Source organism: Burkholderia sp. YIM B11467, from assembly GCF_052952715.1.
Genome location: NZ_JBQVSQ010000001.1, coordinates 1,010,054 through 1,067,031, shown reverse-complemented (window position 1 = coordinate 1,067,031; position 56,978 = coordinate 1,010,054). Strand labels below are relative to the sequence as shown.

General features: G+C 67.6%; 51 protein-coding genes (2 of these 51 running past the window's edge). 22 read left to right on the top strand and 29 right to left on the bottom strand.

What is annotated here, in order from left to right; translation table 11 throughout:
* The 3 genes from ACTRWB_RS04785 to ACTRWB_RS04775 form a co-directional block, all read right to left on the bottom strand.
* Positions 1-774, bottom strand: partial view of an ATP-binding protein gene (locus tag ACTRWB_RS04785; protein WP_446901120.1) — the 5' portion only. It extends 312 nt beyond the left edge of the window; the window shows 774 of its 1,086 coding nt (coding positions 1-774); the start codon lies at positions 772-774; its stop codon lies off the left edge, out of view.
* Positions 771-1,508 carry a response regulator gene (locus ACTRWB_RS04780; RefSeq protein ID WP_446901119.1) on the bottom strand — a complete coding sequence of 246 codons (738 nt, stop codon included), beginning with the start codon at positions 1,506-1,508 and terminating at the stop codon, positions 771-773. Before ACTRWB_RS04780 ends, ACTRWB_RS04785 begins: the two co-directional genes overlap by 4 nt.
* Positions 1,509-1,712: 204 nt before the next feature.
* Positions 1,713-2,585 carry a LysR family transcriptional regulator gene (locus ACTRWB_RS04775; RefSeq protein WP_446901118.1) on the bottom strand — a complete coding sequence of 291 codons (873 nt, stop codon included), beginning with the start codon at positions 2,583-2,585 and terminating at the stop codon, positions 1,713-1,715.
* A 194-nt stretch (positions 2,586-2,779) separates the two neighbouring features.
* Between ACTRWB_RS04775 and ACTRWB_RS04770 the strand changes: the two genes are divergently transcribed.
* From ACTRWB_RS04770 to ACTRWB_RS04740, 7 genes are all read left to right on the top strand, one after another.
* Entirely contained in the window at positions 2,780-3,817 is a 1,038-nt protein-coding gene (locus tag ACTRWB_RS04770) for an NAD(P)H-quinone oxidoreductase (protein ID WP_446901413.1), read from the top strand.
* A 151-nt stretch (positions 3,818-3,968) separates the two neighbouring features.
* A complete protein-coding gene (locus ACTRWB_RS04765) occupies positions 3,969-4,643 on the top strand; it encodes a histidine phosphatase family protein (RefSeq protein ID WP_446901117.1) in 675 nt (224 codons plus the stop codon).
* 19 nt (positions 4,644-4,662) lie between these two features.
* A complete protein-coding gene (locus ACTRWB_RS04760) occupies positions 4,663-5,694 on the top strand; it encodes a phosphotransferase (protein WP_446901116.1) in 1,032 nt (343 codons plus the stop codon).
* Between the two features lie 65 nt (positions 5,695-5,759).
* A complete protein-coding gene (locus ACTRWB_RS04755) occupies positions 5,760-6,524 on the top strand; it encodes an SDR family oxidoreductase (protein ID WP_034181113.1) in 765 nt (254 codons plus the stop codon).
* 7 nt (positions 6,525-6,531) lie between these two features.
* Positions 6,532-7,290 carry an SDR family NAD(P)-dependent oxidoreductase gene (locus ACTRWB_RS04750; RefSeq protein ID WP_446901115.1) on the top strand — a complete coding sequence of 253 codons (759 nt, stop codon included), beginning with the start codon at positions 6,532-6,534 and terminating at the stop codon, positions 7,288-7,290.
* 34 nt (positions 7,291-7,324) lie between these two features.
* Entirely contained in the window at positions 7,325-8,569 is a 1,245-nt protein-coding gene (locus ACTRWB_RS04745) for an acyl-CoA dehydrogenase family protein (RefSeq protein ID WP_419688160.1), read from the top strand.
* A gap of 69 nt (positions 8,570-8,638) precedes the next feature.
* The gene (locus ACTRWB_RS04740) at positions 8,639-9,544 is read left to right on the top strand and encodes a LysR family transcriptional regulator (protein WP_343491070.1); all 906 of its coding nucleotides are present in this window, start codon (positions 8,639-8,641) and stop codon (positions 9,542-9,544) included.
* Between the two features lie 40 nt (positions 9,545-9,584).
* Here the strand turns inward: ACTRWB_RS04740 and ACTRWB_RS04735 are convergent, their stop codons facing one another.
* The 4 genes from ACTRWB_RS04735 to ACTRWB_RS04720 form a co-directional block, all read right to left on the bottom strand.
* Entirely contained in the window at positions 9,585-12,617 is a 3,033-nt protein-coding gene (locus ACTRWB_RS04735; RefSeq protein ID WP_446901114.1) for an FAD-binding and (Fe-S)-binding domain-containing protein, read from the bottom strand.
* Positions 12,618-12,650: 33 nt separating this feature from the next.
* A complete protein-coding gene (locus ACTRWB_RS04730; protein WP_446901113.1) occupies positions 12,651-13,412 on the bottom strand; it encodes a 2-keto-4-pentenoate hydratase in 762 nt (253 codons plus the stop codon).
* A gap of 48 nt (positions 13,413-13,460) precedes the next feature.
* Positions 13,461-14,735 (bottom strand): MFS transporter, encoded by a 1,275-nt coding sequence (locus ACTRWB_RS04725; RefSeq protein WP_129516225.1) that lies wholly within the window; start codon positions 14,733-14,735, stop codon positions 13,461-13,463.
* A gap of 142 nt (positions 14,736-14,877) precedes the next feature.
* Positions 14,878-16,098 (bottom strand): pyridoxal-phosphate-dependent aminotransferase family protein, encoded by a 1,221-nt coding sequence (locus ACTRWB_RS04720; protein ID WP_446901112.1) that lies wholly within the window; start codon positions 16,096-16,098, stop codon positions 14,878-14,880.
* A 183-nt stretch (positions 16,099-16,281) separates the two neighbouring features.
* Here ACTRWB_RS04720 and ACTRWB_RS04715 point away from each other — a divergent pair, with 183 nt between their 5' ends.
* Entirely contained in the window at positions 16,282-16,986 is a 705-nt protein-coding gene (locus ACTRWB_RS04715; protein ID WP_343491064.1) for a GntR family transcriptional regulator, read from the top strand.
* Positions 16,987-17,005: 19 nt separating this feature from the next.
* Here ACTRWB_RS04715 and ACTRWB_RS04710 read toward each other — a convergent pair whose 3' ends face one another.
* The 7 genes from ACTRWB_RS04710 to ACTRWB_RS04680 all read right to left on the bottom strand — a co-directional run bounded on the left by ACTRWB_RS04710 (position 17,006) and on the right by ACTRWB_RS04680 (position 26,235).
* On the bottom strand, positions 17,006-18,076 hold the full coding sequence (locus ACTRWB_RS04710; RefSeq protein WP_446901111.1) for a porin: 1,071 nt from the start codon (positions 18,074-18,076) through the stop codon (positions 17,006-17,008).
* Positions 18,077-18,160: 84 nt separating this feature from the next.
* Positions 18,161-19,261, bottom strand: a complete 1,101-nt coding sequence (locus tag ACTRWB_RS04705; RefSeq protein WP_446901110.1) for a porin — start codon at positions 19,259-19,261, stop codon at positions 18,161-18,163.
* A 150-nt stretch (positions 19,262-19,411) separates the two neighbouring features.
* A complete protein-coding gene (locus ACTRWB_RS04700) occupies positions 19,412-21,046 on the bottom strand; it encodes an HAL/PAL/TAL family ammonia-lyase (protein WP_446901109.1) in 1,635 nt (544 codons plus the stop codon).
* Positions 21,047-21,063: 17 nt separating this feature from the next.
* The gene (locus tag ACTRWB_RS04695) at positions 21,064-22,386 is read right to left on the bottom strand and encodes an MFS transporter (protein WP_446901108.1); all 1,323 of its coding nucleotides are present in this window, start codon (positions 22,384-22,386) and stop codon (positions 21,064-21,066) included.
* Positions 22,387-22,416: 30 nt separating this feature from the next.
* Positions 22,417-24,057 (bottom strand): urocanate hydratase, encoded by a 1,641-nt coding sequence (locus ACTRWB_RS04690; RefSeq protein ID WP_446901107.1) that lies wholly within the window; start codon positions 24,055-24,057, stop codon positions 22,417-22,419.
* Positions 24,058-24,072: 15 nt separating this feature from the next.
* Entirely contained in the window at positions 24,073-25,164 is a 1,092-nt protein-coding gene (locus ACTRWB_RS04685) for a DUF917 domain-containing protein (protein WP_446901106.1), read from the bottom strand.
* A gap of 180 nt (positions 25,165-25,344) precedes the next feature.
* On the bottom strand, positions 25,345-26,235 hold the full coding sequence (locus ACTRWB_RS04680) for a LysR family transcriptional regulator (RefSeq protein WP_129516232.1): 891 nt from the start codon (positions 26,233-26,235) through the stop codon (positions 25,345-25,347).
* 99 nt (positions 26,236-26,334) lie between these two features.
* On the opposite strand from ACTRWB_RS04680, the gene ACTRWB_RS04675 reads away from it, so the two are divergent.
* A complete protein-coding gene (locus ACTRWB_RS04675; RefSeq protein WP_446901105.1) occupies positions 26,335-27,720 on the top strand; it encodes a dihydroorotase in 1,386 nt (461 codons plus the stop codon).
* A complete protein-coding gene (locus ACTRWB_RS04670; RefSeq protein WP_446901104.1) occupies positions 27,717-28,988 on the top strand; it encodes an allantoate amidohydrolase in 1,272 nt (423 codons plus the stop codon). The genes ACTRWB_RS04675 and ACTRWB_RS04670 overlap by 4 nt, the downstream gene beginning before the upstream one ends.
* Before the next feature lie 21 nt (positions 28,989-29,009).
* On the opposite strand, the gene ACTRWB_RS04665 is transcribed toward ACTRWB_RS04670, so the two are convergent.
* The 5 genes from ACTRWB_RS04665 to ACTRWB_RS04645 form a co-directional block, all read right to left on the bottom strand.
* Positions 29,010-30,032 (bottom strand): AraC family transcriptional regulator, encoded by a 1,023-nt coding sequence (locus ACTRWB_RS04665; protein ID WP_419688150.1) that lies wholly within the window; start codon positions 30,030-30,032, stop codon positions 29,010-29,012.
* A 94-nt stretch (positions 30,033-30,126) separates the two neighbouring features.
* Positions 30,127-31,323 carry a porin gene (locus ACTRWB_RS04660; protein WP_419688149.1) on the bottom strand — a complete coding sequence of 399 codons (1,197 nt, stop codon included), beginning with the start codon at positions 31,321-31,323 and terminating at the stop codon, positions 30,127-30,129.
* Positions 31,324-31,458: 135 nt separating this feature from the next.
* Entirely contained in the window at positions 31,459-32,643 is a 1,185-nt protein-coding gene (locus ACTRWB_RS04655) for an MFS transporter (RefSeq protein ID WP_446901103.1), read from the bottom strand.
* Positions 32,640-34,034: a D-arabinono-1,4-lactone oxidase gene (locus tag ACTRWB_RS04650; protein WP_446901102.1), complete on the bottom strand. Its 1,395-nt coding sequence runs from the start codon at positions 34,032-34,034 to the stop codon at positions 32,640-32,642. The genes ACTRWB_RS04655 and ACTRWB_RS04650 overlap by 4 nt, the downstream gene beginning before the upstream one ends.
* Before the next feature lie 65 nt (positions 34,035-34,099).
* A complete protein-coding gene (locus tag ACTRWB_RS04645; RefSeq protein ID WP_446901101.1) occupies positions 34,100-35,326 on the bottom strand; it encodes an amino acid deaminase/aldolase in 1,227 nt (408 codons plus the stop codon).
* Positions 35,327-35,755: 429 nt separating this feature from the next.
* Between ACTRWB_RS04645 and plcR the strand changes: the two genes are divergently transcribed.
* Positions 35,756-36,469, top strand: coding sequence for a phospholipase C accessory protein PlcR (gene plcR / locus ACTRWB_RS04640; protein WP_446901100.1), 714 nt, complete (start codon positions 35,756-35,758; stop codon positions 36,467-36,469).
* 66 nt (positions 36,470-36,535) lie between these two features.
* On the top strand, positions 36,536-37,912 hold the full coding sequence (locus ACTRWB_RS04635) for a pectin acetylesterase-family hydrolase (RefSeq protein WP_446901099.1): 1,377 nt from the start codon (positions 36,536-36,538) through the stop codon (positions 37,910-37,912).
* A gap of 50 nt (positions 37,913-37,962) precedes the next feature.
* Here the strand turns inward: ACTRWB_RS04635 and ACTRWB_RS04630 are convergent, their stop codons facing one another.
* From ACTRWB_RS04630 to ACTRWB_RS04620, 3 genes are all read right to left on the bottom strand, one after another.
* Complete coding sequence (locus tag ACTRWB_RS04630) at positions 37,963-39,090, bottom strand: J domain-containing protein (protein WP_446901412.1); 1,128 nt, start codon at positions 39,088-39,090, stop codon at positions 37,963-37,965.
* 89 nt (positions 39,091-39,179) lie between these two features.
* Positions 39,180-39,503 (bottom strand): DUF4148 domain-containing protein, encoded by a 324-nt coding sequence (locus ACTRWB_RS04625; protein ID WP_446901098.1) that lies wholly within the window; start codon positions 39,501-39,503, stop codon positions 39,180-39,182.
* Between the two features lie 153 nt (positions 39,504-39,656).
* A complete protein-coding gene (locus tag ACTRWB_RS04620; RefSeq protein ID WP_446901097.1) occupies positions 39,657-42,035 on the bottom strand; it encodes a DNA polymerase II in 2,379 nt (792 codons plus the stop codon).
* 145 nt (positions 42,036-42,180) lie between these two features.
* On the opposite strand from ACTRWB_RS04620, the gene ACTRWB_RS04615 reads away from it, so the two are divergent.
* The 3 genes from ACTRWB_RS04615 to ACTRWB_RS04605 all read left to right on the top strand — a co-directional run bounded on the left by ACTRWB_RS04615 (position 42,181) and on the right by ACTRWB_RS04605 (position 45,532).
* A complete protein-coding gene (locus ACTRWB_RS04615) occupies positions 42,181-42,678 on the top strand; it encodes a hypothetical protein (RefSeq protein ID WP_446901096.1) in 498 nt (165 codons plus the stop codon).
* Between the two features lie 340 nt (positions 42,679-43,018).
* On the top strand, positions 43,019-43,837 hold the full coding sequence (locus tag ACTRWB_RS04610) for an FkbM family methyltransferase (protein ID WP_419688139.1): 819 nt from the start codon (positions 43,019-43,021) through the stop codon (positions 43,835-43,837).
* 69 nt (positions 43,838-43,906) lie between these two features.
* Positions 43,907-45,532: a hypothetical protein gene (locus tag ACTRWB_RS04605; RefSeq protein WP_419688138.1), complete on the top strand. Its 1,626-nt coding sequence runs from the start codon at positions 43,907-43,909 to the stop codon at positions 45,530-45,532.
* A 116-nt stretch (positions 45,533-45,648) separates the two neighbouring features.
* Here the strand turns inward: ACTRWB_RS04605 and ACTRWB_RS04600 are convergent, their stop codons facing one another.
* The gene (locus ACTRWB_RS04600) at positions 45,649-47,223 is read right to left on the bottom strand and encodes an EAL domain-containing protein (protein ID WP_446901095.1); all 1,575 of its coding nucleotides are present in this window, start codon (positions 47,221-47,223) and stop codon (positions 45,649-45,651) included.
* Between ACTRWB_RS04600 and ACTRWB_RS04595 the strand changes: the two genes are divergently transcribed.
* On the top strand, positions 47,150-47,308 hold the full coding sequence (locus tag ACTRWB_RS04595; RefSeq protein WP_226800655.1) for a hypothetical protein: 159 nt from the start codon (positions 47,150-47,152) through the stop codon (positions 47,306-47,308). The genes ACTRWB_RS04600 and ACTRWB_RS04595 overlap by 74 nt on opposite strands.
* Before the next feature lie 490 nt (positions 47,309-47,798).
* Here ACTRWB_RS04595 and ACTRWB_RS04590 read toward each other — a convergent pair whose 3' ends face one another.
* Entirely contained in the window at positions 47,799-48,098 is a 300-nt protein-coding gene (locus tag ACTRWB_RS04590; protein WP_446901094.1) for a hypothetical protein, read from the bottom strand.
* An 82-nt stretch (positions 48,099-48,180) separates the two neighbouring features.
* Entirely contained in the window at positions 48,181-49,227 is a 1,047-nt protein-coding gene (locus tag ACTRWB_RS04585) for an AraC family transcriptional regulator (protein WP_048243018.1), read from the bottom strand.
* Between the two features lie 93 nt (positions 49,228-49,320).
* Between ACTRWB_RS04585 and ACTRWB_RS04580 the strand changes: the two genes are divergently transcribed.
* The 3 genes from ACTRWB_RS04580 to ACTRWB_RS04570 all read left to right on the top strand — a co-directional run bounded on the left by ACTRWB_RS04580 (position 49,321) and on the right by ACTRWB_RS04570 (position 51,121).
* Positions 49,321-50,259 (top strand): sterol desaturase family protein, encoded by a 939-nt coding sequence (locus ACTRWB_RS04580; protein WP_446901093.1) that lies wholly within the window; start codon positions 49,321-49,323, stop codon positions 50,257-50,259.
* 186 nt (positions 50,260-50,445) lie between these two features.
* Entirely contained in the window at positions 50,446-50,790 is a 345-nt protein-coding gene (locus ACTRWB_RS04575; RefSeq protein ID WP_446901092.1) for a transcriptional regulator, read from the top strand.
* 88 nt (positions 50,791-50,878) lie between these two features.
* Entirely contained in the window at positions 50,879-51,121 is a 243-nt protein-coding gene (locus tag ACTRWB_RS04570) for an energy transducer TonB family protein (RefSeq protein WP_226800642.1), read from the top strand.
* 64 nt (positions 51,122-51,185) lie between these two features.
* On the opposite strand, the gene ACTRWB_RS04565 is transcribed toward ACTRWB_RS04570, so the two are convergent.
* The gene (locus tag ACTRWB_RS04565) at positions 51,186-51,620 is read right to left on the bottom strand and encodes a phosphatase (protein ID WP_446901091.1); all 435 of its coding nucleotides are present in this window, start codon (positions 51,618-51,620) and stop codon (positions 51,186-51,188) included.
* Between the two features lie 324 nt (positions 51,621-51,944).
* On the bottom strand, positions 51,945-53,303 hold the full coding sequence (locus ACTRWB_RS04560; RefSeq protein WP_446901090.1) for an NAD(P)/FAD-dependent oxidoreductase: 1,359 nt from the start codon (positions 53,301-53,303) through the stop codon (positions 51,945-51,947).
* Between the two features lie 99 nt (positions 53,304-53,402).
* Between ACTRWB_RS04560 and ACTRWB_RS04555 the strand changes: the two genes are divergently transcribed.
* Positions 53,403-54,356, top strand: a complete 954-nt coding sequence (locus tag ACTRWB_RS04555; protein ID WP_129516254.1) for a LysR family transcriptional regulator — start codon at positions 53,403-53,405, stop codon at positions 54,354-54,356.
* Positions 54,357-54,390: 34 nt separating this feature from the next.
* Here ACTRWB_RS04555 and ACTRWB_RS04550 read toward each other — a convergent pair whose 3' ends face one another.
* Positions 54,391-54,588, bottom strand: coding sequence for a hypothetical protein (locus ACTRWB_RS04550; protein WP_446901089.1), 198 nt, complete (start codon positions 54,586-54,588; stop codon positions 54,391-54,393).
* Between the two features lie 192 nt (positions 54,589-54,780).
* Here ACTRWB_RS04550 and ACTRWB_RS04545 point away from each other — a divergent pair, with 192 nt between their 5' ends.
* On the top strand, positions 54,781-55,704 hold the full coding sequence (locus ACTRWB_RS04545) for a helix-turn-helix domain-containing protein (protein WP_446901088.1): 924 nt from the start codon (positions 54,781-54,783) through the stop codon (positions 55,702-55,704).
* Positions 55,705-55,848: 144 nt separating this feature from the next.
* Positions 55,849-56,736, top strand: a complete 888-nt coding sequence (locus ACTRWB_RS04540) for an NAD(P)H-binding protein (RefSeq protein WP_446901087.1) — start codon at positions 55,849-55,851, stop codon at positions 56,734-56,736.
* 43 nt (positions 56,737-56,779) lie between these two features.
* Here ACTRWB_RS04540 and ACTRWB_RS04535 read toward each other — a convergent pair whose 3' ends face one another.
* Positions 56,780-56,978, bottom strand: the final stretch of a protein-coding gene (locus ACTRWB_RS04535) for a benzoate/H(+) symporter BenE family transporter (RefSeq protein WP_446901086.1). It continues 1,004 nt past the right edge of the window; the window shows 199 of its 1,203 coding nt (coding positions 1,005-1,203); its start codon lies off the right edge, out of view; its stop codon occupies positions 56,780-56,782.

Genomic DNA, 56,978 nt, shown 5'->3' with positions numbered 1-56,978 from the left:
CGCATTCTCCAGCAGCGCCAGCAACGCCTGGCGGATACGGACCGGGTCGCAGCGCATGGGCCGCGCGTCGAGATCGAGCACCGGATGCTGGCCGGCGGCCTGCAGCGCGTGCGCGAACAGGTCGACCACGGCGCGCACGTCGGCGGCGAGATCGGTGTCGCGGATCTCGATGCTCAGGTGGCCGCTATCGGCGAGGCTGACCACGCGCAGGTCCTCGATCAGCCGCGTCAAGCCTTCGACCTGCGCGAGCAGGCTGCGATACAGCGCCTCGCTGGGCGTGAACACGCCTTCGGCGAGCCCCTGCAGCCGCCCGCGCAGCACCGTGACGGGCGTGCGCAGTTCGTGCGCGATCGCCGCGTTCCAGAACGTCTGTTCGTCGGTCACGCGCTGCAGTTCGCTCGCGAGCGCGTTGAAGTTGTCGGCGAGCAGCGCGGCCTCGTGCAGCGAACGGTCGCCGGCGACGGCGCGTGCGCCGAGATCGCCGCGCGCGACGCGGCGGATGCTGTCCGTCACCGAGTTGAGCGGGACGAGGATGCGGCGCGACAGGTGGATCGCGACGAACACCGCGAGCGCGAGGCCGACCAGCGTGGTCGAGATCAGCCACACCCATTCCGGCCCGGTCGGCAGCCACTCGGACTGGTTGAATTCCGTGGGCCAGTACTTGAATGCGAAGTAGTAGAACGTGTAGGCCGTCACGACGATCAGCAGCGTCACGGCAAACACCATCGCGCCCATTGTCAGCGCGATCTGGCGGCTCAGCCCGTCGAGCTTCATTCGCCGCCCCACAGCTTGTAGCCGACCCCGCGGACGCTGACCGGCACGCCCGCGACGCCGAGATCGTCGAGTTTCTTGCGCAGCTTGCTGACGTGGCTGTCGACCGTGCGCTCCAGCGCATCGCCTTCCGGCAAACAGGTGGCCATCAGCTCGCCGCGGCTGAACACGCGGCGCGGCGCGCGCGCGAGCTGCGCGAGCAGCTTGAATTCGGTGAGCGTCAGCGCGAGCGTGTGCCGGGTGCTGCCGACCTCGACCGTCGCTTCGTGGCGTTCGGGATCGATCTCGAACGGCGCGGCGCGCAGCACGCGTTGTTCTTCCTGGCGGGAACCTGCCATCGAGCGGCGCAGCACGGCCTGTGCGCGCGCAACGACTTCGGCGGGGTTGAATGGCTTGACCACGTAGTCGTCGGCGCCGATGCGCAGCCCGGTCAGCTTGTCGATGTCCTGGTCGAGCGCGGTCAGCATGATCACGGGCGTGTCGCCGCGATGGCGGATCTCGGCGAGCACCTTCCAGCCGTCGACGTGCGGCATCTGCACGTCGAGCAGCACGAGGTCGGGCTTGAGCGACAGGTGCAGCTCCAGCGCGCGGCGGCCGTCGGCGGCGTGCACGGTGCGCAGGCCGCTGCGCGCGAAATAGGCGATCAGGATCTCGGCGATCTCGGGTTCGTCCTCGGCGATGAGGACAAGCGCCTGGGCGCCCTGGCCGGCGCCGGAAGAGGAAGAAAGTTCGGGCATGGCCACGCGTTCAGATCCATCGGGGTTCCATCGAGTCGCCATACTACCGCACGGGCCGCGCCATCGAACGCAGACGGATGGCCGCCTGGATCTGCGGGCAGGCGGTACGTGACGGGTTGGCACTCGATCCGTCACAGGTGCGACGCGGCGACGACGCATGACCGGCGGCGGGCGGCGCTGGCAGGCGCTCGCGCTTGACCCGCATCATCGTGGCGCGGCAAACGACGCCACGATCTCGTCGATCGCCGCGCGGATGCGCGCGGTGTGGCGCAGGTCGCGGTGCGTGACGAGCCAGACCTCGTAAGGCGCCTGCCTCACACGCTCCGGCCACAGGCGGACGAGCCCGTCGCGCTCGCCCATGTAGACGGGAATCTCGCCGATGCCGAGGCCCGAGCGCACCGCGGCGCGCGCCATCAGGTTCGAGTTCATGCGCGCGACGATGCGCCCGCCGTCGATCGGTTCGCCGGCGAGGGTCGGCTTGCGGCTGGCGTCGATGTACGGCTGGTAGACAACGAGGTCGTGGCCCGCGAATGCGTGGCCGCGCTCGGGCTCGCCGTGCCGGTGCAGATAGTCGTGCGACGCGAACAGGCCCATGTCCCAGTGCGCGAGGCGGCGCGCGACCAGATCGGGGTTGTCGGGCCGCACCGTGCGGATCGCGATGTCGGCTTCGCGCTTCGCGAGATTCAGGATTTGCGACGACGTGTTCAGCGCGAAGGAGACGTCGGGATGCTTCGCATGCAGCCGCGCGATCGACGGCATCACGAACTCGATCGCGAGCGCATCGGTCGTCGTGATCTTTACCTCGCCGGCGAGCCGCCGGTCGACACCCTGCGTCAGCCGGACCAGCTCGTGCGCATGCTGCTCCATCGCCTCGGCGGCACGCAGCGCCAGTTCGCCGACCGGCGTGGGCAGATAGCCTTTCGACGAGCGCAGGAACAGCGTCGCGCCGAGCATGTGCTCGAGCGTCGCGAGCCGTCGCCCGACCGTTGCCTGATCGACGCCGAGCGTCTGTGCCGCGCGGCGCAGCGTGCGTTCGCGATGAATCGCGAGGAATACGCGCGCGTCGTCCCAATTCATCGTTTGTCCCGACTGATGCATTTTTGCATTCCCCGATCGGCAATTCGCTGCGTGCCCGCGAGCGGCATCGCCCATAGACTGGCCTCACACACATTGCGATGCGGCGATTCGGGGATGGCCCACGAATCGACAGTGCATCGACGAACGTTGAGGATCATATCGTGAGTGACGATGCCCAAACCCTCCCCGCCGACATGACCGCGATCGAGATCGTGCGTCCCGGCGGCCCCGAAGTGCTCGTACCGGCCACGCGCGCCGTGCCGTCGCCGGGCCCCGGCGAAGTGCTGATCCGGATTCACGCGGCCGGCGTAAACGGCCCCGACGTATTCCAGCGCAAGGGGCTGTACGATCCGCCGCCCGGCGCGTCCGACATTCCCGGCCTCGAGATCGCTGGCGACGTCGTCGCGGTCGGGCGCGACGTCACGCGGTTCGTTGTCGGCGATCGGGTATGCGCGCTGATTCCGGGCGGCGGCTACGCAGAATACGCGGTGGCGAACGAAAGCAACACACTCGCGATTCCCGACGGCCTCGGCATGGCCGAAGCGGCGGCGTTGCCGGAAACCTTCATGACGGTCTGGCTGAACCTGTTCCAGCGCGGTGGGTTCAAAGCTGGCGAAAGCGTGCTGATCCACGGCGGCGCGTCGGGGATCGGCACGACGGCGACGATGCTGGCGAAGGCGTTCGGCGCGTCGACGATCATCACCACCGTCGGCTCGGACGCGCAGCGCGACGCGAGCATGCGGCTCGGCGCGGATCTCGCGATCGACTACCGCAGCGAGGATTTCGTCGAGGAGGTCGCGCGCTTCACGGGCGGCAAGGGCGTCGACGTGATCGTCGACATCATTGCCGGCGACTACGTCGCGCGCAATTTCGCGGCGGCCGCGATCAACGGCCGCATCGTGCAGATCGGCGTGATCAAGGGCCCCGCGAAGGAGCTCGATCTGTTTCCGATGCTGACGAAGCGGCTCACGCACATCGGCTCGACGCTGCGCTCGCGCACCTACGCGGAGAAGGCGCAGATCATTCGCGAACTCGAAGAGGCCGTGTGGCCGTTGATCCGGCAAGGGGCCGTCAAGCCGCAGGTTTACCGGCTGTTCGATTTTCGCGACGCGCGCAGCGCACACGAGCTGATGGATTCGGGCCGCCACATCGGCAAGATCGTACTGGTGACGCCTGCGGCGGAACGATCGCTGCAGGTGGCCGTCGACGGAAGCGCCACGCATTCCGCGTGACCGGCCGGTAACGGCCAGCGCTTGCCATATCCCCGGGCGCAAGCGCCCGGGGAGGGAATTCACAGGGTGAATACCCGAAGATTCAAGAAATAAAGTTTAAAAATGTACACCCGCTGGCTATGCTGAATCCTTCTGATCCGGCGGGCATGCGATGGCTGAACTCTTTCTGGTACGGCACGGGCAGGCGTCGTTCGGCACGGACGACTACGACCGGCTTTCCGCGGCCGGCGAACAGCAGGGCATCTGGCTGGGCGATTACTTCGCGCGGCAGGGCCTGACGTTCGACCGCGTGATCTGCGGCACGCTGAACCGGCATGCGCAGACGGTCGACGCGATCCTGCGCGGGATGGGCCGCGAAGGCGCGCCGGTCGACCGCCATCCGGGCCTGAACGAATACGACTTCCACGGGCTGTTCGCGGCGGCGGCCGGCGACTATCCGGAGATCGCGCGGCTCGCGGCCGGATCGATGAAGGAGCATTTCCGCGCGCTCCGGCAGGTGCTGCAGCTGTGGTCCGAGGACCAGCTCGGCGACGCGGCGCCCGAGACCTGGGCGCACTTCCAGCAGCGTGTCGCCGACGCGCGCGCCGCGATCCGCCACGGCGGCGGCCAGCGCGTGCTCGCGGTGAGCTCCGGCGGCCCGATCGCGGTCACCGTGCAGCAGGTGCTCGCCGCACCGCCGTCGAGCGCGATCGCGCTGAACCTGCAGATCCGCAACAGCAGTCTTTCGCAGTTTTTCTTCAACGCCGATGCATTCCACCTCGCGTCGTTCAACGGCATCCCGCATCTGGAGGATCCCGAACGACACGCGCTGCGAACCTACGGCTGACCCACGAACGATCGCGACGATGACGAACCCTTCCCAGCAACTCGACGTAGCCCGCCTCACCCCCTATCTGGAAGCGCACGTGCCGGGCTTCGAAGGCCCGGTCGACCTGGAGAAGTTTGCCGGCGGCCAGTCGAATCCGACTTTCCTGCTGCACGCGAAGAGCGGCCGCTACGTGCTGCGCCGCCAGCCGCCGGGCGAACTGCTGAAATCCGCGCATGCGGTCGACCGCGAATTCCGCGTGCTGACCGCGCTGTCGGGCACCGCGGTGCCGGTCGCGCGGCCGTATCACCTCTGCGAAGACCGCGACGTGATCGGCAGCCTGTTCTACGTGATGAGTTTCGAGGATGGCCGGATCTTCTGGGATCCCGCGCTGCCGGAACTGCCGAAGGCCGATCGCGCGACGTGCTACGACGCGCTGCTGCAGACGATGGCCGCGCTGCACGACGTCGATGTCGACGCGGTGGGCCTGGCCGACTACGGCCGCCCCGGCAACTACTTCGAGCGCCAGATCGGCGTGTGGACGAAGCAGTATCGCGCGGCCGAAACCGAGCGCCTCGACGCGATGGAGACGCTGATCGACTGGCTGCCGAAAGCGTGCCCCGAGGACACGGGCCGGCCGGCGCTGGTGCACGGCGATTTCCGGATCGACAACCTGATGTTCGCGCGCGACGGTTATCGCGTGCAGGCCGTGCTCGACTGGGAACTGTCGACGCTCGGCAACCCGCTCGCCGATCTCGCGTATTTCTGCATGTGCCTGCGGCTGCCGTCCGGCGGGCAGGTGCGCGGGCTCGCGGGCCAGGATCGCGCCGAACTCGGCATCCCGGACGAAGCGGCGATCGTCGCGCGTTATTGCGAACTGCGCGGGATCGAGCCGATCCGCGACTGGCACTTTTATCTCGCGTTCAGTTTCTTCCGGCTCGCGTCGATCGCGCAGGGCGTGAAGGCGCGCGCGCTGCAGGGCAACGCGTCGAGCGAGCAGGCGCTGCGCGTCGGCGCGATGGCCGGGCGGCTGGCCGAACTGGCCGTGAGCGTGATCGACGCGCATCGCTGAACACGCCGCGATCGTCACGCGTCGACACGACAACGACACACCCATCAATGGAGGAGCGAGACAACATGGCAACGAATCTGTTCGACCTGACCGGCAAGATCGCGCTGGTGACGGGCGCGAGCCGCGGCATCGGCGAGGAAATCGCGAAACTGCTCGCGGAGCAGGGCGCGCACGTGATCGTGTCGAGCCGCAAGCTCGACGACTGCCAGGCCGTGGCCGACGCGATCGTCGCGGCGGGCGGTCGCGCCGAGGCGCTGGCCTGCCACGTCGGGCGGCTGGAAGATATCGCCGCGACGTTCGAGCATATCCGCGGCAAGCACGGGCGGCTCGACATCCTCGTGAACAACGCGGCCGCGAACCCGTATTTCGGGCACATCCTCGATACGGATCTCGCCGCGTACGAAAAGACCGTCGACGTGAACATCCGCGGCTACTTCTTCATGTCGGTCGAGGCCGGCAAGCTGATGAAGGCGCACGGCGGCGGTGCGATCGTCAACACGGCGTCGGTGAACGCGCTGCAGCCGGGCGACCGGCAGGGCATCTACTCGATCACGAAGGCGGCCGTCGTCAACATGACGAAGGCGTTCGCGAAGGAATGCGGGCCGCTGGGCATCCGCGTGAATGCGCTGCTGCCGGGGCTGACCAAGACGAAGTTCGCGGGCGCGCTGTTCGCCGACAAGGACATCTACGAGAACTGGATGGCGAAGATCCCGCTGCGCCGCCACGCGGAGCCGCGCGAAATGGCCGGCACCGTGCTGTATCTCGTGTCGGACGCGGCGAGCTACACGAACGGCGAATGCATCGTCGTCGACGGCGGCCTGACGATCTGAGCGCGTGATGAAACTCGACAGCTACGCCGGACAGGCCGTGATGATCACCGGCGCCGCGAGCGGCTTCGGCGCGTTGCTCGCGAGCGAACTGGCCGCGATGGGCGCGCGGCTCGCGCTCGGCGACCTGAACGACGCGGCGCTCGAACGCGTGGCCGCACCGTTGCGCGCGGCCGGCGCCGACGTGATCGCGCAGCACTGCGACGTGCGCATTGAGGCCGACGTCGCGTCGCTGGTGCACGCGGCCGCCGCGCGCTTCGGGCGGCTCGACGTCGGCATCAACAACGCGGGCATCGCACCGCCGATGAAGGCGCTGATCGACACCGACGAAGCCGATCTCGACCTGAGCTTCGCGGTGAACGCGAAGGGCGTGTTCTTCGGGATGAAGCACCAGATCCGCCAGATGCTCGCGCAGCACGAGGGCGTGATCCTGAACGTCGCGTCGATGGCCGGGCTCGGCGGCGCGCCGAAGCTGGCCGCGTACGCGGCGTCGAAGCATGCGGTGGTCGGGCTCACGAGGACGGCCGCGCTCGAATACGCGCGCCACGGCATCCGCGTGAACGCGGTGTGCCCGTTCTACAGCACGACGCCGATGGTCACCGACGGCGATATCAGCGACCGCCAGGACTTTCTCGCGCAGGGCTCGCCGATGAAGCGGCTCGGCCGGCCCGACGAAATCGTCGCGACGATGCTGATGCTGTGCGCGAAGGAAAACACTTATCTGACCGGGCAGACCGTCGCCGTCGACGGCGGCGTCTCGGCCTTCTGAACGAACGGAACACGAAAATCCCGAGGAGTCGATCATGGACTTTGGCTACACCCCGAAAGTGGAAGAACTGCGCGAGCGCGTGCGGGCGTTCATGGATGCGCACATCGTGCCGCGCATCCGCCAGTGGAACGATGAAGTGCATGCGGGCCAGTATCCCGTGTCGTTCATGGAAGAGCTGAAGGAACGCGCGAAGGCGGAAGGGCTGTGGAACCTGTTCCTGCCGCACCTGAAGGACGACGAGCCCGGCATGGGCCTGACGAACCTCGAATACGCGCCGCTCGCCGAGATCATGGGGCGCGTGAGCTGGGCGTCGGAGGTGTTCAACTGCAACGCGCCGGACACGGGCAACATGGAGCTGTTGCACATGTTCGCGACGCCCGAACAGCGCGAACAGTGGCTGCTGCCGCTGCTGCGCGGCGAGATCCGCTCGGCGTTCGCGATGACGGAGCCCGACGTGGCGTCGTCGGATGCGACGAACATCACGACGCGCATCGAGCGCGTGGGCGACGAGTACGTGATCAACGGTCGCAAGTGGTTCATCACGAACGCCGCGCATCCGAACTGCAAGATCTTCATCGTGATGGGCAAGACTGATCCCGAGGCCGCGTCGCACCAGCAGCAGAGCATGATTCTCGTGCCGCGCGACACGCCGGGCGTGACGATCGTGCGCAACATCACGGTGGTCAATCACCACGCGCCGGAAGGGCACTGCGAGATCACGTTCGACAACGTGCGCGTGCCGGCGCGCAACCTGCTCGGCGAGGAAGGCAGCGGCTTCGCGCTCGCGCAGGCCCGCCTCGGGCCGGGCCGCATCCATCACTGCATGCGTTCGATCGGTGCGGCCGAGCTTGCGCTGGAGCTGATGGTCGACCGCGCGCAGTCGCGCGAGGCGTTCGGCAAGCCGCTGAACCGGCACGGCACGATCGGCGAATGGATCGCACGCTCGCGCATCGAGATCGATCAGGCGCGCCTGCTGGTGCTGAAGGCCGCGTGGATGATCGACAAGGTCGGCGCGAAGGCCGCGCGCAAGGAAATCTCGATGATCAAGGCGCTGGTGCCGACCGTCTATACGGACGTTTGCGACCGCGCGATGCAGGTGTTCGGCGCGGCGGGGTTGAGCCCCGATACGCCGCTCGCCGATCTGTGGACCTGGGGCCGCGCGCTGCGCTTCGCCGACGGCCCGGACGAGGTGCACCTGCAGGCGATCGCGCGGATGGAGATCAAGGACGGCGTGCCGGGTTCGACGGCGGCCTACCTGACGCCGCCGCCGCGCGGTTGAGCGGCGCGCAGGGCCGGCATGGACGAACGAGAGGCGCGCGCCGTAAGATGCCGGCAAGGAGATCCGGCGATGCGCCTTTCGAAGATTGATCTGAACCTGTTCGTCGTATTCGAGGCGATCTACAACAAGCGCAACCTGACGCGCGCGGCCGAGGTGCTGAACCTCACGCAACCGGCCGTCAGCAATGCGCTGGCGCGGCTGCGCAAGACGCTGAACGATCCGCTGTTCGTCAGCACGCCGGCCGGGATGATGCCGACGCCGATGGCCGAGAACATCGTCGGCCGCGTGCGCGAGGCGCTGCAGCTGCTCGATTCGAGCGCGCACGAAGGCGACGTGTTCGATCCGGCTTCTTCCGAGCGCGTGTTCCGGCTCAGCATGAGCGACCTGACCGAGGCGCTGCTGCTGCCCGCGCTCGGCGAACTGCTGCAGACGCATGCGCCCGGCATGCACGTGCGCAGCTACACGATGGACCGCCGTGAAGTGGCCACGGCGCTCGCGAACGGCTCGGTCGACATCGCGATCGACGCGCCGCTGATCGGCGATCCGCATCTGCACCAGGCGCTGCTCGTGCGCGATCGTTACGCGTGCATGATCCGCGACGATCACCCGTTCAAGGGCAATACGCTGACCATGGACGACTACCTGTCGATGGGGCATATCCATGTGTCGAGCCGCCGCAAGGGCAGCGGGCACGTCGACGCGGAACTGACGCGCCTCGGGCTGCGCCGCAACATCCAGATGCGCGTGCAGCACTACATGGTCGCGCCGCTGATCGCGATGCGCGGCGATCTCGCGCTGACGGCGCCGCTGCGGCTGCTGCAGCGCTATCCGGCGCGCATCCTCGAACTGCCGTTCGAGATGCCGGGGCTCGACTACTTCTGCTACTGGCATCGCAGCGCCGATCAGGACCAGGGTAGTCAATGGTTGCGCGAACAGCTGATGACGCTGATGGGTGGAATGGGCGAGCCACAGTAACCGAGGCGGGCCGCGCCTGGGTCACGTGTTCCCCGCATCGTCATCGACCGCGCAACGCCTGCTCCAGTACTTTCGCCACGTGCACGGCCTGCGTCTGCGCGCCGTCGTGGATCTGATGCCGGCAGCTCGTGCCGTCCGCGACGACGATCGTGCCTGCGGCCCGCGCACGCACGGCTGGCAGCAGCGACAGCTCGGCCATCGCCTGCGACGCATCGTAGTGTTCGGCTTCATAGCCGAAGCTGCCGGCCATTCCGCAGCACGACGATTCGACCGGCGACACCTTCAACCCCGGAATCCAGCGCAGCACGGTCTGTACCGGCGTGAACGCGCCGAAGGCCTTCTGATGGCAGTGGCCGTGCACCAGCGCTTCGGCCGCGTCGATCGCATCGAGCGGCAGCGACAGCCGGCCGGCTGCCTGTTCGCGGACCAGGAATTCCTCGAACAGGAACGCGTGACGAGCAAGCCGTGCCGCTTCTTCACCATAGCCATACGCGAGAAACTCGTCGCGCATCGACAGCAGGCAGGACGGCTCCAGCCCGACGATCGCGACACCGCGCTCGAGGTAGGGCCGCAGCGTGTCGAGCGTGCGCTTCGCTTCGGCCTTCGCCTCGTCGACGAGGCCGGCCGCGAGGAACGTGCGGCCGCAGCACAGCGGCCGCTCGCCGGCGCGCACGTTGAAGTGCACGGTATAGCCGGCGGCTTCGAGGACGGCTTGCGCGGCGCGTGCGTTGTCCGGTTCCTGGTAGTTGCTGAACGTATCGACGAAGAGCAGCACGTCGCGGGTTGTCGAGCCGGCCGACGTTGCACCGGCACCCGAATCCGCATCTCCCAGAAACGGCCGCGCAAACGCGGGCAGCGCACGCTGCGGCGCAAGGCCGATCCAGCGCTTCACCAACGACGCGACGACCGGCACGCCGTTCGCGAACGCGATCGCGCCGCGCATCCGTGCCGCCCACGGCGCATAACGCGGCAGATACGCGACGAGCCGTTCGCGCAGCGTCGTGCCGTGCTTGCGGTTCCACGCGTGCCGCGCCTCGATCTTGAAACGCGCCATGTCGACCCCCGTGGGGCAATCGCGCTTGCAGCCCTTGCACGACACGCACAGGTCGAGCGCGGCCTTCACATCGTCGCCGGCGAGGCCGTCCGTGCCGAGCTGGCCGGTTACCGCGAGCCGCAGCGTGTTCGCGCGGCCGCGCGTCACATGCTGCTCGTCGCGCGTCACGCGGTAACTCGGGCACATCGTGCCCGCGTCGAACTTGCGGCAGTGGCCGTTGTTGTTGCACATCTCGACGGCCGACGCGAGCCCGTGCGTGATGTCGGTGCCCGTGCCGGGTTCGGTTTCTGCGCCGGTCAGCGGGTTGCGCGTGACGTTCCAGGCCGACCAGTCGAGTGCGGGCCGCAGCGGCAGCGCCGCATAACCGGGCGCGAAACGGAAATTTTCGCGCGCATCCATGCGCGGCGGATTGACGATCTTGTCGGGGTTGAAGCGGTTGTCGGGATCGAACAGCGTCTTGATCTCCGCGAACGCCGCATTGAGACGCGGGCCGTACTGCCACGCAACCCATTCGCCGCGGCACAGGCCGTCGCCGTGTTCGCCCGAATACGCGCCCTTGTATTCGCGCACGAGCGCCGCGGCTTCGTCGGCGATCTCGCGCATGCGCGCCGCGCCGTCGCGCCGCATGTCGAGGATCGGCCGCACGTGCAGCGTGCCGACGCTTGCGTGCGCGTACCACGTGCCTTCGGTTTCGTGCTTGTGGAACACGTCGGTCAGGCGGCGCGTGTATTCGGCCAGATGTTCGAGCGGCACCGCGCAATCCTCGATGAACGACACCGGCTTGCCGTCGCCCTTCATGCTCATCATGATGTTCAGCCCGGCCTTGCGCACGTCCCACAGCGCCTTCTGCGCGCCGGCATCGGTCATCTTCACGACGCTGTCGGGCAGGCCGAGATCGGCCATCAGTTCGGTGAGCCGGTCGAGCTGCGTCAGCTGCGCATCGCGCGATTCGCCGGCGAACTCGACGAGCAGGATCGCCTGCGGCTGTCCGACCAGCGCCTGTTCGATCACGGGCCGGAACGCCGGGTTCTCCCTCGACAGGTCGATCATCGTGCGATCGACGAGCTCGACGGCCACCGGCTTCAGCTTCACGATGTGCTGCGCGGTATCCATCGCCTGATAGAAGGTCGGGAAGTTCACGACGCCGAGCGCCTTGTGCGCGGGCAGCGGCGCGAGCTTCAGCGTGATCTGCCGGCTATGGGCCAGCGTGCCTTCCGAACCGACGAGCAGGTGCGCGAGATTCGCGTGGCCGTCGTCGGTGTATGCGCGCGGGTTCTGGCAGTCGAACAGGTCGAGGTTGTAGCCGGCCACACGGCGCAGCACCTTCGGCACGCGTTCGACGATCTCGTCGCGCTCGCGCTGCGCGATCCGTTCGACCCCGTGCAGCAGGTCGAGCGTGCGGCGGTCGGTGACCGGCTGCGCGAGCGAGCCGAACCGGCATTCGCTGCCGTCGGCGAGGATCGCGTCGATCGCGAGCACGTTGTGCACCATGTTGCCGTACTCGATCGAGCGTGACCCGCACGAGTTGTTGCCGGCCATCCCGCCGATCGTGCATTGCGCGCCGGTCGACACGTCGACCGGGAACCACAGCCCGTGCGGCTTCAGCCACGCGTTCAGGTGATCGAGCACGATGCCGGGCTCGACGGTGACGGTGCGCGCCTGTGCATCGAATTCGACGATCCGGTTCAGCCATTTGCTGTTGTCGACGACGAGCGCCTCGCCGACCGTCTGCCCGCACTGGCTCGTGCCGGCGCCGCGCGCGAGCACGGGGATCTTGCGGTCGCGCGCGATGTCGAGCGCGATCCGCAGGTCGTCCTGGTCGCGCGGCACGACGACACCGAGCGGCATGATCTGGTAGATCGACGCATCGGTCGCGTAGCGGCCGCGGCTCGCGCGGTCGGCATGGACGTCGCCGCGCATTTCCGTGCGCAGCCGCTCGAACAGCGGCGACAGCGCGGCGCCTTGCGACGGCACGAGATGGACGGGGCGGACCAGCGAAGGCGAGACGGCGGATTTCATGGCGGCGGTCGGTAGCGAGAGAAGACGAACGGATCAGGCGAGCGTGACGCTGACGGGCGGCAGCCCCGGCATGCGGCCGATGGCCGTGCCCGCAGCCTGCGGGAAATACATGCCCGTGTACGAGCCGGTCGTGACGACGGTGCCGGCCGGCAGCGCGATGCCGCGCCGCGAGGCGTGATTGACGAGCCACGGCAGCAGGCGGCGCGGGTCGCCGGCGGGGTTGGTACCGGGCGTGGCGCTTGCGATGTCCTGCCCGTCGAACGCGAACGCGGGGGCGGGCGCGACGAACGGGAAATCGGCGCGATAACCGGTCATCTCGCCGAGCACGAGCGCGCCGTGGTTCTGCAGGTCGGCGAGCTGTGCGGCGGGCGCGACGTCCGGCCATTCGCGGAAACGGCTCGCGACGATCTCGATCGCGGCGCCCATCTGCGCGATGCCGTCGAACACTTCGTCGTCGGCATACGCGTCGGCGCGAGGCGCGAAGTCACGGCCGAAGCGGAACGCGATCTCCAGTTCGAGGCCGAGCGGCCGGAACGCGCCGCGCGGCAGCGTGATGCCGCTCGCGTGCCGGCAGTCGTCGGGCAGCGGCGCGCCCTGGATCGGCCCGTCGGGCTGTTTCGCGCCGACCTTCCACGCGCCGATCGCGGCGCTGCGTTCGGCGAGCACTTGCGCCTGCACCGCATACGCGGCGTCGGCGCTGGCGGGAACGAGTTCGGGCGGCAGCGCGGCGAACGCGATGCCGTGTTGCCAGCCGGCGGCGAGCCGGGCGGCGAGGTCATGGGTAGCTTGGGTCATGGTGACGAGTCGAGAAAAAAGCGGGGCGGCGACAGCGCCCCGTGGGCATCAGGCCGGCGAGCGATTGGCGGCGCGCTGTTCGGCGGGCGTGTCGGCGAAGCGGCTTTCCGGCTGCATGCGGAACGCGAGCAGCACGCCTACGCCCATCAGCACCATGCTGCCGATGAACGGCAGCTCCCAGCTGCCGAAGCGGTCGATCACGTAGCCGGAGATCACGGGCGACAGGATCGCCGCGAGCGCGGAGCCGGAATTCATCATCCCGCTCGCGGTGCCCGAGTATTCCGGCGCGATGTCCATCGGCACGGCCCACATCGGGCCGATCGTCATCTCGGCGAAGAAGAAGCCGGCCGCGAGGCACGCCATCGACACGTACAGGTGGTGCGTGAACAGCAGCGGCAACAGCGACAGCAGCGTGAACAGCATGCAGATCGACACCATCCAGCTGCGCGCGCGCTTGAGGCTGCCGGTGCGTGCGTAGATGCGGTCGGTGACGAGGCCGCCGAGCGTGTCGCCGATCACGCCCGCGAAGAACACCGCGGACGCGAACACGGCGGACTTCTTCAGGTCGAGGTCGTAGCTGTGCAGGAAGTACTGCGGAATCCAGCTCAGGAACAGCCACAGCGTCCAGCCGTAGCAGAAGTACACGATCGTGACGGGCATCATCCGGCGGAACAGCGGGCCCCACGGCACGGTCGCGGGCTTCTGCTTCGGGGGCGGCAGCGCGTCGAGTTCGGCCTGCGTGATGCGCGGGTGGTCCTTCGGGTGTTCGGTATAGACGAGCGCCCAGACCACGACCCACACGATGCTGATCACGCCGCAGATGTAGAACGATTCGCGCCAGCCGTACACGGCCATCACCGCGACGACGGCGGCCGGCGCGACTGCGTTGCCGACGCGCGAGAACGCGTGCGTGATGCCCTGCGCGAAGCCGCGTTTCTCGCGCGGCACCCAGCGCGACATCGCCGACGTGGCCGCCGGGAACGTCGCGCCTTCGCCGAGCCCGAGCAGCAGGCGCGCGGCGAGCAGCGACGCGAGGCCGCCGGCCATCCCGGTGAGCAGCGTCGCGACGGCCCACAGCAGCCCGCACGCGAGCAGCGTGCGGCGCGCGCCGAAGCGGTCGCTGACCCAGCCGCCGATGATCTGGAATACGAGGTACGGATACGCGAACGCGGAGAACACGAGACCGATCTCCGTCTTGTTCAGCCCGAATTCCTTGCCGAACCCGGCGGCGGCCGTGCTCACGTTCACACGATCGAGGTACGTGATGAAGTACATCACGCACAGCATCACCAGCACGATGCCGGTCGCTCGGAACAGCTTCATGTTGTGTCTCCTGGATGTTGTCTGGCTTGCAGCCGCGCCGGTTCTGGGTCCGGCTTCGTGCCGATGCAGCGCGGCCGCGCGTCGTGCGCAGGCCGCAGGGGGTACGGGCGAGAGACCGGCGGCGTGCCGCCGGGCCATGTGATCAGGCCGCCGCGCGCAGCGCGGGCGTGTGCGTGTTCGATGCGAGGTAGTCCATCGCCGCGACGACTCCGCTCGCGGCGACCGGCACGCCGGCGAGCTTCAGCCCCATCTCGCAGCCGGCGAGCGTGGCCATCAGCGTGAGGTCGTTGCAGTCGCCGAGATGGCCGATCCGGAACATCTTGCCGCGCAGCTTGCCGAGCGCCTGCCCGAGCGACATGTCGAAGCGTTCGTAGATGAGCTTGCGCACGGCGTCCGCGTCGACGCCGTCGGGCATCATCACGCCGGTCAGCACGGGGCTGTAGACGGCCGGGTCCGCGCACTGGATCTCGAGGCCCCATGCGCGCACCGCGCGGCGCGTCGCTTCCGCGAGCCGCTGGTGGCGCGCGAACACGGCGTCGAGCCCTTCGCCGAGGATCATGTCGAGCGCTTCGGCCAGCCCGTACAGCAGGTTGGTGTTCGGCGTGTACGGCCAGTAGCCGGTCTTGTTCGCTTCGATGATCTCGTGCCAGCCCCAGAACGCGCGCGGCAGCTTCGCGTGCTCGCTCGCCGCGAGCGCCTTCGGCGACACCGCGTTGAAGCTGATGCCCGGCGGCAGCATCAGCCCCTTCTGCGAGCCCGACACCGTCACGTCGACGCCCCATTCGTCGTGGCGGTAGTCGGCGGACGCGAGCCCCGAGATCGTGTCGACCATCAGCAGCGCCGGGTGCCCGGCCGCGTCGATCGCGCGGCGCACCGCGGCGATATCGGACGTGACGCCGGTGGACGTCTCGTTGTGCACCACGCACACGGCCTTGATGTCGTGCGCGGTGTCGGCGCGCAGGCGCGCTTCGATCATGTCGGGCTGCACGCCACGGCGCCAGCCTTCGATGCCGGGCAGGCCGAGGAATTCGGGCTTCAGGCCGAGCGCCTCGGCCATCTTCTTCCACAGCGTCGCGAAGTGGCCCGTCTCGAACATCAGCACGGTGTCGCCGGCGCTCAGCGTGTTGGTCAGCGCGGCTTCCCACGCGCCGGTGCCCGACGCCGGATAGATGATCACCGGCTGCGTGGTCTTGAAGATCTTCTTGATGCCGGCGAGCACCTTGAGGCCGAGCGCGCCGAATTCGGGGCCACGGTGGTCGATGGTCGGATAGCTCATCGCCCGCAGGATGCGGTCGGGCACCGGGCTCGGCCCCGGAATCTGCAGGAAGTGGCGGCCGGACGGATGAAAGTCGAGGTGCAGCATGGTCGTTCTGTCTCCTTGGTTGCATTTTGAATTTTGCATGCAAAATACTTTAGCAGAGCGATCACGACAAAACCAAGTGTTGATTTCGCCGAAAATGCCGGTGTTTACCCGACATTGGCGGGGTGATATTCGGGTCGGGCGAGTTGCAGTAGAATCGCGTGAGGCAAGAAGGAAGGACTTTGCATGCAAGATTTGAATGATCTGGAGCATGTCGGCGGCGCGCCGGCATTGCCGAAACTGGAGCGGCAGCGGCTGCACGACACGGTGGTCGAGCACCTGCGCAAATTCATCGTGGAAGGCGTGCTCACGCCGGGCATGCGGCTGAACGAGCGCGAGCTGTGCGAGACGCTCGGCATCTCGCGCACGCCGCTGCGCGAGGCGTTCAAGGTGCTGGCGGCCGAGGGGCTGCTGGTGCTGTCGCCGAACCGCGGCGCGAGCGTGTACCGGATGAGCGAATCGGAGATCCGCGAGACGTTCGAGCTGATGTCGGGGCTGGAGGCGTTCTCAGGCGAGCTGGCCTGCGAGCGCATCACGCCGGCCGAACTCGCGGAGATCAAGGCGCTGCACTACTCGATGCTCGCGTGCCGGATGCAGAACGACCTGCCCGGCTACTACAGCCGCAACCAGGAAATCCACGACCGCATCAACGAGGCCGCGCGCAACTCGGCGCTGCGCGGCACGTACCAGTCGATCAACCGCCGGATCATGTCGATGCGGTTCCGCTCGAACCAGCACGTCGAGAAGTGGGATCGCGCGGTGCACGATCACGAGGAGATGATCAAGGCGTTGGAGGCGCGCGACGGCAAGGCGCTCGCGGCGATCCTGCGGCGCCATCTGCTGGAGAAGCGCGACGCGGTGTTGCTGCTGCACGCCGAAGTCGACGCTTGAGCGCGCACCGCGCGCGAACTCAGAATGCGGTGCGCAGGCCGAGCCCCGCCGAATCGCCATTCCCGACTCCGCTCGCGCGATCGCGCATGAACGCGACGTAGACGTCGGTCCGTTTCGACAGCCGGTAGTCGTAACCGAGCGCCCAGGTCGTTCTCGACGGGCGGTCGCGCCCGTGGCTTTTCGCGGCCATGACCGACGCGAGCAGCGTGCCGAAGCCGAGCGGCACGGCCGCACCCACCTGGCCGCTATGCGTGCCGAGCCCGCCGCCGTCGATCGCGTCGTGCACGTACTGGTAGAACGCGGTGAGCTTCACGAACTTCAGGTCGTAGCCGACGCCGGCCAGCACGGCGTCCTGCTGCGTGAAGCCGGCGATCGATGCGGTCAGGTCGCCCGGCGCGCGGTCGTAGCGCGCCTGCTGGAACGCGAGTGTCGCGCTGAATGCGCGTTGCCGGTCGTAGGTGACGCTGCCGCCCCACTGGTTCGCGCCGGTGTGGCCGGGCTCGTTGCCCGTCGCATAGATCAGGCTTGCCTGCAGCGCATGCTCGCCCGGCGTCGTAACCAGCACCGAATTGCTCCAGCCGTTGTCGCCGACGAGGCCTTGCCCCGCGACGCCCTTGTACATCTGGTTCAGCGTCGGCGAAAAACCGAACGACGTCGAGAACGGGTTGAAGCGCACGACGGAGATGTAATACGGCGTCGTGTTGCGTCCCGCGCGCAGCACGCCGTACGGTGTGGAAACGCCGACATACGCGTTGCGCCCGAAGAACGTATCGCCGCTGAAGCGGCCGGCGCCGCCGTTCGACGGGCGCATGAACGCCTCGAGCGCGAACTGCAGCGCATAACCGCCGCCGAGATCCTCGCGGCCGCCGATCCCCCAGAAGCTCGTCGTGAAGCCGCCCGAATTCATCGCAACCGCGCGCGGCTTGCCGAGACTCTTTTGCGTGCCGATATAAACGTCGGTCAGCCCGTACAGCGATACGGACGACTGCGCCGCGACGTCGTCGGCGATCGTGCACGCGATCAGCGATGCGCCGATGGTCGACAGGAGGCGTCGCCGGCCGCTGGCATTCCGGATTGAATGAATAGGCATACTGATCGAATCGTGTAGAGGAAGCGATGGCGAACGGAACAGCCGACGGCGGGCGCCACGCCCGGCCGTCAGCCGCCGGGAACGTCAGAACACGTGGCGAATGCCGGCACGCCCGACTGCCTGCTTCTGATTGCTCGACGGATTGAAACCCGCGATCTGCGCGACCGGCGCATCGCCCGCCGCCTTCTGGAACGCGCCCATCACATAGACGCTCGTGCGCTTGGACAGCGCGTATTCGACGCTCAGGTTGAACTGGTGATACTTCGGCTCCGCGTTCGTCGCGTGGTCGCGGCCCGTCGTGTATGTGTAGCCTGCGCCGACCGTCACAGCGGGTGTCGGCGTGATGAGCGTCGACAGCTCGTAGTTCTGGAACGTCGCGTCGTGCCCCGCGCTGCCCTGCTGGAAGTTCGTGTTCGTGAAGTCGGCCAGCAGCTTGAGCCACTGCACGACCTGGTACGACGCGCCGACGCCGAACACCTTCTGCGCACGCGCCGCATCGAGATAGTTGCCGTAGATCGCGTTCGTGAAGCCCGGATAGTTTTGATAACCCTGCGTCGACACGCCCGGGTTGTTGACGCGCAGATAACCGATACCGACGCCGATCGGCCCCGCCGCGTAGTTCGCACCGACGCTGAACGTCGCGTTGTCGGAGAAGCGCCCCGGCTGCCCGCCGAACGCATAGAGGCCGCCGAACGTGAAGCCCGCGATCGTCGGGCTGCGGTACTTGACCGCGTTCGAGATCGGGAAGCCGTTGTCGGTGTTGTCCATGTCGTTCGGGTGCGCGAAGTAGTAGCCGCCGATGTTGCCGTTCAGCGTGAACGGCTCGACGTAGTCGACGATCGAATCCCACTGGCGGCCGAGCGTGAGCGTGCCGAGCTTCGTGTCGTTCAGGCCGACGTAGGCATTGCGCGAGAACGCGAGCCCGCTGCCGAGGCGGCCGGAGTTGATGTCGAAGCCGCTTTCGAGCCGGAAGATCGCGCTCAGGCCCCCGCCGAGATCCTCGGTGCCGCGCACGCCCCAGCGGCTGCCGGCCGTCACGCCCGATGCGAGCTGCACGAGATGCTTGCCTTGCACGTTCGATACGTAGTCGACGCCATCCTCGACGATGCCGTACAGCGTGACGCTGCTTTGCGCGTGGGCGGTAGCGGCCGCGGCGAGCGGCAGCGCGAACAGGAATTTTTTCATGGTGGTGTTCCGGTGCGGTGTGGGTGAAAGACGGCGAACGGTGGGTCGATCCGGTTGCATGCGGACGTGCGTCCCCCGCGCCGCGATCGAGCGACGATCGCAGCGGCGGGAAAACGGTGAAACGAAGGGGGTGTGTTGTGCCGCTGTCGCTCAGTCGCGATACGCGCGCAGCAGCGTATCGGCGGCCCGGAAGTCGGGCGTGAGCGGGCGGTCGCGCTCGAGGAACGCGACCTTCGTGCGCAGCGCGCGGTACAGCGGCTGCGTGGCCGGCGCGAGCGTGAACGACGGCTGCTTGCGCTGGCGCAGGTCGATCGCTTGCGCGGCTTCGATGAGTTCGAGGCCGAGCAGCGTGTAGCTCGCGTCGATCTGCTTCTGCACGCGCTGCACGACATCGGGCGCGTTCGTCGCGATGTCCTCGATGCCGCCGGCCACCGGCAGGTAGTCGAGCGACACGGGCATCGCGAGCGACTTCACCGTCATCGCGAGCGCGGTCGGCGGCTTCTCCATCGCACCGAACGCATGCACGGTTTCCTCGGTGCCGAGGAAGCGCGAGAGGCCGGTGAGGTGCGGGTCGTTCAGCTTGACGATGCGTTGCGCGGACGCGAGTGCGTTGTGGCCGAGCGCGAGCCCGAGCTGTTCGAACGCGAGCACCCACGGCAGCGGCTCGAAGTTCGCGCTCGGCAGCACCGCGCCGCCGCCGTCGACATAACCGGCCGCATCCTGCGCGCGGTTCGACTTCGGCGTGACGCCGACCGCGACGCCCGGATTGTCGTCGCTCGAATTGAGCTGGACCTGCAGCAACGCGCGTGCTTCGTCGTAGGTGCGATCCTCTTCGCCGAGCAGGTAGACGCCGGAACGGAAGCTGAGCGGATCCTGCAGCGGCCGGTCCGCGTCCTTGTTCCACAGGCTGCTGCCCGCGAGCAGCGTACGCAGCGCCGCGCCGGCGCGCAGCGTGGCCGGGAACGGCCGCAGCGCCAGCGTGTCCTCGCGGAACGGCGACACATTACCGTTCAGCCCTTGCAGGCTCAGCGCGAACACGAGCTTCGACACCTGCGCGAGGCGCGCCATGTCGGTGAGCGCCAGCGCCGCCATGCCGGCCGAATACGCGTTGGAACTGAGGATCGCGAGCGCGTCCTTGCCGTACGGATGGATCGTCGCGATGCCGGCCGACTTCAGCGCGTCGGCGGCCGCGAGCTTGCGGCCCTGGTAATACACGTCGCCTTCGCCGAGCATCGCGAGGCCGACATGGCTCAGGATCGTGATGTCGGCTTCGCCGATCGAGCCGTCCGCCGGCATTGCCGGCGTGACGCCGCGATTGAGGAACTGCGCGTACGCGTCGACGATCGCCGGTTGCACGCCGGCGCCGCCGTCGAGCATCGCGTTCAGGCGCGCGGCCATCGCGGCGCGGGCCACACGCACGCTCATGTCGGGCCCGACGCTGCCCGAATGCGCATGGATCAGCCCGATGTTGAAGCGCGTCGACGCGTCGATGACCTCCTGCGACAGCTTGCCGTGCGCATCGACCATCTCGCGGTCTTTATTGAGGCCGACGCCGACCGTCAGCCCGTAGATCTGCTGGCCGGCCGCGGCGGCCTTCAGCAGCACGTCGTGCGCGGCGACGACCCGCTGGCGGGCGGCGGGCGCAATCGACACGGCTTCGCCGTCGGCGATGCGCGCGATCGATTCGGGCGTGACGGACCGGCCGTCGAGCGTGACGTCCGCGAAGGCCGGGACGGCGGCGAAAAGCGCGAGCGCGATCGCGCTCCGCATGAGGAAGCGTTGCATGAAGCAGTTCTCCGATTTCAGGCGTGACGTGACGTGGAAGACAGCGCGGCGATCGACGCGAGCGCGATGACGCTCGCGACCATCACATACCAGGCAGGCGCGAACGGGTTGCCGGACCGTTGCGTGAGCCACGCGAGGATCGCGGGCGCGAAGCCGCCGAAGATCGTCGTGGCGATGTTGTAGGACAGGGACATGCCGGTCGCGCGCACGCGGGTCGGGAACAGCTCCGACAACGCGGCCGGCGCGACGCCCGTGAAGATCGCGACCATCACGCAGAACGCGCTCTGCACCGTGATCAGCGCGGCGAGCGTGTGCACGTCGGCGAGCCAGCGCAGCAGCGGATACACCGACACGAGCATCAGCAGCGCGCCGGCCGTGAGCACCTTGCGCCGGCCGAAGCGATCCGACCAGCTGCCCGCGCACACGCAGGTGACGGCCATCAGGCAGTTGCCGACCAGCGACGCGATGAACGCGTCGCGCCCGTCGAAGTGCAGCGCGCGCTGCACGTGGGTCGGCATGTAGATCACCAGCGCATACACGCAGACGGCCCACAATACCGAGAACCCGGTACCGACCACGAGCGCACGCGGATAGTCGCGCACGACCTGCAGCAGCGGCGTCTTGCGCTCGGCCGGTGCGCGCGCGGCACGCGCCATCTCCGCGCGGAAATGCGGCGTTTCGTCGAGCGTCTTGCGCAGCCACAGGCCGACCGGCGCGATCGCGAGACCGAGGATGAACGGAATCCGCCAGCCCCAGTCGCCGATCTGTTCGCGCGACAGCGTGAGCGTCACGCCGGTGGCGACCAGCGCGCCGAGGATGTTCGACGCGGCCATGCTGGCCTGCAGCCACGACGCGTAACGACCCTTGCGGTCCGCCGGCGCGTGCTCGATCAGGAACGCCGCCGCGCCGCCGACTTCGCCGCCGGCCGAGAAACCCTGCAGCAGGCGGCCGCACAGGATCAGCAGCGGCGCGCCGACGCCGATCGCGGTGAACGGCGGCGCGAACGCGATGATGGCCGTGCCGGCCGCCATCACGAGGATGGTCAGCGTGAGCGCGGCCTTGCGGCCCGCACGATCGCCGTACACGCCGATCGCGAGCGCACCGAGCGGCCGCGCGATGAAGCCGATCCCGAACGCCATGAACGCCTCGACCAGCTCGGTGCCCGTGTCGCCGCGATGGAAGAAGTTCTGTGCGATGTACACGGCAAAGAACGCGTAGACGGAAAAGTCGTACCACTCCAGCGCGTTGCCGATCGAGGCCGCGGCGATTGCTCGCCCGGCACTTGTGGCAGGGGGCGACACGGCCGTGGCCGTGTCGAGGGGAACCGCGGTTTGCTTCACTTCGATCTCCTGTCGTCGTGCGGGACGGAATTACAGCCGGATATGCGGAATCTGCTTGCGTTCCGCTTCATCGAGCGCTTCTTCGTAGCCGGCGTCCGCGTAGCGGATCACCCCGAGCGCGGTGTCGTTGGTCATCGACAGCGTCAGCCGCTCGTTCGCCGCCGCGCTGCCGTCGGCGACCACGGTGATGCCCGCGCTCGTCATGTAGCCGCTGTAGCCGCCGCCGCCCGAATGGATCGCGACGAGATCGGCCATCGACGAACAGCTCATCATCGCGTTCAGCAGCGGCCAGTCGGCCACCGCATCGGAGCCGTCGCGCAGGTTCTCGGTCATGATGTTCGGGTGCGCCATTGCACCGGCGTCGAGATGGTCGCGCGTGAACGCGACCGGCCCGGCCAGCACGCCGTCGCGCACCATCGCGTTGACCGCGAGCGCGAGCCGCGTGCGCTCGCCGTGGCCGAGCCACGCGATCCGCGCCGGCAAGCCTTCGAACGGCACGCATTCGCGCGCGCGCTGGATCCAGTTCGTGACGATCCGGTTGTCCGGGAAGTGCGCGAGCAGGTAGTCGTCGATGACGCGGATGTCGTTCGGGTCGTTCGACAGCGCGATCCAGCGGAACGGGCCGATCGCGCGGCAGAACAGCGGGCGCAGGAACGCCTCGGTGAACACCGGGATCTCGAACGCGCGCGCCACGCCGCCGTCCTTCGCATGCGTGCGGATCAGGTTGCCGTTGTCGAACACGATCGCGCCGCGATCCTTGAAGCCGAGCATGGCCTCGACGTGACGCACGATCGACGCGCGGCTCGCGTCCATCAGCCGCGTGCGGTCGCTGTCGCGCAGCGCGCGCACTTCGTCGAGCGTGAAGCCGGACGGCACGTAGCCGTACACGAGATCGTGCGCGGCCGTCTGGTCGGTGACGATGTCGGGCACGACGCCGCGCGCGAGGATCGCCGGGAATACGTCGGCCGCGTTGCCGAGCAGGCCGACCGAGATCGGCTCGCGCCGCGCCTGCGCGTCGCGGATCAGCGCAAGCGCCTCGTCGAGATCGCGCGCCTGGCGTTCGAGAAAGCCGATCTGCAGCCGCTTGTCGATGCGCGTCTGGTCGATCTCGACGACGAGCGTCGCCGCGTTCGCCATGCGGCCCGCGAGCGGTTGCGCGCCGCCCATCCCGCCGAGGCCGGCGGTCAGGATGAAGCGCCCGCGCAGGTCGTTGTCGAAATGGCGCTCGGCGATTCGCGAGAAGATCTCGTAGGTGCCCTGGATCACGCCCTGCGAGCCGATGTACTGCCAGTCGCCGGCCGTCAGCCCGCCCCAGCAGATCAGGTTGCGCCGTTCCAGTTCGTAGAAGTGCTCGGCTTTCGCCCACTGGCCGATCAGGTTGCAGTTCGCCATCACGACGAGCGGCGCGCTCGCATGCGTGCGCAGCAGCGCGACGGGCTTGCCGGACTGGACGACGAGCGTGTGGTCCTCGTCCATCGTCTTCAGCGTGTGCACGATCGCGTCGTGCGACGGCCAGTCGCGCGCCGCGCGGCCGAGCGCCGCGTAGACGATCAATTGTTCGGGGTCCTCGCCGACGGCGAGCACGTTCTCGAGCAGGCGCAGCAGCGCTTCCTGGCGCCAGCCCTTGCAGCGCAGCGTGTTGCCGGACGTGACTTCGAAGGTGCGGGTCATGGTGTCGCCCTCCGTTCAGCGCGCGAGCGCGTAGTTGGCGATCGAGATGCCGAGCGCCGCTTCGACCGGCGGATAGACCGCCGGATCGAACACCGACGACGACAGCGGAATATGCGCTTTCGCCACCCGCAGCACGTGGATCTCCATCCCTTCCTTCAGCTGCCCGGCGCTGACGGGGCGGCCTTCGCTGTCGAGCGTCGTGATCACGTCGGGGTAGGTCGCGATCCGCTCGCCGTGCGCGTCGTCCACCGCCATGTGCTCGTTCATCACATGAATGACCGCGCGCTGCGCGCCGCTGCCGAGATAGACGAGGCCGACGTCGAACGCCTCGCGCGTGTATTCGAGCGTGTTGCGCTCGACCTTGCCGCTCGCGATGATCTCGCCGTGCGTGGCCGCGCAGATCGCATCGATCACCGCGCTGCCGCCGCGCCGCTCGGCGTCGATGATCGCCTCGCCGAGCGCGAGCGCGCGGCTGATGCCGCCGAGCGCCGCATGCTGACGCACGTACGACGCGCGAATCGGGTTGCGGCAGCTCGCGATGAAGCCGCCGGCCATGTCGGCCGCTTTGCGCAGTACCGGCGACACTCTCGCGGTCGCGCCGCGCACGACCACTTCCATGTACGCATGCTGCGCGCGGTTGCCGCCGGCTGCCGCCTGGATCATCGGCGCGGTGCTCGACGCGAGGCCAAGCGAACCCATGTCGCCGGTCGGATGCGCGCGGATGTCGCCCACCGCGTCGACCACCTTGGTGCCGAGCAGCGCGGACGGAAGCCACGCGTTCAGCGTGCTCGACATCCCGTTCTGCCCGATGATGAGCCCCGCGAGCGGCGCACCGAGTGCTTCCTGCACGAGCTGCGCGGCCTTCACGTAATCGGCGCCGAGCATTTGCCAGTCGGTGAGGCCGCCCGGCGCGCCGATCGCGGCGGCCGTGGCGATCCACGCGTCGTCCGGCAATTCGTCGATGGTCACCAGTTCGGGGCGGCCGATCGTGACCGCGAGCGTGCCGAGTTCACGGCCGTGGTCGGCCCAGCCGCCGCCGCCGCATGCGAAAACCGAGCCGCCCTTGACGGCGGCTTCGACGTCCTTCGAAGACAGAATGCGTCCCATGTGTCGTTTGTCCTGAGAGGGGAAAAAGGCCGTACGCGCCAGGCGGAAAGCCTTGTGTGGCGGTACTGTCCAAACGATTCTAGGGACGCCGAATATTGAGCGTTATTGCTATTTTATGGAGACTTCATAACGCGATGTTAAGGCTAGGGTAATCCCGTGATGGCGTGTTAACGCCGCAATTCATGCGTCTGCGGAAAGCGCGTGCAGCGTGTCGATGAACTCGTGCGCGAGGCGCGACAGCGGGGCGAGCACGGGGTGCAGCACGCTGACCGGCGCGGCGATGGTCGGCACGATCGGCTTCACGACGATCTGCGGCCACACCGGCCCCGCGACCGTCAGTTCGTCGATCAGCGCGATGCCGGTGCCGGCCTGCGCGAGCGCGCACGCGACGTGCGCCTGCTGCACTTCGATCTTGACCTGCGGCACCAGGCCTTCGTCGCTGAACAGCCGCCGCACCAGTTGCCCGAGCGGAATGTCGCTGCCATAGCCGATCAGCGGCTGGTTCGCGAGATCGCGCACGGCCAGCGTCTTGCGCCGCGCGAACGGGTGCGACGCGGGCACGGCCGCGACCATCCGGTTTTCATAGAGGTGCCGGCTCTCGACGTTCGGGTGCGTGTCCTGCAGGAACGCGATGCCAAGCTCGACCTGCTGCGTGAGCACCGCCTGCAGCAGCACGCTCGGGATCATCGTGTGCAGAATGATGCGCACGTCGGGAAAGCGCTCGTAGAACGCCGCGATCGCGCGCGGCAGCAGCGATTGCCCGAGATTGGGGCTGCACGCGATGCGCAGGTGGCCCATCCGGTTCTCGATCAGGTCCTCGGCGATTTCGTTGACGCGCTGCACGCCCTGGTACACCGCGTTGACTTCGACGAACAGCCGCTGCGCTTCCGGCGTCGGATAGAGCCGCCCCTTGATGCGCTCGAACAGCGCGAGACCGAGCCGCTGCTCCGCATACGAAATGAGCCGGGACACCGCCGGCTGCGACACGTGCAGCAGCTTCGCGGCGCCGCTGATCGAGCCGGTCAGCATGATGGCGCGAAACACTTCGATCTGGCGCAGGTTCAGACGCACAGCCTTAACTCCATGTTATGTGGGGGCGATAAATCGGCATGAGACATTCTGGCAGAGCGCTGCCTAAACTGCTCGTGATCAAAAAAGCAGGAGGCGCAGATGAGCGAATTCGAGCAGGTGGTGCGCGGCCGGTTGGTCGACGCACGCGAGGTGGTCGACGACGGCTGGCTTGCGATCCGGGGTGGGCGGATCGCCGCGCGCGGCGCGGGCGTGCCGCCGGCGGCGCGCGACACGATCGATGCGCGCGGGCAGTGGGTGCTGCCGGGCGTCGTCGACGGGCAGGTGCATGCGGCCAGCCAGGCGAACCAGGAAGGGCTGGGCCATGCGTCGCGCGCGGCGGCCGCGGGCGGCGTGACGGTGATGGTCGACATGCCGTACGACGATCCGGAACCGGTTGCGTCGCGCGCGCAGCTCGACCGCAAGATCGCGGAGGCCGAGCGCGATTGCCACGTCGACGTCGCGCTGTACGGCACGCTCAACGCGAAGCACGGCCTCGAAGCGGCGGCCGGGCTGATCGACGGCGGCGTCTGCGCGTTCAAGTTCTCGACGTTCGAGGCGACACCCGGCCGGTTCCCGCGGGTCGAGGAGGACGTGCTGTACGACGCGTTCCGGCTGATCGCGCCGTCGGGCCTCGCGTGCGGTGTGCACAACCAGATGCAGGACCTGACGCGCAAGAACATCACGCGGATGATCGAGGCCGGCGACACGGGCTGGGACGCGTTCCTGCGCGCGCATCCGCCGCTGATCGAGAACCTCGCGACCGCACTGATCTACGAGATCGGCGCGGAGACCGGCGCCCGTGCGCACGCGGTGCACGTGTCGACGTCGCGCGGCTTCGAGCTGTGCAACATGTTCCGGCAGGGCGGCCATCGCGCGAGCATCGAGACCTGCGTGCAGTACCTGATGCTCGATCACGAAACGCATACGAAGCGCTTCGGCGCGAAGACGAAGCACTACCCGCCGATTCGCCCGCGCGCCGAGCAGGAACTGCTGTGGACGCATATCGCGCGCGGCGAGTGCACGTTCGTGTCGTCGGATCACGTGAGCTGGGGGCTCGAACGCAAGGGCGACGCCAACGTGTTCCGTAACGCGTCGGGCGGCCCGGGGCTCGAAACGCTGCTGCCGGCGTTCTGGACCGGCTGCGAGCAGCACGGTGTCGCGCCGACGCGCGTGGCCGAGCTACTGGCGACGAACCCGGCGCGGCACTTCCTGCTCGACGATCGCAAGGGGTCGCTCGACGTCGGCGCCGACGCGGATTTCGTGATCCTCACGCCCGAGCGTTACGCGTTCGATCCGTCGCACAGCCTGTCGGCCGTGCAGTGGAGCGCGTTCGAGGGCATGGAATTCACGGTGCGCATCGCCGCCACCTACTGTCGCGGCGCGCTCGTGTACGACGGCGCACGCATCGTCAATCCGGCAGGCTCGGGCCGCTTCCTGAAGCCGCACGGCAGCCGGCCGATCGCCACGCAAACGGAGCACGCATGAATCCGACGGTCTTTCCGCCCCTGAACGCCGAGCGCCTGAACGCGCGCGTCGAGCAACTCGCGCGCTTCACGCGGCCCGACGTCCCGTGGACGCGCCGCGCGTTCTCGCCGCTGTTCACCGAGGCGCGCGCGTGGCTCGCCGCGCAGTTCGCCGAAGCCGGACTCGCGGTATCGATGGACGCGGGCGGCAACCTGATCGGCCGTCGCGAAGGCAGTGGCCGCCGCACCAAGCCGCTCGTCACGGGGTCGCATTGCGACACGGTCGTCGGCGGCGGCCGCTTCGACGGCATCATCGGCGTGCTGGCCGGCATCGAGGTCGCGCATACGCTGAACGAGCAGAGGATCGTGCTCGACCATCCGTTCGAGGTGATCGACTTCCTGTCCGAGGAACCGAGCGACTACGGCATCTCGTGCGTCGGCAGCCGCGCGCTGTCGGGCGTCCTCGATGCCGGCATGCTGCGCGCGACCAACGCCGAAGGCGAAACGCTCGCCGAAGCGTTGCGACGTATCGGCGGCAACCCGGACGCGCTGCGCGAACCGCTGCGTGCGCCGGGCAGCACGGCCGCGTTCGTCGAGCTGCATATCGAGCAGGGGCCCGTGCTGGAAACGCGCGGCTTGCCGATCGGCGTCGTGACCAACATCGTCGGCATCCGGCGCGTGCTGATCACGGTGACCGGGCAGCCCGACCACGCGGGCACCACGCCGATGGATATCCGCCGCGACGCGCTCGTCGGCGCCGCGCACCTGATCGAGGCCGCGCATGCGCGTGCATCGGCGCTGTCGGGCAACCCGCACTACGTCGTGGCGACGATCGGGCGGATCGCGATGACGCCGAACGTGCCGAACGCGGTGCCGGGCCAGGTCGAGCTGATGCTGGAAGTGCGCAGCGACAGCGACGCGGTGCTCGACGCGTTCCCCGAGGCGCTGCTGGCCGGTGCGGCCGCGCGGCTCGACGCGTTGCGGTTGAGCGCGCACGCGGAGCACGTGAGCCGCGCGCGGCCGACCGACTGCCAGCCGCTCGTGATGGACGCGGTCGAGCAGGCGGCCACGCAGCTCGGTTATCCGAGCATGCGCCTGCCGAGCGGCGCGGGGCACGATGCCGTGTACGTCGCGCCGACGGGGCCGATCGGGATGATCTTCATTCCGTGCCTGGGCGGCCGCAGCCATTGCCCGGAGGAGTGGATCGAGCCGCAGCAGCTGCTCGACGGCACGCGCGTGCTGTACCAGACGCTCGTCGCGCTCGATCGTTCGCTGGCGGGCGCGGCGTAACGGCCGCCGCGCGCGGCGCCGTTACAACGGCGTGCGCTGCCCTTCGCGCGGCCCGTGCCCGGTCCAGCGCTTGAACGCGCGCCGGAAGTTGTGCGCGTCGCTGAACCCGACTTCGTGCGCGACATCCTCGATCGACAGCCGCGGGTTGCTCAGCAACGTGAACGCGCGCTTGCGGCGGATCGTGTCGATCACCGTCTGGTACGACACGCCCTGGTCGGCCAACCGCCGCCGCAGCGTGCGCTCGCTCATGCACAGCTGCGCGGCGATCGCGGCGAGCGACGGCGTATGGCGCAGGTCGCGCCGCATGATCCGTTCGATCGATTCGAGAAACTCGGTGCCCTCGGGTTCGGGCGGCAGCGCGTCCTGCAGGAATTCGAGCACCTGGCGATGCGCGAGCGGATCGTGCGTCGCGATCGCGCGATGGCCGAGCGCCGCGTCGCACGTCAGCAGGTTCTGCTCCTGCTCGAAGCGCACCGGGCACGGAAAAACGCGCGCGTACTGGTCCGCGTAAGCCGGCGGCGGGTAGCTGAGATCGATGACCTTCGGCTGGAACGCGGGGCCCGCGAGCGAGCGCCCGATCTTCATGAAGCTGCCGAACGCTTCCTCGACGAGGAACGCCTCGATGTCCGGTTCGAGGAAGACGTTGGTCGCGCGGATCGACAGCGAGCGCGCGTCCGACACCAGGTCGAAGCGCATCAGCGGCCCCGTGTGGCGCTGCAGTTCGAGGCCGACCGTGATCGCGTCCTTCAGCGTGGGACTCGTCAGCATCGCGTAACCGACCAGCCCGATCGATGCGATCGTCTCGCTCGTGCCGAGTTCGAGGCCGAGCGCCCGCCCCGGCGCCATCTCGAGCGCGCGCCGGATCATCGTGCTCGCCTGACGCAACGAAATCCGGCACGACGGATTCGACAGGTCGGCGACGTCGAAGCCGAGCCCGAGGCACAGCCGCACGGGATCGATGCCCAGTTCCTTGCTTGTCTCCGCGAGGCACCGCAGTAAATGGACCGGCAGATTCGCCGTCGTATAACGGGCGGTATCGTCCATGGATGCTCCGTGTTTTTTTCCACGGATTGTACTCGTCCCGCCCGGCCGGGGTGCCGCCCCGGCCGTTATCGGCCACATGCCATACGACCCCGCTTCAGAAGTAGTGGCGCAGCCCGACCGTCGCGCCGAGCTGCGTGGTGCTGGTGCTCGGCGATTGCCCGTTCACGCCGACGAGCTGTGCGCCGATCAGCCCGCCGCGGTAGATCGCGTAGTCGACTTCCGCGTAAAGCATGCTGCGCTTCGACAGGTTGTAGCCGGCGATCACCTGAAACTGGCGCGCGCGGCCGTCGAAGTCCGACGTATAGCCGGACTGCGTGGTCCACCACGCGTTGACGGCCGCCGTGAACGCCGGCGTGAAGCGGTACGTGAGCCCCGCGAGCGCCATCTTGCGGCGGCGGAAGCCGCCGGGCACCGTCGGGTCGACCACCTGCGCGGGCGAGATGATGCCGAGCCCCGCGAGGTCGGTCGGGCTGAACGGGCCGTTCTCGAACGACGTGAAGTCGTTGTCGCGCGCGTTCTCGATATAACCGGCGTTGACGGTCGCGTTGCCGAGCGTCACCGAGCCGCCGCCGCCATAGACGTCGAACTTCCCGTGCGTGACGTCGTCCCAGCTGCGCATGAACGATGCGCCGACCGTGAACGGCCCCTTGTCCGGCGCGTATGCGACAGCCCCGCCGAGCTGGCTGCCGAGCACGCCACCGCCCGCATGGCCGCCCGGCGCGTACTGCGCGAGCAGGTACAGGCTGCCGAGCTGCGCGCCGTACTGGATCATGTTGCTGGTGCGCGCGGCCGCGAGCATCGTCTGTTCGGGCTTGAACAGGTTGAAGTACGGGTCCTGCGGGCCGGCCCACAGGTTCGAGCCGTAGGTCAGCGATACCATCTCGAACGGCACGTTGTACTGACGGCCGAGCGAGAGCTGGCCGAGCGACGTCGACGTCAGCCCCACGTACGCGACCTGGAAGAAGTTCGGCGAGCCGGCCGGCACGATGCTGCCGCTGTTCGGGCCGAAGTGGCTCTCGATGTTGAACTGCGCGGACAGCCCGCCGCCCAGGTCTTCGTTGCCTTTGAGGCCCCAGTAGCTTTCGGTCAGGCCGCCGCCGTCGGCCATCGAGATCTTGCGGCCGGTCGATACCGGCGTGCCGTCGGCGCCGTAGGACACGCCATGCGTTTCGTAGCGGATGCCCGCGTCGATCACGCCGTAGAGCGTCACGTTGCTTTGCGCGTGCGCGCCGGTACCGGCCAGGACCATCATCGCGCAGCATGCCACGCGAACGCTATCGGGACGATTCATTCGGGACTCCGGATGGAACAGGGGGCGGGCGGCATTGCACCGCCGGAAACGACTGTAGAAAGCCAAATTTTTGCGGGCCAAGGCCGCGGCGGCCAATCTCGTGGTGCGTCGCGGCCAGCGCATGACGCAGTGCGGTCAGGGCGACGCGCGGGCCACGGTGCCGGGCGCCGCGCGGCGCAGCGCGAGCCGCACGAACGGCGCCGCGGCCAGCACGGCCACGCACAGCACGTGCGCGACGTGGGTGCCGCCGAAGCGGTCGAGCAGCGCGCCGGACAGCGCGGTGCCGATGCCGGCCGCGAAGAACGTGACGACGAGCGTGCGCGCCACCAGCGAGCCGTCCGGGTCGACGTCGGACAGCATCCCGGTGAGGAACGGCACGATCACGAAGAACGCGCTGTTCAGCACGAACTGGCTCAGGAAGTACGCATGGCCGCCGCGCGCGCCGAAGAACCATTCGATCGACGCGATCATCGCGAGCTGCGCGGCCCAGATCAGCGCGAGGCGGTGCTTGTGGCTGGCCGGGTGCGACGGAATCGCCGCGCCGACGAAGCCGAGCAGCGACGATACCGACAGCAGCACGCCGATCGTCGTCGGCGACAACCCGGCCCGCTCGCCGACGAAGCCGGCGATCGCCCACTGCGACGCCTGCACGCCGTAGACGAGCGCGGTCACGACCCAGATCGCAATGACCGGCCGCCACGGCAGCGCATGGCCGCGCGAGCGGGCCTGCGACTGCGCGCTCGCGAACGCATCGATGCCGCGGATCGCGGGCGCCAGCACGGCGACGACGGCCGCCAGCAGCGCGAACACCCAGCGCCCGAGCCACGCGGCCGGCAGCGCGGAGATCAGCACGAGGATGCCGCCGTTGATGCCGCCCGCGAGCAGGTTGATTTGCCCCCACAGGCGGTCGGTCGACGCACGCTGCGACACGCCGGATGCGACGACCACGAACAGCATCCCTTCGAACAGCCCTGTCATCCCGCGCGCGGCGGCTGCCGACACGAGGCCGGGCGCGATCGCGCTGAGCACCTGGCCCGCGATCGTGCCGGCCACGCCGGCCAGCGTGAACGGCCGCGCGGCGCGTGCGATCCGGTGCGACAGCAGCGCGCAGCTGATCGCGATGCCGAGGATCTCGGCGCTGACGAGCGCGGTCGCGGTGCCTTCGTCGAGCCGGAAGCGCGTCATCACGGCCGCGACGAGGAACGGCGACAGGATCAGGCCGTTGGTGGCCGCCGCGAACGCGAGCGCGAGGCGGACGACGGCGCCGGTCGACGGATCGGGGCGCGACTGCGCGGTCATGCGCAGGGTGGCTGTGGTCATGAGGCCTCCTGGTTGGATCGCGGCCGATCTTGCTCGACGCGGGCCGTTTCGGGCATCGGGTGTGTCCCTCGGCCGGCCGGCGCGGCGGCGGCGGTTGCGCGCTGCCGCAGGCCGAACAGCGTGCGCAGGTACGGCGTCAGGAAGCGGCCGTGCGGGTCCATCCGTTCACGCAGCGCGAGGAAATCGTCCCAATGCGGGTAGCACGCCGCGAGCTCGGCGGCTTTCAGCGCATGTACCTTGCCCCAGTGCGGCCGCCCGCCGTGATTGCGGCAGATCGCCTGCACGCCCGAGAAGTACGCGTCGAACGGCATCCCGCGATACTGGTGCACCGAGATGCGCACGCTGTCGCGCCCGTAGTCGGGGCTCAGCCAGATGTCGTCGCCGCGCACCCAGCGGTATTCGATCGGGAACATCAGTGGGAAGCTGCGGCGCGCGATGAACGCGCGGATTTCCCGCAGCGCATCGGCGCCGCGCTCGGCCGGCACCGACCATTCCATTTCGTTGAAGCGCACGCGGCGCACCGTCGACAGCATCGCGTAACTCGCATCCACGTGCCGGCCGGCCGACACGGTCGACGCACACAGCCGGCTCAGCGACGGGCACAGCGACGGCACGCGCTTGCCGAGCCCGCACAGCGCGCCGAAGACGGTGTTCTCGAGGAACGACTCGGATGCGCGGCTTGCCCAGTGCACGGCGTCGGCCGGCTCGTCGGTCATGTCCCATGCCTTGGTCAGCACGGTGTCCGTATGCGGGAACCAGTAGAACTCGAACGAGCGGTGTTTCGCGATCAGCGTGTCCGTTTGCGCGAGGCAGTCGTCGAGCCGCATGCCGCCGCGTTCGAGGCGCAGCCGGAACGCGGGCACGAGGCGCAGGCCGATCTCGGTCAGCACGCCGAGCGCGCCGAGCCCGATCCGGCCGCCCGCGAACAGCTCGGGATGCGTGTCGGCCGTTGCGCGGATCTCGCTGCCGTCCGCGCACATGAACGTCAGGCTGTCGATCTGCGTCGACAGGTTGCCGAGCGTGATGCCGGTGCCGTGCGTGCCGGTGCTGGTCGCGCCGGCGATCGACTGCACGTTGATGTCGCCGAGGTTCTCCATCGCAAGGCCGTGCGCGGCGAGCGCGGGGCCCAGCGCCCACAGCCGCGTGCCGGCATGTACGCGCGCGACGCGCCGGTCGCGGTCGACGTCGATCACGCCCTGCATCGCGTCGAGCGACAGGATCACGTCGTCGGTCTGCACGAGCGGCGAGAACGAATGACCGGCACCGGCCGCGCGCACGGTGGCGCCGGCAGCCGCGGCGTCGCGCAGCACGGCCGCGAGCCCGGCGCGCGACGCAGGCGTCGATACGGTTGCATCAGGACTGCAGACATATCCCGACCAGTTGCGCCACATGGCGTTGTCTCCGTGGTTGTCGTTCGAATGGGTCGAAAGGTTTGAATGACGGGTCGTGCGGCCCGCTAGAAAAAGCTCTTGCCTTCGCCGCGATAGGTGGGCGCCTCGCCGACCACACGGCCGCCGCGGATCAGCAGCAGCGTGTTGAAGCGCTCGCACAGTTCGCCGGCCTTCGCGTGGCGGAACAGGATCGGCTCGCCGATCGCCGGCGCGACACCGTGCGGCACGCGCACGGGCGTCTGCACCTCGCCCGCGCCCTCGTTGCCGATCAGCGTGCAGCCGGCCGGCAGCCACGGCCGCGGCAGGCGGCTCTTGCCGGCCGGGCCGGATGCGATATACCCGCCGCCCGAGCAGGTCACGATGCCCGCCTGCGGCATCCGCACGACCGGCAGCGCGAAGCCGGCGGCCGGTTGCGCATGGAACGCCGCGTAGTGATCGAACAGCGCCGGCGCGTAGAGGCCGGAGCCGGCCGCGAGCTCGGTGACCGACGCGTCGCCGAGCGTGCTCTCGAAGCTGCCGGTGCCGCCGCCGTTCACGAAGCGCAGCGTGTGGCCGGCGGCCGCGAGCGCCTGCACGGCCGCGTGGCGGCGCGCGTTGATCTCGCGCGCCGAACGGCGCTTCAGGTAGCGCACCAGCGCGTTGCGCATGCCGCCGCCCGGCTCGGTATCTGCGACGCCGGCGATCTGTCCTTCGTAGCCCATCAATCCGTCGAGCCGGACGTGTTGCCGCTGGCCGATGCGGTTCGCGAGCGCGAGTGCGCTTGCGGCGTCGCGCACCGGCGAGCGGTACATGCCGAAGTACAGGCCCGGGTATGCCGACGACATGTCGAGATCGATCGCGAGCGGGATCGTCACGCGTTCCTCGTGTGCAATCCGGTCGATTGCGTCGACCTGCGCGTTGTCGTCGACCATCAGCGTGATCGAGCGGCCCTGCCTGAGTTGCGCGGCCACCGCGCGCAGGTCGTCGGGCTCGACGGTCGGATACGCGACGACGATGTCGTCGAAGCCGCCGTCCGCTAGCCACGCGGCTTCCGCGGCCGAATAGCACAGCAGCCCCTGCATGAACGGGCCGGCGGCCAGCACCGCGCCGATTACTTCACGCGAGCGCACCGACTTCGTCGCGAGCCGGATCGGTAAGCCGCGTGCACGGCGCTTCAGGTCGGCGAGGTTCGCGTCGAGGCAATCGAGATCGACGAACGCGGCGGGGAGCCGGTGGCCCGCGAGCGCGTTGCGATAGGTGGGATAGTCGTGGACGGCGGCGGGTGCGCGATGCGGGAGGTCTGCACGGCTCATTGAACGGGCTCGGCTGGTTCAGGGGGCGGCGCGCCGACCGTTCGGCGCGTGTTGGAAATCAGCATAGGGCTGGCCAAAATGCCGACCAAGCGCTCAGCGGGTCGTTCGACGGGTCCGATCCGGCCATCCGTATCGGCCACGCGGAGGCGCGGCCGACGTGTGCCGCGCGGCTGGACCGCGGCTTGCTTGGTGTCGCGACGCGCGCGGTACGTGTCGGCCCGAAGCGCCGCCGGACGGGCGTGGCGCGCGAGGTTGCGCGTTCGCGTGAGCGGCCACGAAAAGCGTTTCAAACGTTTTTCCAGCTAAGTCCGTTGCACGCGGGTTTAGTGCCTGCGTTCTAGCGCCGCTTTTGACTGCGTGCCGGATTCGACCTAGAACCTACTCGCGGATGCACCGGCGAAGAACGGCATGACGTGACGAGGAGGCGACGTGAAGAAGAACAGGGCACTCTGGCGGCGTACGGGCGCGATCGTGGCGATCGGCGTGGCGGCCGTCGCGATCTGGCGATACGAAGCGGCGACACCGGCCGAGGCTGCGTCATCCGGCGCACCGGGCACGACGGCGAGCGTGCAGTCCGTCGCGGCCGATGCATTCGGCACCGGGGCCGCGACACCGGGGCCCGAAGAACGGCGGCTCGACGTCGACGCGCTGCGCCGCAGCCTTGCGAGCCGGCCCGACGCGGACGCCGAAGTGAAGCGCATCGTCGCGTTCGCGCGGTTCCGCGACGAAGTTGCCGCCTACGGCGATCGCCGCAACAGCCTGCCGCAAGCCGAGCGCGCCGCGCTCGCGCACCGGATTCTCGACGAGCTGCCCGACCATGTCGCGCGCAACGAGATCGTGCCCGTGCAGGCCGAAGCGCTCAGCGCGGCGCTGCTGACGGATACCGAAGCCGATCCCGCGACACGCGGCGCGGCGCTCCGTTCGATGCGCGCGCAATGGGATGCGTATGCGCAGCAGACGGTCGGCCCGTCGCCGGCGCAGGACCCGCGTTATCTCGCATACGAACAGCAGAGCCGCGATGTCGTCCGGCAGGTTCAGGCGAGCATTCCCGATCCCGACCAGCAACAGACCGTCATCGCGCAGCGCCTGCAGGCGCTGCGTGTCCAGCTGTTCGACGGCGCTTCACCGTCCGGCGCGCACTGAGCGCCGAATCCGCGACGCCGGGACCCTGCCCGGCGGCCGCGTCATGTCCATCGACAAGGAGGGGAGATGTCATCAGCACGATGCCTGCTGCGCGCCGCCGTTGCGACGCTGCTCGGTTGCGCGGCACTGAACGGCCACGCGGCCGATACGACGATGCCGGATCCGTCGATTCCGTATTATTCGTGGTACGAAGTGACGTTGCCGGAAAGCAGCGGCGCGTCATGCGGCAACGGCACGCCGATGCGCTTCTACGTCAATCGCGCGCAGTCGGACAACCTGCTGTACATGATGGAGCCGGGCGGCGCGTGTTGGGACTACGGCACCTGCACGCAGACGTCCACCGGTGCCGAGGCCGGCCTCGGCGGCTTCAACCCGGACGGCATCCCGCACAACTACATGAACGGCACCGCGAACGAGAGCCTGCTGTCGTCGTTCCTGTCGCCGCTGCTGACGCGCATGGATCTCGCGCATATCCTCGTCGGCGAACCGAAGGTCGAGACGCAGCAGTGGACACAGGTTTTCGTGCCCTATTGCACCGGAGATATCCACATGGGCAGCGCGGTGCGCAACTACACGTCGCCGACCGGCGACTGGCGCCTGCAGCACTACAGCGGGCTGAAGAACATCCAGGCCGTCGCGCAGTGGCTCGTGTCGCACGGGCTGGGCAAGCCGAACCGGCTGCTCGTGTACGGGATGAGCGCGGGCGGCTACGGCACGCTCGCGAACTACGCGACGCTGCGCAACACGCTGCAGCCGCAGGCGCACAGCGCGCTGCTCGACGATGCCGGCACGGTATTCAATACGCCGTTCGATGCGGATGCGGCCGCGCATCCGTCGGTCGGCCTGTACGACAAGGTGCGCACCGAGTGGGGGATGACGGGGCCCGACGGGATGATCACCGTGAACAGCCGGCTGACCAGCCACTTCGATCCCGGCAACATGGGGAGCGCGTACGCGGCGCTGTCGGCGACTTATCCGCATGACCGTTTCGGCTTTTCGAGCTACCAGCGCGACAAGATCATCGCCGCGTATCACTATCGTGCGTTCGTGCCGGCCGTGATCGCGGCGCCGGATGACGCGACGAAGGATTCGCTGTCGCTCGCGATGTTCGCGCAGGAACTGGACGGGCTGAAGCAGACGCTGAACCCGCTGCCGAACTTTGGTTATTTCATGCCGTGGGCGCGCAACGACTTTATCGACAACCACCAGGTGACGGCGGTCAGCTTCACCGGGTCGGGGATCCACGAGAACGGCATTGACGCGGACATCGGCACGTTCGTCGACAACCTGCTGAACCAGCAGGACCCGGCCGATACGCCGGTGATGAAGGCGTTCCGCACGCAGCAGTGGTCGGATTTCACGTTCTCGACGTTTCTCGCGTGGATCGACAGCGTGCTCAACCTGACCGGCGAAGCGGGGCCGATTTCGGGGCACAAGGCGTAAGGCGGATCGTTTGAAGGGGCGGCGGCGCAGCGTGCCGCCGTTCCGCGCGCTTAGAACGAATCGTCGTCGAAGCGGGACGATGCGTGCCGGCGCTTCATGTTCTTCAGCCAGTCCCTGACCTTTTCCGGATCGTCGAACTCGCGCAGCGCGATGCTCAGGTCGTGGTTGCTGCGCTGCATGCCTGCAATGTCGCGCGTGAGCATGCGGACGACGGTATCGGGCGCCACCTTGACGGTCGGCGCGATGCCGTAGGTTCGCCGGAAATCGGCCTCCACGTGCTGGATCTCCTGATCCAGCTCGCGGATCTGTTCCTCCAGGATGCCGTTGTAGCGCGTCAACCGGTCTTCACCGAGGCCGTTGATCGCGCGCCGGTCGATCTGTTCGATCTCCAGCTGCAGTTCCAGCAGCTGCAGGAGATTGCCTTTCGCATAAGCGTGGTTGACCCGCTGCATCAGCACGGTCTTGCGTTCCTGTTCGCGAGGATCGGATTCGCGATCGGGGTGCAGCGCGCTGGCCAGCTTGCGATAGACCTCGCGGATCGACTTGCTCGATTCGGCCTGCTCGGCTTCGCGTTTGGCCTGCGCGGCCGATTGCTTGGGCGATTTCTTGCGCTTGGCGCGCTGTGCTTCGCGGGCCTCGTGCTGGGCCATGTCCCGCTTGAACTGTTCGTCCAGTTCGACTTGCATGCGCTCGGCGAGTTCGTCGGGCGATAGCGCGTCGAGATCGTCTGCCGGTTCAGCGGCGGGTGTCGGCGCCGGTGCCGGCTTCGTCGGCTGGCGATCGACAGCGGTGGTGCGGTCATCGCCAGATGCGCTGTGCCGGTTGTAGATGACTTTCAACTGCGCGTCGTCGCTGACGTCGAGCAGGTTGCGCGCCATATCGACGATCAGCTCGGACAGGGTGCGTTGTTCTGCCTTGCTCAACCCTTTCTGCAGGAAAGCGTCGTCGAGCCGATGGAGCATGCCGATCCGCAACGCCGTCGACGCCTGTTCGAGCGGCAACAGCCCGTCGACGAATTTTTTCTGGAAGACCGGCAAAACGGCGTCCCATGCACCGAGACGTTCGCGCCGTTGTTCGATCTGCTTGACGAGCGTATTGAACGTCTTCTGGGCTTTCGACAGGCTGGCTGTCTCGTGGTGGGGCGCGATGGCGACCGCGGCTCCGCGACGTGCGGTCATGATAGGGGTTCTCCGGCCGCGGCAGGATGCGCGGCAGGCCGGTATTTTAGCCGGAACGGCATTCTCCCCCCGCAACGACCGGCAACGCGTTACGGCTTCGCCGCCGCAGCTACCGGCGCGCCCGAATCCATGCCCGGTGCGCCGTTCGACCCGTACGCCGCTTCGGCGCTCTTGCGTTCGGCGAGGCGCTTGGCTGCCAGGCGTTCCTGCGCGGCGACGATGTCGCCCGGATAGTTGTCGCCGTTGCCGGCGACCGGCTCGTAGCCGACCGATTCGAGGTCGAACAGCTCCTGACGTACTTGTGCGCGCGTGAGCGTCGAGTGCGACGACTGCGCGTAAGACGCGGCCGGTGCGGCGAGAAGGGCGGTGGCGGTAGCGGCAACAGTGGCGATGGTGACGATGATGGATTTCACGGTTTCCTCAGACGTTTTCGTTGCGGTTCGGCGCGAATTCGCCTGGCTGAACCGACGAGACAAGTTTAGGAACCCGGACCGGCCGGATAAATGGCGATTCGTGGCGAGCTGTTTTCCAGAATGATCAAGAGTGACGGACACGCCAGCGTGCCGTCAGTCGCCGAACAGCTGCCCCTGCCCGGAGATGACGCGTTCGAAATCGTCGCGCAGGAACGGCAGGATCGCATCGGCGACCGGCTGAAGCTGGCGGCTCAGGTAGAACCCGTAGTCGATCGGCGAGCGCATCGTCTCGAGCGGCTCGGGGCCGGCCGTCGTCATCACGTAGCTGATCCAGCCGCCGCGCTGATACTGCTGCGGCCGGCCCTGCGCGTGGTTGAACTCGTCGGCGATCCGCGCCGCGCGCACGTGCGGCGGCACGTTGCGCTCGTACTCGCGCAGCGGCCGGCGCACGCGCTTGCGGTAGACGAGCTGGTCGTCGAATTCGCCGGCCAGCGTGCGCTGCACGTAGTCGCGGATGAAATCCTGGTACGGCTCGCGCCTGAACACGCGCCGGTACAGCTCGCGCTGAAACTGCTGCGCGAGCGGCGTCCAGTCGGTACGCACCGTTTCGAGCCCCTTGAAGACGAGGTCTTCGCCGCCGTCGGCCGCCGCCGCGAGGCCCGCGTAGCGCTTCTTGCTCCCTTCTTCCGCGCCGCGCACGGTCGGCATCAGGAACCGTCGGTAGTGCCGCTCGTACTGCAGCTCCAGCGCGCTTTCGAGTCCGAACTGATCGCGCAGGTGCGCCTGCCACCAGCGGTTCACGTGCTCGACGACCGCGCGGCCCTTGCGTTCGGCTTCGTCGTCGTCGTGCGCTTGACCGAGCCACACGAACGTCGAATCGGTATCGCCGTAAATCACTTCGTAACCCTGAGCTTCGATCAGCTCGCGTGTGCGGTGCATGATCTCGTGGCCGCGCATCGTGATCGACGATGCGAGGCGCGGGTCGAAGAACCGGCAGCCCGTCGAGCCGAGCACGCCGTAAAACGAATTCATGATGATCTTCAGCGCCTGCGACAGCGGCGCGTTGCGCTGCCGCTTCGCGTCGTCGCGGCCTTCCCACACGCGGCGCACGATATCGGGCAGGCAATGCGCGGCGCGCGAGAAACGCGCGCCGAGAAAGCCGGGCACCGACGCGGCGTCGCCGGGGTTCGCGAGCCCTTCGATCAAGCCGACCGGATCGATCAGGAACGTGCGGATGATCGACGGATAGAGGCTCTTGTAGTCGAACACGAGCACCGAGTCGTAGAGCCCCGGGCGCGAATCCATCACGAAGCCGCCGGGGCTGTTCTGTCCCGTCACGTCGCCGAGGTTCGGCGCGACATAACCGAGCCGGTGCATGCGCGGCAGGTACAGGTGCGTGAACGCCGCGACCGACCCGCCGGTGCGATCGGCCGCGAGCCCCGTCACGCTCGCGCGTTCGAGCGCGAAGGACAGCAGGTCGGCCTTGTCGAAGATCCGCGTGACGAGCTCGCAGTCCTTCAGGTTGTAGTGCGCGAGCGCGGGCTTGTCGTGATCGAAGCGGCGCTGGATCTCGTCCATCCGCTGGTACGGGTTGTCGATCGACTTGCCTTCGCCGAGCAGCGACTGCGACACGTACTCGAGGCTGAACGACGGGAACGTCCACGTCGCGGATTTCAGCATGTCGATGCCGTCGAGGATCAGCCGGCCGGCCGCACCCGCGAAGAAGTGGTCGGGCTGCTGACCGTGCGCGCGCCAGTCGAGCACGCTGCCGCCGCGCCCGAGCTTCAGCGGCACGCCGTATTGCTCCGCGTGCGCGTGCAGGATGCGCAGGTCGAACTGCACGAGATTCCAGCCGATCACCGCATCGGGATCGTGTTCGTCGAACCAGTCGTTGAGCCGCGCGAGCATCGCGGGCCGGCTGTCGCAGTAGTCGAGGCGGAAGTCGATGGCGCTGGTATCGGCATCGCCGTTCGGCGGCCCGAGCATGTAGACCTGCCGTTGCCCGCAGCCTTCGAGCGCGATCGAATACAGCTCGCCGTGGACGCTGGTTTCGATGTCGAGCGACACGCAGCGCAGCGCGGGGCGATAGCCGGTCGCGGTTTTCAGTTCGGCGGCGCTCAGCGTGCCGTCGCTGCCGGGCTGGCCGCGAAACTGCACGCATGCGGTGATGAAGCGCTCCATCGCGTAGCGGTCGGGCGGCTGCACGTCGGCTTCGTACACGTCGACGCCGGCCGCGGCGAGGCGCTTCTGGAGCCCGGACAGATGGCGGTAGCGCCGGCAATAGAGGCCGACGACCGGGCGCTGCCGGAAGTCGCGCAGCGCGAGCGGGCGCAACTCGGCATCGCGCTCGCCGGCCAGCGTGCGTTCGGCGAGCGCCTGCTGTTCGGCCGGAATGAACGCGACGGCTTCCTGCGGGCGCAACCGCACGCGGCGCGGACCGTGTTCGGTTGCCAGCCAGAACTCGATCTCGATGCCGGTCGCGATGTCCCGCCAGTGGCGGGTGAGGATGAAACCCTGCTCGAACTCCGTCAAAACGCTTGCTCGTCGTGGATGCCCAGGCGGCGGATTTTAGCGCTTGGGCGGGGGCTGTGCCGGGATGGGGTGCGGGATGGCGTCGCGGTATCCTGGCCAATGATCGTAAGATTCGAAATCGATTCAACCCATCAAGCCCCGTTTAATGAAAATCACGATCGATCGTTTCACACGCGTTGCCGTTCACGCCGTTGTCGCCGCCTGTCTGTGTGGAAACGGGAATGCGATATTCGCATCTCCGAAGATAAAGGTATTGCCTGCCGCCACGGAAGCCAATTGGATACAGACGGTCAAACGGCATCGGACAAAAGATGGCGCGACGGTTTCCGAAGTTCTGGCCTATGCGGAAAAAATGCGGCCGCGCGTCTTCAAAGCCGGACGATTCGAAGTCGGTTACAACGGCGCGACCGGGGTTGCCAGTTCAGTTTCCATTGGCTACTGGATCGGAACGAAGCGCGCGCCGGACGATGCATTCGTCGATCTCGGCTATTCGATGTCGCCCGATGGTCGCGTGATGCCCGTACCGCCCGAAGAGGAAACGGCAACGGCATTGGAAAACGGACGCGAGGCGTTCCTGCGTGCTGTCGACGAAGCCTATCGAGACACATGCCTGTCCGATCCCGATCATCCCCCGGCATGCTGACAGACACTATTGGCGTCTCCGCACGACTTGAGCCGTCGATGCGCGTCGGGTAATGCACCACATCGTGCGCGCGCCGTGTCGTCAGGCTGCCGCAACCCGCATGTCGCGGCAGGAAGCGGGTTCGGGCGAATGACTCGCATCCGGCGCATACGCGAAGGCGTGCATCGATGACCTCGGATGCCGGATCGCCAACGGTGCGTCAAATGATCGGGCGTGGCAATGTGTTGTAATAAAGGGTAATGGAATGTAATTGAAAGTAGTATGAAGCCTGCCCGGTGCACGAGTACGATAGGCGCCGGAGCGGACGGCACATATGCCCCCATTAACAAAAGAGAGCGTAATGTCGACGAGGGAGATGCTTTATACGGAAATCGAAGGCAGCATCCGCGACAGCGGAAAAGTCACTTTCGAAATCGGCGCGATACCCATCACGTTCGATTTGTCTCACCGGCACGAAAGGTACTACGCGGCTTCGCTGATCCTGGATATTCGATATCCGCAAGGTGATATAGACCGGGCGCTGTTCCGCCGATTCGTCAGCGCGGGCGATCAGGTGCTCGATGCCGGCGCGAATATCGGCGTGACGGCACTCGAACTGCTCGAGGTTGGCGCGCGTCGCGTCATCGCCGCCGAGCCGATTCCCGAGCTCCATGCCAGGCTCGCGGCGTTGGCGACGGACCGTATCGTGCCCGTGGATCGTGCTATCTCCTCCGATGCGGGGCACGCGACCATGACCGTTTCGCTGGCTCACAATCAAGGATCGAGCCTGAAGGACGAAGTGCTTGCGCTGTTTCCGTATATTTTCGGTGACACGCACCGCAGGATTTCCGTGCAGACCACGACCATCGATGCGCTGCAGCGCGAGCATGGCGCGTTCGACATCTGGAAACTGGATATCGAGGGCGCGGAAGTCGATGCGCTATCGGGCGGCATGGAAACGCTGGGGCGCTGTCCGCCGCGAACCATCATCGCCGAGCTTTTCGGCGATCTGCGTCATGAATTCCGGAACCGGTTGAGCGGCACGCACCCGTACGGCTATCGCGCATTTTTGCGCAAGCACGACTACGCACTGGAGTTCGCGGACGTCGACGCCGAACCGGGCGAGACGCATCACCACACCAGTCCGATGTTTGTGTTTTCTCGCGAGCCGGTCGCTTGACGCGGCCTGTCTCCGTCATCGACGCACGTACAACACATTCAGTAACCTGCAATAAACAGTGATGGGTTCATGCTGGGATTGAAACGACGACAGCAGATCGAAGAGGTGGTCTTCGCTGACGATTTTTTTCGGACGCGCGAAAACGGATTGCCGCCGGCGTCGCGTGGCAACCGCAAGTTCTTGCGCGCCTTCTTCGGGACGGCAGCCGCGAGACTGGGTTGGCGCATCAGGGAAATCAGCCCCGGGTCGCAGGGCGGCAGCATTCCCGTGCGCAAGGTCATGGAGACGCTGGGCTTGCCGCAAAGCGCGGAAGGATGGGCCGCCGCGTGTACCGCCGACTTGAGTCAGGCCGCCGAGCATCTGCACACGTTGGCTCTGACGCCTGCCACCCTCGTGATCGGCTGGGGCTTGCCCCCGTCGATCATGAAGTATGCAGACAGCCACGGAGCGGCATTCATCGACGTGGAGATCCACTCGATCCGCTTTACCCGTGATCTGCACCTGGCAATGCGCACCAACGATCCCGGGATTCAGCGTGAACTGGAGCGGCTGCGCATCGATGACGAGATGTTCTGGTCCGCGGCCGCCGGCCTGCGTGCCCACTTCGCGCGGCGCGGAGAGTCTTCCATCGTGCGGCCCGATCAGAGCGTCGGATTGTTTGTCGGGCAGATGACCGTCGACCTGGCCGTGGTGCGCGGCGGCCGCCTGACGCTGCCCGTCGATTTCGTTTCGCAGGTCAGCGAATGGGCTAAGCAGGTCGATCTGCTGGCCGTTCGTCCGCATCCTGCACAGGCCGATGTGAGTCACCTGCACGCGTTACTGGAGAACGTGCCCAACGCAGTGCTCGTGAGCGGCAATACCTACAGTCTGCTCTGCGCGGAAAATCTGGCGTTCGTCAGCGCAATATCCTCCGGTGTGCTTAACGAGGCGAGCTATCTCGGGTGCAACGATGTTCGACGATTGCTTACCGATGACCGCAATACGATCGGTCTTCTGCCGGCAACCTGCTCGCCGTGGATACCCGTCAGGCTCGAGGTGGCCAGCGTTCGCTCGCTCGAGGCTTTCGCACGTGCACGACAGCGCTCGTGGCATTGGCCGCTGCCTCGACGTTCGGCCAGCCCGCCGCAGGCGTTTCCCGAAGACATGCTCAACCAGATTTTCGGCTACCGCTGGGGCCTGGATCCAACTGCGAGCGGCCTGCCGGAATTGCCGACGCTTGCGCCTGGACAATCGCTGAGCGTGGCCCTGGATACGCCGGGCGCCGCATGGACTTTCTTCGGATACGGCTGGCACTGGCCCGAGAATTGGGGTGTCTGGAGTGCCGGAGCGCACGCATGGCTGGTCGTCCCGCTGAGCTTGCCCGATCCGGTGCCGTCAGGCGGGGACTTTGAATTCTCGGTGCATGGCCACGTGTATGCGCCTGGCGCGGCGACTCCGCCGACCGTACGCATCGTGGTCAATGGCCACGCATGTCGGTTTACCCACGCTCAGGACGGCAGTATCGAATGGGTCGTCCGGCTCGACGCCGAGGCTGTCAGGAACCGGTTGCTGATCGTTGCCTTCGATATACAAGGGGCCTTGCGGCCGAGTGACGTGGGCGAGAACCCCAACGACAATCGAACGCTCGGGATCCGGCTGACACGCGTCGCGTTGCGTGAAAGCGGAGAGCGTGCGCCCGAACCGTCGGTGCAATGAGGCCACGGCGCGAATGATGAAGGCAGCCGGTCTTTCGCGTGCGAGGAGCCATCGCATGAGCGGTCCTGAAAACAAGGCGGCTGCGCCGGACTGATCGCGCGGCGTTCGCCGTGCCCCTATACCGGCGCCCGCGCCACATCGCGCTTCAGTTTCTCCACCCGCTGCGGCCGCTGATACAGATACCCCTGCGCATACTGAATCCCGACCGCATGCAGCGCGCGATGCTGCGCTTCCGTCTCCACGCCTTCCGCGATGATCTTCAGGTCGTAGTGATGCGCGACGGCCGCGATCCCCTCGATCAGCCCTGCGCCGCCGCCGTTCAGTTGCGCAACGAACTGGCGATCGATCTTCACGTAGTCGAACGGGAAGCGCGACAGCATGTCGAGATTGCTGTGATGCGTGCCGAAATCGTCGATCGCGAACTTCGCGCCTTTCGACCTGAGCGCCTGGAAGATCGCGGTGGTCCGCGCGTTCTGTTCGAGCAGGATGCGCTCGGTGACTTCGAGCACCAGCGTAAAACCGGGCGGCAGCGCGCGGATCGCGTCCTCGACGACGGACACGAACCGCGCGCGCTCGAGATCCTTCGGCGCGATGTTCACGGCGATGCGCAGCGGCGCGGACGGCGTCAGCGCGGCCAGTTCGGACACGGTCGTGCGCAGCACGAACTCGGTCACCTTGGGCAGTACCGCGCTCGATTCCACCTGCGGGATGAACAGGGCCGGGCTGATGGCCCCCCACTTCGGATGCTGCCAGCGCAGCAGTGCCTCGACGCCGACCATCCTGCGCGTCTGGACGTCGACGATCGGCTGGTAGACGACATGGAACTCGTTGCGCCTGAGCGCCTGGCGAACGGCCTTCAGCAACAGCCGCCGCGGCGCCATCGCCAGCAGGTAGGCAGCGATCACGAGGCCATCCGCCAGCAGCGCGATCGTGATGCCGATCAGCCGATCGTGGCGCCGGACCTGCGACGCGTAGTGCGCCGATGCGGCAACCGACACCGTGAACGGCCAGCGGTGCGACGTGATCGCGCTGCCGCCCGCGGGGCCCGCGCCCGCTTCCGGCATGAACTTCCCATGCTGGTCGAGACGGCCCGAACCCGCGATCGACAGCGTGGCGGTTCCGGTACTGTCGCGGGTGCTGCGTGCGAGCGCGTCGGCCACATAGTCGCCCTCGATCAGGTACAGGACACCCGCGCCGCGCGTGGTGGCGCGAAACACGGACAGCACCGGGATGCCGTGCTGAAACGGCGTCTGGCGCAGCAACGTGACGATCATCGATCCCGGTTCCGGCTCGCGCGTGTAGGCGTCGAGCGGCACGTCGATCGCGCCGAGCGCCGACGAGCACATGACGCGGCCGTCCTTCACCAGCCCGACGGCACGCAGGTAGCGCAGACGGGTGCCGATTTCGGCCAGCGTCCGGAATACCGTCGCGCATGGCCGCCCGACGAGCGCGGTCAGCTCGTCCGCATGCCGCAGGCGAACGCCGTCCAGGATGCGGTCCACCGAGGCCACGCTGTCGTTCGCGACGGCGCGTTCATGCGTGGTGACGGCCTCGCGCGCGCAGCGATCGGCAAGCACGATCGCGAATACGGGCACGAGCACGCAAACGATTACGGCGATGAACAAGACAACCCGCGGCCATGCGCCGCTGCGCTGGAAAACTGGCTTCGAGCCTGGCGTGAGCGCCGACATTCCCGCGGTTGCCTTTGGTGTTGTGCGCATGGAGTGGCAAGCCGAACCGGTTGATGCGCAAACCGCGCGCATGCGTCATGCCTGATCCGGACGATGCCCCTCGCGCGCCGGTATCGCGATGCTAATCGATTCAACGGTCGCGATGGGCATGGCTGCCAGCACCGTCGCGATCGGCCATTCATTCCGGAGGCTTCGCGCTATAACATGCGTAGACTGCGCATATATATTGACGTAGCACACCGAAAAAAACCCCGGCCGCAGGGTCGTGCGGCCGGGATGAAAAGACACCGTCTCTTGGCACGAGGATGGTGCGCGGCAAGTATAAGATGTGACGCGCGATTACGAAATATTGTTATTTAACAATTGGTGCAGTTTTGTGATTGCATCTCGACAAGAAATATTTTCGTGAGACGCCGTTTTCGGCGGTTTGCCGCCGCGCCGTGACGCCGTCACCGGAGCACGCGGACCACGGTCGAAAGGAGAACGACAGGAATCGCCGACATATTCATGCCGGTGCCGAGGCGGTCTGACGTTGAACGAACGATGCCGTGCCGGCGCGTCGCACCAGCCGCGATTCAGAAATCGTTGCGCATCTTGTGCAGCAGGTCGCCGGGCGATTGGTGCGTGTCGACCGCGGTGAGCACATCGGTCAGGAACCACGGCAGGTTCAGCTGCGTATCGGAATCGCCGACGCATACGCGGATCGGCGGTGCCTTGGACGGCGTGCGGGCGTCTGGCGCGGCGCCCCGGGACGGGACGCAATTCTTCGCATACGCTGGAACCGGCGCGGCGTCGCCGGATGGGGCGCCGGCGGCTGCCGGCAAGCTGACGGCGGCAAGCAGGGTCAGTACAGCGACAGTGGCAACGCGTTTCATGGGAGTCTCCGGCGATGCTGATTCGACCGCGCGGGCCGGCGCGAGTTCGGCGGCGGCGCGGCTGCGTCACTCGCTTACCCGTTCATCCGCGCGCGACGCTTGCTGCCCGCGCCGGCTGCCGGCTGCGCCACTGCTGCGGCGATTCGCCGGTCCAGCGCCGAAAGGCGCGCGTAAACGCGCTGTGTTCCGAATAACCGAGCAGCCAGGCCACTTCCGCGAGCGTCAGACGCGGATCGTTCAGATGGTCGATCGCGAGCCGCCGCCGCGTGTCCTCGCGCAGGGTCCGGAAGTTGAGCCCGAGTTCGGCAAGCCGGCGATGCAGCGTGCGCGACGACACATGCAGGTCCGACGCGATCTGCTCGATGCTCGCGTCGCCTTGCGTCAGCAAGCGCGCGACGGCTTCGCGCACCGACTGTTCGAGATCGTCCGTCTGCCGCAACTCGGCGAGCAGCGCGCTCGCCTGGCGTTCCATCATCTGCAGCAGCGCGTCGTCCGGCTGGCGCAGCGGCTGCGTGAGCAGGCGCAACGGGAACGCGAGCCGGTTCACCGGCTGGCCGAACCGGACCGGACAGCCGAAATAGTCGACGTACGGCTGGTCGTCGCCGGGCGACGGATGCACGAAGCAGACTTCGTCGGGCCCGTTGCGCGTGCCGGTGATGTTGCGCGCGAACTGGACGATCGCGGTCAGCGCCACTTCGTCGACGAGCGGGCCGAGCGGTTCGGGCGCATCGTGCCATTCGATCGCGACCGACGTCGCCTCGACCCGCACTTCCATGCGCGCGACGTTCGCGATCAGGTGCTCGTATTGTTGCCAGCGCGCGAGCGCGGCGCCGGCGTCGCGGCACGCATGCAATGCGTAACCGAGCGCACCGAGATGCGCGGGCGTGATCCGCTGGCCGACGTGCAGGCCGAGCAGCGGATCGTCGAGTGCACGGACCGCGCATTCGAGCAGGCGCCGCCAATGCGCGCTCGCGTACAGCGTCAGCCCGCGATCGTCCTCGGGCGGCCGCGCCTCGCCGAGCACGCGTGCCGCGTCCTTGCCCTGTTCGGACAGATAGTCGAACAGCAGCCGCACGTAGGTGCTCGAGTAGTAGATGCGCTGAGTCGATAGCGGGGAGGCGGCAGGCATGGCCGAAAGTGTCAAGTAATCGTCTGCAAGTGTCAACGCGCGCCGACCTGCACGCGACGATACTGCCCGTCAGTTTCCGATCGAGGCCGCCACATGCCGACCGAGTTGATGACGTGGCTCCATGCGTTCCTGGGTAACGACGTGGACTGGAAGCAGGTGCTGCTGATCGGCATGACGCCGGTCTTCCTGATCGCGTTCGCGATCGAATACGCGGTGGCGACCAAGCGCGGCCGCCGCGCACCGTTTCGCTGGAAGGAGATCGTCGCAAACCTGTCGCTCGGCGCCGGTTATCAGGTGGCCGAGACCGTGATGGGGCTCCTGTTCACAGGCGCGATCTTCGCTTGGGTCTATCGGCACCGGCTATTCGATGTGCCGGTAAACGGCTTCACGATCGTGCCGATCTTCGTTTTAGTCGAGTTCTGCTACTACTGGTTTCACCGCACGTCGCACCGCGTGCGCTGGTTCTGGGCTGCGCACGTGCCGCATCACAGCGGCGAAGTGATGAACTTCACGACGGCGATGCGACAGTCGCTGCTGAACGCGTTCGTCGGCGTGTTCGTGTTCTACCTGCCGCCGGTCTGGTTCGGCATTCCGCCCGCCGTCGTGTTGTTCCTGCTCGCGGTCGATCTCGCGTATCAGTACTTCGTGCATACCGAGTCGATCGGGCGCCTGCCGCGCTGGTTCGAGTATGTGTTCGATACGCCGTCGAACCATCGCGCGCATCACGGCCGTAATCCGCGTTACATCGACAAGAATTATGGCGGCGTGCTGATCATCTTCGACCGGATGTTCGGCACCTACGTCGAGGAGACGGAGCCGGTCGACTATGGAATCACGCAGCAGATTCGTTCGTATAACTTTCTTGTGCTGAACCTGCACGAGTTCGTCGACATGTGGCGCGACGTGTTCGCGCCCGGGCCGGTCATGCAGCGGCTGAAGCACCTGTGGATGCCGCCCGAGTGGGAGCGGCCGGGGCACCGGCCGATCCATACGTGGAGTGTCGAGCGCAAGGGAGAGGAGGAAGGCGGGTAGAGTTCGGGCTGGCGGGGTGATCCAAACGTTAACAATCGTTTGGATCACCGGTCGGACGCTTGCGACGCGGAATGCGCTCATTTATTGTGCCGCCACGACAGCGCCGACACCGGGCGCCAAGCCAGATCGAAAGGAGCACCCGTCATTACCGCATCGACTCGTCGCACGCATGTTCGTGCATTTCTCGTGGCATCGCTCGCCTATCTCAATCTCGCGCATCCTGCTTCAGCCGCCTATACGGAGGCGTGGATGAGCGACCGTGACGTGAAGGAACAAGCGCGGCAGGTCAAGCATCCGGCCGCCGCGGCGAGCAGTTCGACGGCCGCGAAGCCGGTTCGGCCATCCGTTCGATCAGGTGCGACCGGTGCGGTCGTCGCGCATGCCGACGCGAAGCCTGCGGCAAAGTCGCAACCGGTTCCCGCCAAGGCCCGGAAGCTTCAAGACGCGGGGAGCGCCGACCCGAAGCGGAAAACCGTCGCGAATCCGCCGCGAGCACGGGTGGTACGCACGGGCGCGGCGGTGCAGCCTTGAGGCATTGAATCCACGACGCGCGTTGAAGTGTCGCCGCGCTCGGCCATAATCTCAGCATTCGACGGTTACGGAGAATATCGTGTCGCTGATGGATCGCCTGTTGTCACGCGGAGTGCAGAACGCGTCATCGCGAAGGCAAGTGATCGTGCGTGTGTGGCTCGACGAACAGGGGCGTGTCCGCGATCTCAAGGTCAGACGCAGTTGCGGCGATCCCGCTCTCGACGAGAAAGCGCTTCACGCGATTGCCGTGATGCGCTTCCCCGGCGGCCACCTCGGCTCCGGGGGGAAATCCGCCAAGCGCTGGCACGATCTCAACTATCCGGTGGACTGACGGCGCGCCGCTGCGCGTCACCGATAGCCGTCACACTACCGGTTGCGACACGGCAACCGTCGATTCAGTGCAGGCCAGCCGATGCGATCGAGCGCACCGTGTCGGTGATGTTCACGCAACGCGACAGGCCGAAATGCTCGGCTTCACGGCGTTCCGGTTCGCTGCTCGCAATGCCCACCGCGCGTTCGGGCGGCACGCCGAGCGCTTGAAGCGCGACATCGAAAGGATGCTGGTTTGATCCGGAGTCCTGCTGACTGGCGTCCGTGACGACGACCGAGAAGCGGTCGAGGTTCGCGCGGCCGAACTGGCCTTCGAACATGTCGCTGAGCCGTGCGGCCGGCAGCGTCGTGACGAGACCGAGTCGGTATCCTTCTTCCGATGCCCGGTCGAGCCACTGGATGATCGCGTCGCGTTGATGGCGCGATTCGTGCGAATCCGGTGTTGCTTCGATCTGCGCGAATGCTGCGTCGAGACGGGTGACGATGGCTTCGATAACCACGGTGATTCCTCTTCAGAGACGTGATGATCCGTTCGCCGACGGGAATGCCACACACCTTAGCGTCGATCCGGAAAACGCGACCAATTAATATTCTTATCCAACTCATACGATTCAGCTTATGAATCGGGTTGCGAGCCAGCGTGGGCGCGGGATGCGTGTCGCGCGACATGCTCCGCGCGAAATGCATCGTATCGACGGCCTTCAATGTGATGCACCAAACTCGCGCACGTTGCGCATGCATCGGTCATATGCATATGAAAAAAACGGCGTATCGGGCGATGCGCGCCCGATACGCCGTCTTGCGATGCCGCGTGTGAACGGTCGTCAGTGCAGCTTGATCGACGGCTGGTTGCGGCTTTGCAGCCAGTGGCTCAGTGACTGGAACAGCGCGCGCTTCACGCCATACACGCTGAACAGGTGCTTGCGGTACAGGAACTTGTACAGGCCGATCGCGGCGAGCCCGTCGACGATCAGCGAGCGCGAACGCACGCCGAGGTCGGCCTGATACACGGCGCCGGCGTGCCCGAGCGATACGACGGTGCCCGCATCGCGGAACGTGAAGCCGGCCACCGGCTTGCCGGCGACGCGCCGCGCGAACGCCTGGACCAGATACACGGCCTGCTGGTGCGCGACCTGCGCGCGCGGCGGCAGGAAGCCGCTCGCACCGGCCGACGGGCATGCGGCGCAGTCGCCGAACGCATACACGTGCGGGTCGTCCGGCGTTTGCAGCGTGTCGGTCACGATCACCTGGTTCGACCGGTTGAGCGCGATGTCGCCGATCTGCCGCAGGAGCGCGGGCCCCGCAACGCCGGCCGCCCAGATCGTGATGTCGCTCGCGAGCCGCTCGCCCGTCGCGGTCGTCACGGCATCCGCGCCGACTTCCGCCACGCGGGTATCGGTCAGCACATCGACGTTCAGCGCGCGCAACCGCGCGTGCATCTTCGCGGACAGCCGTTCGTCGAGCGCCGGCAGGATGCGCGGGCCGCCTTCGATCAGCCGGATGTGCACGTCGCGCGCCGACACCAGCGCCTTGAAGCGATACGTCGTCAGTTGCTGGATCGCGTCCCGCAGCGCGGCGGCCAACTCGACGCCCGTCGCGCCCGCGCCGATCACGTTGATGCAGATCGGCGCCGCGCGCCGCGCAGGCTGCTGCTCGGCCAGGTGATTCGCCTTCGTGCAGGCCGCGAGGAACTTCCGGCGGAAATCCTCTGCCTGGTCGAGATTCTCGAGCGGCAGCGCATGGCGTGCCGCGCCCGGCACGTTGAAGAAGTTCGTCACGCTGCCGACCGCCAGCACGAGATCGTCGTAACCGAGCTCGCGTTGCGGCAGGATTTCCGTGCCGTCCGCGTCCTGCACGGCGGCGATGGTCGCCGTGCGTGCGACGCGGTCGACCTGCTGCAGCGCGCCCTGCACGAAGCGGAAACCGTGGCGCTTGGCCTGCGCCGCGTATTCGATCGTGTGGGAAGCCGGGTCGCGATGGCCCGATGCGGCTTCGTGCAGCAGCGGCTTCCAGAAGTGCGTCGGGTAGCGGTCGACGAGCACGACCTCGGCTTGCCCGCGGCGTCCGACCGTATCGCCGAGACGCGTGGCGAGCTGCAGGCCGCCGGCGCCGCCGCCGACGATCACGATGCGCGGCATGCGCGGCGCGCGGTCCGTTGCAAGGTTGGGCGTGATGTTGTCCATGTTGGGCTCCCGCTGATGACGATTCGGATGACATTGCTCAAGAACCGACGATATAGTTTGGAACCCACTCGAACAATTTAATGTTTATAAGCGACTCATATGTATTCACTTATAGGAAAGACCGCGACGTTCCGGCAGCTGAAGGCGCTGGACATGATTGCGCGGCTCGGCAGCGTGTCGCGGGCGGCCGAGGAACTGAACCTGACGCAGCCGGCCGTGTCGCTGCAGGTTCGCCTGCTCGAGGAGGCGGTGGGTGCCGCGTTGCTGCAGCGGGTGGGGCGCGGTGTGCAGCTGACCGCGGCCGGCGAGATCGTGTCGCGCTATGCGCGCGAGATCCTGCATCTGTGGAGCGAGGCCGGCGACGAAGTGGCCGCGCTGACCGGCGATCTCGGCGGCACGCTGCGGATCGGTGCGATCACGACGGCCGAGTACCTGATCCCGCCGCTACTGGTCAAATTCACCGCGACGCGTCCGCATGTGAAGACGTATTTCAAGGTCGGCAACCGCGACGACATCATCCGCATGCTCGCGACGCATGAAATCGATCTCGCGGTGATGGGCAGCGCGCCGAAGGAGCTGCGCACGCATGCGGTCGAGTTCGCGAAGCATCCGATGGTGTTCGTCGCGGCGCCCGGTCATCCGCTGATGCAGCGCAAGCGCGTCGCGCTGAAGGATCTCGAATCCGCGCACCTGCTCGTGCGCGAACGCGGCGCGGGCACGCGCTCGACCGTCGAGACCCTGTTCAAGACGGCCGGATACCGCTTCCATGTGGGCTCCGAATTGTCGAGCAACGAGGCCATCAAGCAGATGGCCGAAGCGGGGCTCGGCATCGCGTTCCTGTCGTTGCACGCGTGTGCACTCGAACTGCGCACCGGGCTGCTGGGGCAACTGCCGTTCCCCGGCAACCCGATCGAGCGCGAATGGTATGTGGTCACGCTTGCCGACCGGCGCATCTCGCAGGTGACGGGGCTGTTCCGCGACTTCCTGATCAAGCAGGGCGGGCCGGTGATCGACGGCGCGACGGTGGCGCTGCACGAGCGGCGGCGCAAGTAGGCGCAAGCCGGCGGATGCCGCCCGCGCCGGCCGGTCAGACGAGCCCGAAGTCGTCGTTGCTGTCGGGAATCGACGCGAGCAGCCGTTCGAGCCGATACCAGCCGATGATGCGCAGGCACCACGCGACGATGGCGGCGCGGCCGTTGCGGGAGCGAGGGGTCGAGGAAGGGCGGGTGGCGCCGGACGGCGATGGCGCGATGAACGACGCGCGCAGCGGGCAGTAATGGGGCATGACGGTCTCCGTAGGTGTCGGATGGGGCGATCGTAGGGGGCACGATGCCCGCCGGCGCTCACGTTAGGATCGGTTTGAGCAGAAACGGATGATCTTTTTCCGCCGGGCAGGATCCGGCCCCCGCAGGCCCGGCACGCCGGCCGAAAACGCGTCACAATGCGCGTTCGACACACCATCTGGTGGAGCCAAGCCATGAGCGATCCGATTCTCGCCGCGCCGCCGGACAACGGCGTGCCGGTCAGCCTGCGTTCCAGCCGCGGGCTCGGCTGGCGGGGCTTCGGCGCGGCGCTGCTCGACATTCGCGCCGGCACGTACCGGATCCCGGCGGCCGACCATCACCGCATTGGCGTGCATATCGGCGGGCCCGTTCGCGCGGACTGCGTGTGCGACGGCGAGCGCGTGTCGCGCATCCAGGCGCATGGCGACGTCGACGTGATTCCGGCCGGCCTGCCCGGCCAGTGGACCGACAGCGCCGACTGCCGGATCCTGCACATCATGCTCAGCGACACGTTCGTGCGGCGCACCTTCGAACACCTGGAACTGAAGCCGTCGCAGGCGCAGATCCGTCGCCGGCTGCAGGTGCGCGATCCGCGCCTGCAGCACATCGCGTGGGCGATGGCCGCCGAACTCGAAGCCGACGACGCATCGGACCCGCTCTACGCGGAAAGCCTGTGCACGGCGCTCGTCGCGCGGCTGGTCGACAGCCAGCCGGCATTCCGCGAGCGCCGGCGCACGCTCGCGCCGAAGGCGGCGGCGCGCGTGATCGACTATGTCGAGGCGAATCTTGACCGGCGCATGACGCTGGCCGAACTCGCGGCGCTCGTATCGATCAGCGTGCCGCACTTCAAGGTGCTGTTCCGCGAAACGGTCGGGATGCCCGTGCACCAGTACGTCGTGCGGCGTCGTGTCGAGCGCGCGAAGGCGCTGCTGCTCGAAGGCCGGCTCAGCATCAGCCAGATCGCGCTGGAAGCCGGGTTCGCGCACCAGAGCCACATGGCGAACTGGATGAACCGCGTGCTCGGCGCGACGCCGACGGAGATCGTGCGGTCGGGGGCGCGAGGGGGGCTGCGGCTCGCGTATGACGGCGAAGACGGCGCGAAACCTTCACGTCAATAGCCTCCCGGCAGCCATGCGGGCCGCGCGATCGATGCGCGACCCCGCATCCCGTCATCCTTTCCTGCTCGATTCATCCCTCCCTGCGCGCCGCCCGGCCCGCGCGTGCCGACAATCACCTCACCTTCATCCCCCCAGGAGCGGATCGTGTTCGTGATCTTCGGTGCATCCGGCAATGTCGGCCTGTCGACCGTCACAACCTTGCGCAATGCCGGCCATCCCGTGCGCGCGGTGCTGCGCGACGCACGCCATCGTGAACGTTTCGAGCAACTCGGCTGCGACGTGGCCATCGCGGCGCTGACGGACGAGCGCGCGATCGCGTCGGCGATCGACGGCGCGCAGGCCGTGCAGATGCTGTGCCCGGTGCCCGTCGCCGACCCCGATCCGGCCGCGACGATGGCGCGGACGATCGACGTCGCGACCGCCGCGCTCGCCGCGAACCCGCCGCCGGCGCTGCTCGCGCTGTCGGACTACGGCGCGGAGCACGACGGCAATACGGGCGTCACCCGCCTGTTCCATCTCCTCGAACAGCGGCTGAAAACGATCCCGACGCAACTGACGCTGCTGCGTTCGGCCGAGCATCTGCAGAACTGGACGCGGATCCTGCCGGTCGCGCTCGGGACCGGCGTGCTGCCGAGCTTTCATCATCCGGTCGGCAAGCTATTTCCGACGGTCTGGGCGCCCGATGTGGGTGTCGTCGCGGCGCGGCTGCTGCTCGATGCGTCCGCAGGCGGCAACGGGCCGCGCATCGTCAGCATCGAGGGGCCGCGGCGGGTGAGCGTGACGGCGATCGCGGACACGCTCGGCGCGGCAGCCGGCCGCGCGATCGTCGCGCACGAGCTGCCGCGCGACACATGGGCGGCGACGCTGCTGCGCGCGGGCCTCAGCGAACGCCATGCGCAGCTGATCGTCGATCTCTACGACGTGCACAACGCGGGGCAGATCGACGTCGAAGCCGGTGTGTCCGAGCGGCTTTACGGCACGACGACGCTGATGGACGCGCTCGCGCAACTGGTGCGCCAGCACGCGCGGTGATCGAAGCGGCGGCGCGCCATGCGTACGATAGGCACCACGTGCATTACGCCGGCCGCCGCACCTTGTTCAGCACCGCATACGACAGCGACCCGATCACGATTCCCCAGAACGCGGAGCCGAGGCCGAGCCACGTCATCCCCGACGCGGTCGCGAGGAACGTGATCAGCGACGCTTCGCGGTGGTTCTCATCCTCGAAGATGCCGTGCACGTTCGCGCCGATCGCGCCGATCAGCGCGAGCCCC

Excerpts from the sequence above, each read along its gene's own strand:
- ACTRWB_RS04745 (WP_419688160.1), top strand. The coding sequence starts at position 7,325 with ATGGACTTTGGCTACACCCCGAAAGTGGAAGAACTGCGCGAGCGCGTG.
- ACTRWB_RS04725 (WP_129516225.1), bottom strand. The coding sequence starts at position 14,735 with ATGAAGCTGTTCCGAGCGACCGGCATCGTGCTGGTGATGCTGTGCGTG.
- ACTRWB_RS04760 (WP_446901116.1), top strand. The coding sequence starts at position 4,663 with ATGACGAACCCTTCCCAGCAACTCGACGTAGCCCGCCTCACCCCCTAT.
- ACTRWB_RS04605 (WP_419688138.1), top strand. The coding sequence starts at position 43,907 with ATGCTGGGATTGAAACGACGACAGCAGATCGAAGAGGTGGTCTTCGCT.
- ACTRWB_RS04685 (WP_446901106.1), bottom strand. The coding sequence starts at position 25,164 with ATGGGACGCATTCTGTCTTCGAAGGACGTCGAAGCCGCCGTCAAGGGC.
- ACTRWB_RS04715 (WP_343491064.1), top strand. The coding sequence starts at position 16,282 with ATGCAAGATTTGAATGATCTGGAGCATGTCGGCGGCGCGCCGGCATTG.
- ACTRWB_RS04750 (WP_446901115.1), top strand. The coding sequence starts at position 6,532 with ATGAAACTCGACAGCTACGCCGGACAGGCCGTGATGATCACCGGCGCC.
- ACTRWB_RS04570 (WP_226800642.1), top strand. The coding sequence starts at position 50,879 with ATGGATCGCCTGTTGTCACGCGGAGTGCAGAACGCGTCATCGCGAAGG.
- ACTRWB_RS04650 (WP_446901102.1), bottom strand. The coding sequence starts at position 34,034 with ATGTGGCGCAACTGGTCGGGATATGTCTGCAGTCCTGATGCAACCGTA.
- ACTRWB_RS04555 (WP_129516254.1), top strand. The coding sequence starts at position 53,403 with ATGTATTCACTTATAGGAAAGACCGCGACGTTCCGGCAGCTGAAGGCG.
- ACTRWB_RS04730 (WP_446901113.1), bottom strand. The coding sequence starts at position 13,412 with ATGACCCAAGCTACCCATGACCTCGCCGCCCGGCTCGCCGCCGGCTGG.
- ACTRWB_RS04590 (WP_446901094.1), bottom strand. The coding sequence starts at position 48,098 with ATGAAACGCGTTGCCACTGTCGCTGTACTGACCCTGCTTGCCGCCGTC.
- ACTRWB_RS04690 (WP_446901107.1), bottom strand. The coding sequence starts at position 24,057 with ATGACCCGCACCTTCGAAGTCACGTCCGGCAACACGCTGCGCTGCAAG.
- ACTRWB_RS04710 (WP_446901111.1), bottom strand. The coding sequence starts at position 18,076 with ATGCCTATTCATTCAATCCGGAATGCCAGCGGCCGGCGACGCCTCCTG.
- ACTRWB_RS04780 (WP_446901119.1), bottom strand. The coding sequence starts at position 1,508 with ATGCCCGAACTTTCTTCCTCTTCCGGCGCCGGCCAGGGCGCCCAGGCG.
- ACTRWB_RS04705 (WP_446901110.1), bottom strand. The coding sequence starts at position 19,261 with ATGAAAAAATTCCTGTTCGCGCTGCCGCTCGCCGCGGCCGCTACCGCC.
- ACTRWB_RS04665 (WP_419688150.1), bottom strand. The coding sequence starts at position 30,032 with ATGGACGATACCGCCCGTTATACGACGGCGAATCTGCCGGTCCATTTA.
- ACTRWB_RS04580 (WP_446901093.1), top strand. The coding sequence starts at position 49,321 with ATGCCGACCGAGTTGATGACGTGGCTCCATGCGTTCCTGGGTAACGAC.
- ACTRWB_RS04765 (WP_446901117.1), top strand. The coding sequence starts at position 3,969 with ATGGCTGAACTCTTTCTGGTACGGCACGGGCAGGCGTCGTTCGGCACG.
- ACTRWB_RS04775 (WP_446901118.1), bottom strand. The coding sequence starts at position 2,585 with ATGAATTGGGACGACGCGCGCGTATTCCTCGCGATTCATCGCGAACGC.
- ACTRWB_RS04735 (WP_446901114.1), bottom strand. The coding sequence starts at position 12,617 with ATGAAATCCGCCGTCTCGCCTTCGCTGGTCCGCCCCGTCCATCTCGTG.
- ACTRWB_RS04600 (WP_446901095.1), bottom strand. The coding sequence starts at position 47,223 with ATGTCGGCGCTCACGCCAGGCTCGAAGCCAGTTTTCCAGCGCAGCGGC.
- ACTRWB_RS04740 (WP_343491070.1), top strand. The coding sequence starts at position 8,639 with ATGCGCCTTTCGAAGATTGATCTGAACCTGTTCGTCGTATTCGAGGCG.
- ACTRWB_RS04550 (WP_446901089.1), bottom strand. The coding sequence starts at position 54,588 with ATGCCCCATTACTGCCCGCTGCGCGCGTCGTTCATCGCGCCATCGCCG.
- ACTRWB_RS04610 (WP_419688139.1), top strand. The coding sequence starts at position 43,019 with ATGTCGACGAGGGAGATGCTTTATACGGAAATCGAAGGCAGCATCCGC.
- ACTRWB_RS04585 (WP_048243018.1), bottom strand. The coding sequence starts at position 49,227 with ATGCCTGCCGCCTCCCCGCTATCGACTCAGCGCATCTACTACTCGAGC.
- ACTRWB_RS04645 (WP_446901101.1), bottom strand. The coding sequence starts at position 35,326 with ATGAGCCGTGCAGACCTCCCGCATCGCGCACCCGCCGCCGTCCACGAC.
- ACTRWB_RS04545 (WP_446901088.1), top strand. The coding sequence starts at position 54,781 with ATGAGCGATCCGATTCTCGCCGCGCCGCCGGACAACGGCGTGCCGGTC.
- ACTRWB_RS04660 (WP_419688149.1), bottom strand. The coding sequence starts at position 31,323 with ATGAATCGTCCCGATAGCGTTCGCGTGGCATGCTGCGCGATGATGGTC.
- ACTRWB_RS04595 (WP_226800655.1), top strand. The coding sequence starts at position 47,150 with ATGAACAAGACAACCCGCGGCCATGCGCCGCTGCGCTGGAAAACTGGC.
- ACTRWB_RS04700 (WP_446901109.1), bottom strand. The coding sequence starts at position 21,046 with ATGCAACGCTTCCTCATGCGGAGCGCGATCGCGCTCGCGCTTTTCGCC.
- ACTRWB_RS04635 (WP_446901099.1), top strand. The coding sequence starts at position 36,536 with ATGTCATCAGCACGATGCCTGCTGCGCGCCGCCGTTGCGACGCTGCTC.
- ACTRWB_RS04770 (WP_446901413.1), top strand. The coding sequence starts at position 2,780 with ATGACCGCGATCGAGATCGTGCGTCCCGGCGGCCCCGAAGTGCTCGTA.
- ACTRWB_RS04615 (WP_446901096.1), top strand. The coding sequence starts at position 42,181 with ATGAAAATCACGATCGATCGTTTCACACGCGTTGCCGTTCACGCCGTT.
- ACTRWB_RS04675 (WP_446901105.1), top strand. The coding sequence starts at position 26,335 with ATGAGCGAATTCGAGCAGGTGGTGCGCGGCCGGTTGGTCGACGCACGC.
- ACTRWB_RS04630 (WP_446901412.1), bottom strand. The coding sequence starts at position 39,090 with ATGACCGCACGTCGCGGAGCCGCGGTCGCCATCGCGCCCCACCACGAG.
- ACTRWB_RS04720 (WP_446901112.1), bottom strand. The coding sequence starts at position 16,098 with ATGCTGCACCTCGACTTTCATCCGTCCGGCCGCCACTTCCTGCAGATT.
- ACTRWB_RS04560 (WP_446901090.1), bottom strand. The coding sequence starts at position 53,303 with ATGGACAACATCACGCCCAACCTTGCAACGGACCGCGCGCCGCGCATG.
- ACTRWB_RS04670 (WP_446901104.1), top strand. The coding sequence starts at position 27,717 with ATGAATCCGACGGTCTTTCCGCCCCTGAACGCCGAGCGCCTGAACGCG.
- ACTRWB_RS04755 (WP_034181113.1), top strand. The coding sequence starts at position 5,760 with ATGGCAACGAATCTGTTCGACCTGACCGGCAAGATCGCGCTGGTGACG.
- ACTRWB_RS04655 (WP_446901103.1), bottom strand. The coding sequence starts at position 32,643 with ATGACCACAGCCACCCTGCGCATGACCGCGCAGTCGCGCCCCGATCCG.